Source organism: Paenibacillus sp. LS1 (assembly GCF_026013365.1).
Classification (GTDB): Bacteria; Bacillota; Bacilli; order Paenibacillales; family Paenibacillaceae; genus Paenibacillus.
The window spans coordinates 115,343-173,013 of record NZ_JAPDOE010000005.1; the positions used below are offsets into that span (position 1 = coordinate 115,343).

The 57,671-nt window shown below is 37.5% G+C and carries 68 protein-coding genes and 1 pseudogene; 7 read left to right on the forward strand and 62 right to left on the reverse strand.

Annotated features, from left to right (window positions below; all coding sequences use genetic code 11):
* Positions 1-955: 955 nt before the first annotated feature.
* Together OM416_RS19605 and OM416_RS19610 are read right to left on the reverse strand one after the other, a co-directional pair.
* Entirely contained in the window at positions 956-2,065 is a 1,110-nt protein-coding gene (locus OM416_RS19605) for a hypothetical protein (RefSeq protein ID WP_264932317.1), read from the reverse strand.
* 211 nt (positions 2,066-2,276) lie between these two features.
* Positions 2,277-2,450, reverse strand: coding sequence for a hypothetical protein (locus tag OM416_RS19610; RefSeq protein ID WP_264932319.1), 174 nt, complete (start codon positions 2,448-2,450; stop codon positions 2,277-2,279).
* Positions 2,451-2,743: 293 nt separating this feature from the next.
* Between OM416_RS19610 and OM416_RS19615 the strand changes: the two genes are divergently transcribed.
* On the forward strand, positions 2,744-3,586 hold the full coding sequence (locus OM416_RS19615; protein ID WP_264932322.1) for a hypothetical protein: 843 nt from the start codon (positions 2,744-2,746) through the stop codon (positions 3,584-3,586).
* Between the two features lie 122 nt (positions 3,587-3,708).
* On the opposite strand, the gene OM416_RS19620 is transcribed toward OM416_RS19615, so the two are convergent.
* The 22 genes from OM416_RS19620 to OM416_RS19725 form a co-directional block, all read right to left on the reverse strand.
* On the reverse strand, positions 3,709-4,326 hold the full coding sequence (locus tag OM416_RS19620) for a hypothetical protein (RefSeq protein WP_264932324.1): 618 nt from the start codon (positions 4,324-4,326) through the stop codon (positions 3,709-3,711).
* Between the two features lie 29 nt (positions 4,327-4,355).
* On the reverse strand, positions 4,356-5,000 hold the full coding sequence (locus OM416_RS19625) for a hypothetical protein (protein ID WP_264932326.1): 645 nt from the start codon (positions 4,998-5,000) through the stop codon (positions 4,356-4,358).
* Positions 5,001-5,050: 50 nt separating this feature from the next.
* Positions 5,051-5,524 carry a hypothetical protein gene (locus OM416_RS19630; RefSeq protein WP_264932329.1) on the reverse strand — a complete coding sequence of 158 codons (474 nt, stop codon included), beginning with the start codon at positions 5,522-5,524 and terminating at the stop codon, positions 5,051-5,053.
* Positions 5,525-5,774: 250 nt separating this feature from the next.
* Positions 5,775-6,320 (reverse strand): hypothetical protein, encoded by a 546-nt coding sequence (locus OM416_RS19635; protein WP_264932331.1) that lies wholly within the window; start codon positions 6,318-6,320, stop codon positions 5,775-5,777.
* 699 nt (positions 6,321-7,019) lie between these two features.
* Complete coding sequence (locus tag OM416_RS19640) at positions 7,020-8,369, reverse strand: hypothetical protein (protein WP_264932333.1); 1,350 nt, start codon at positions 8,367-8,369, stop codon at positions 7,020-7,022.
* A gap of 96 nt (positions 8,370-8,465) precedes the next feature.
* Positions 8,466-9,131, reverse strand: a complete 666-nt coding sequence (locus tag OM416_RS19645) for a hypothetical protein (protein ID WP_264932335.1) — start codon at positions 9,129-9,131, stop codon at positions 8,466-8,468.
* Between the two features lie 35 nt (positions 9,132-9,166).
* A complete protein-coding gene (locus OM416_RS19650) occupies positions 9,167-9,802 on the reverse strand; it encodes a hypothetical protein (protein ID WP_264932337.1) in 636 nt (211 codons plus the stop codon).
* A 334-nt stretch (positions 9,803-10,136) separates the two neighbouring features.
* On the reverse strand, positions 10,137-11,210 hold the full coding sequence (locus OM416_RS19655; protein WP_264932339.1) for a hypothetical protein: 1,074 nt from the start codon (positions 11,208-11,210) through the stop codon (positions 10,137-10,139).
* Between the two features lie 138 nt (positions 11,211-11,348).
* Positions 11,349-11,597: a hypothetical protein gene (locus OM416_RS19660; RefSeq protein ID WP_264932341.1), complete on the reverse strand. Its 249-nt coding sequence runs from the start codon at positions 11,595-11,597 to the stop codon at positions 11,349-11,351.
* Positions 11,594-12,001: a hypothetical protein gene (locus OM416_RS19665; protein WP_264932343.1), complete on the reverse strand. Its 408-nt coding sequence runs from the start codon at positions 11,999-12,001 to the stop codon at positions 11,594-11,596. Before OM416_RS19665 ends, OM416_RS19660 begins: the two co-directional genes overlap by 4 nt.
* Before the next feature lie 196 nt (positions 12,002-12,197).
* Positions 12,198-12,467: a DivIVA domain-containing protein gene (locus OM416_RS19670; protein WP_319951919.1), complete on the reverse strand. Its 270-nt coding sequence runs from the start codon at positions 12,465-12,467 to the stop codon at positions 12,198-12,200.
* A 2,094-nt stretch (positions 12,468-14,561) separates the two neighbouring features.
* The gene (locus OM416_RS19675; RefSeq protein ID WP_264932345.1) at positions 14,562-14,996 is read right to left on the reverse strand and encodes a hypothetical protein; all 435 of its coding nucleotides are present in this window, start codon (positions 14,994-14,996) and stop codon (positions 14,562-14,564) included.
* A 261-nt stretch (positions 14,997-15,257) separates the two neighbouring features.
* Entirely contained in the window at positions 15,258-18,410 is a 3,153-nt protein-coding gene (locus OM416_RS19680; RefSeq protein ID WP_264932347.1) for an RCC1 domain-containing protein, read from the reverse strand.
* A 15-nt stretch (positions 18,411-18,425) separates the two neighbouring features.
* Positions 18,426-19,013 (reverse strand): hypothetical protein, encoded by a 588-nt coding sequence (locus OM416_RS19685; RefSeq protein ID WP_264932349.1) that lies wholly within the window; start codon positions 19,011-19,013, stop codon positions 18,426-18,428.
* Between the two features lie 84 nt (positions 19,014-19,097).
* A complete protein-coding gene (locus OM416_RS19690) occupies positions 19,098-20,201 on the reverse strand; it encodes a hypothetical protein (RefSeq protein ID WP_264932351.1) in 1,104 nt (367 codons plus the stop codon).
* Between the two features lie 206 nt (positions 20,202-20,407).
* Complete coding sequence (locus tag OM416_RS19695; RefSeq protein WP_264932353.1) at positions 20,408-20,638, reverse strand: hypothetical protein; 231 nt, start codon at positions 20,636-20,638, stop codon at positions 20,408-20,410.
* 1 nt (position 20,639) lies between these two features.
* Positions 20,640-21,632, reverse strand: coding sequence for a nucleotide-binding protein (locus OM416_RS19700; RefSeq protein WP_264932355.1), 993 nt, complete (start codon positions 21,630-21,632; stop codon positions 20,640-20,642).
* A 52-nt stretch (positions 21,633-21,684) separates the two neighbouring features.
* Positions 21,685-22,383 (reverse strand): hypothetical protein, encoded by a 699-nt coding sequence (locus tag OM416_RS19705; protein WP_264932357.1) that lies wholly within the window; start codon positions 22,381-22,383, stop codon positions 21,685-21,687.
* A 501-nt stretch (positions 22,384-22,884) separates the two neighbouring features.
* A complete protein-coding gene (locus OM416_RS19710) occupies positions 22,885-23,034 on the reverse strand; it encodes a hypothetical protein (protein WP_264932359.1) in 150 nt (49 codons plus the stop codon).
* Between the two features lie 723 nt (positions 23,035-23,757).
* Entirely contained in the window at positions 23,758-24,480 is a 723-nt protein-coding gene (locus OM416_RS19715) for a hypothetical protein (RefSeq protein WP_264932361.1), read from the reverse strand.
* Positions 24,481-24,610: 130 nt separating this feature from the next.
* Positions 24,611-24,964: a hypothetical protein gene (locus tag OM416_RS19720; protein ID WP_264932363.1), complete on the reverse strand. Its 354-nt coding sequence runs from the start codon at positions 24,962-24,964 to the stop codon at positions 24,611-24,613.
* A 13-nt stretch (positions 24,965-24,977) separates the two neighbouring features.
* Entirely contained in the window at positions 24,978-25,571 is a 594-nt protein-coding gene (locus OM416_RS19725; protein ID WP_264932365.1) for a hypothetical protein, read from the reverse strand.
* Between the two features lie 173 nt (positions 25,572-25,744).
* Between OM416_RS19725 and OM416_RS19730 the strand changes: the two genes are divergently transcribed.
* Positions 25,745-26,083 (forward strand): hypothetical protein, encoded by a 339-nt coding sequence (locus OM416_RS19730; protein ID WP_264932367.1) that lies wholly within the window; start codon positions 25,745-25,747, stop codon positions 26,081-26,083.
* A 230-nt stretch (positions 26,084-26,313) separates the two neighbouring features.
* On the opposite strand, the gene OM416_RS19735 is transcribed toward OM416_RS19730, so the two are convergent.
* The 3 genes from OM416_RS19735 to OM416_RS19745 are packed head-to-tail and all read right to left on the reverse strand — an operon-like array spanning position 26,314 to position 29,399.
* Complete coding sequence (locus tag OM416_RS19735) at positions 26,314-27,291, reverse strand: site-specific integrase (RefSeq protein ID WP_264932369.1); 978 nt, start codon at positions 27,289-27,291, stop codon at positions 26,314-26,316.
* Between the two features lie 49 nt (positions 27,292-27,340).
* The gene (locus OM416_RS19740; protein WP_264932372.1) at positions 27,341-27,757 is read right to left on the reverse strand and encodes a hypothetical protein; all 417 of its coding nucleotides are present in this window, start codon (positions 27,755-27,757) and stop codon (positions 27,341-27,343) included.
* A gap of 34 nt (positions 27,758-27,791) precedes the next feature.
* Entirely contained in the window at positions 27,792-29,399 is a 1,608-nt protein-coding gene (locus tag OM416_RS19745; protein ID WP_264932374.1) for a hypothetical protein, read from the reverse strand.
* Positions 29,400-29,926: 527 nt separating this feature from the next.
* On the opposite strand from OM416_RS19745, the gene OM416_RS19750 reads away from it, so the two are divergent.
* Positions 29,927-30,811, forward strand: coding sequence for a hypothetical protein (locus OM416_RS19750; protein WP_264932376.1), 885 nt, complete (start codon positions 29,927-29,929; stop codon positions 30,809-30,811).
* A 283-nt stretch (positions 30,812-31,094) separates the two neighbouring features.
* Here the strand turns inward: OM416_RS19750 and OM416_RS19755 are convergent, their stop codons facing one another.
* The 23 genes and pseudogenes from OM416_RS19755 to OM416_RS19860 all read right to left on the reverse strand — a co-directional run bounded on the left by OM416_RS19755 (position 31,095) and on the right by OM416_RS19860 (position 47,278).
* Positions 31,095-31,388, reverse strand: coding sequence for a hypothetical protein (locus tag OM416_RS19755; RefSeq protein WP_264932378.1), 294 nt, complete (start codon positions 31,386-31,388; stop codon positions 31,095-31,097).
* A 184-nt stretch (positions 31,389-31,572) separates the two neighbouring features.
* The gene (locus OM416_RS19760) at positions 31,573-31,863 is read right to left on the reverse strand and encodes a hypothetical protein (RefSeq protein WP_264932380.1); all 291 of its coding nucleotides are present in this window, start codon (positions 31,861-31,863) and stop codon (positions 31,573-31,575) included.
* Between the two features lie 463 nt (positions 31,864-32,326).
* The gene (locus OM416_RS19765; RefSeq protein ID WP_264932382.1) at positions 32,327-32,704 is read right to left on the reverse strand and encodes a helix-turn-helix domain-containing protein; all 378 of its coding nucleotides are present in this window, start codon (positions 32,702-32,704) and stop codon (positions 32,327-32,329) included.
* Between the two features lie 206 nt (positions 32,705-32,910).
* Complete coding sequence (locus OM416_RS19770) at positions 32,911-33,144, reverse strand: hypothetical protein (protein ID WP_264932383.1); 234 nt, start codon at positions 33,142-33,144, stop codon at positions 32,911-32,913.
* A 36-nt stretch (positions 33,145-33,180) separates the two neighbouring features.
* Positions 33,181-33,552, reverse strand: a complete 372-nt coding sequence (locus OM416_RS19775; RefSeq protein WP_264932386.1) for a hypothetical protein — start codon at positions 33,550-33,552, stop codon at positions 33,181-33,183.
* Between the two features lie 25 nt (positions 33,553-33,577).
* Entirely contained in the window at positions 33,578-34,312 is a 735-nt protein-coding gene (locus OM416_RS19780; RefSeq protein WP_264932389.1) for a SprT-like domain-containing protein, read from the reverse strand.
* Between the two features lie 261 nt (positions 34,313-34,573).
* Positions 34,574-35,785, reverse strand: coding sequence for a hypothetical protein (locus tag OM416_RS19785; protein WP_264932392.1), 1,212 nt, complete (start codon positions 35,783-35,785; stop codon positions 34,574-34,576).
* 197 nt (positions 35,786-35,982) lie between these two features.
* Entirely contained in the window at positions 35,983-36,351 is a 369-nt protein-coding gene (locus OM416_RS19790; RefSeq protein ID WP_264932394.1) for a hypothetical protein, read from the reverse strand.
* 15 nt (positions 36,352-36,366) lie between these two features.
* Positions 36,367-36,750 (reverse strand): hypothetical protein, encoded by a 384-nt coding sequence (locus OM416_RS19795; protein WP_264932396.1) that lies wholly within the window; start codon positions 36,748-36,750, stop codon positions 36,367-36,369.
* Between the two features lie 80 nt (positions 36,751-36,830).
* A complete protein-coding gene (locus tag OM416_RS19800; RefSeq protein WP_264932398.1) occupies positions 36,831-37,205 on the reverse strand; it encodes a hypothetical protein in 375 nt (124 codons plus the stop codon).
* Positions 37,206-37,311: 106 nt separating this feature from the next.
* A complete protein-coding gene (locus OM416_RS19805) occupies positions 37,312-38,292 on the reverse strand; it encodes a hypothetical protein (protein WP_264932400.1) in 981 nt (326 codons plus the stop codon).
* Positions 38,293-39,128: 836 nt separating this feature from the next.
* Positions 39,129-39,470 (reverse strand): hypothetical protein, encoded by a 342-nt coding sequence (locus OM416_RS19810; RefSeq protein ID WP_264932404.1) that lies wholly within the window; start codon positions 39,468-39,470, stop codon positions 39,129-39,131.
* Positions 39,471-39,975: 505 nt separating this feature from the next.
* Positions 39,976-40,227 (reverse strand): hypothetical protein, encoded by a 252-nt coding sequence (locus OM416_RS19815; protein ID WP_264932406.1) that lies wholly within the window; start codon positions 40,225-40,227, stop codon positions 39,976-39,978.
* Between the two features lie 40 nt (positions 40,228-40,267).
* A complete protein-coding gene (locus tag OM416_RS19820; RefSeq protein WP_264932408.1) occupies positions 40,268-40,636 on the reverse strand; it encodes a hypothetical protein in 369 nt (122 codons plus the stop codon).
* A 49-nt stretch (positions 40,637-40,685) separates the two neighbouring features.
* Positions 40,686-41,018, reverse strand: a complete 333-nt coding sequence (locus tag OM416_RS19825) for a hypothetical protein (protein ID WP_264932410.1) — start codon at positions 41,016-41,018, stop codon at positions 40,686-40,688.
* Between the two features lie 67 nt (positions 41,019-41,085).
* Positions 41,086-41,538, reverse strand: coding sequence for a hypothetical protein (locus tag OM416_RS19830; protein ID WP_264932412.1), 453 nt, complete (start codon positions 41,536-41,538; stop codon positions 41,086-41,088).
* Between the two features lie 289 nt (positions 41,539-41,827).
* Complete coding sequence (locus tag OM416_RS19835) at positions 41,828-42,574, reverse strand: hypothetical protein (protein ID WP_264932414.1); 747 nt, start codon at positions 42,572-42,574, stop codon at positions 41,828-41,830.
* A gap of 349 nt (positions 42,575-42,923) precedes the next feature.
* Complete coding sequence (locus OM416_RS19840; RefSeq protein WP_264932416.1) at positions 42,924-43,115, reverse strand: hypothetical protein; 192 nt, start codon at positions 43,113-43,115, stop codon at positions 42,924-42,926.
* A complete protein-coding gene (locus tag OM416_RS19845) occupies positions 43,108-43,497 on the reverse strand; it encodes a hypothetical protein (RefSeq protein ID WP_264932418.1) in 390 nt (129 codons plus the stop codon). The genes OM416_RS19840 and OM416_RS19845 overlap by 8 nt, the downstream gene beginning before the upstream one ends.
* A gap of 720 nt (positions 43,498-44,217) precedes the next feature.
* The gene (locus tag OM416_RS19850) at positions 44,218-44,697 is read right to left on the reverse strand and encodes a hypothetical protein (RefSeq protein WP_264932420.1); all 480 of its coding nucleotides are present in this window, start codon (positions 44,695-44,697) and stop codon (positions 44,218-44,220) included.
* Between the two features lie 491 nt (positions 44,698-45,188).
* Positions 45,189-45,725, reverse strand: coding sequence for a DNA cytosine methyltransferase (locus OM416_RS31940; protein WP_413775811.1), 537 nt, complete (start codon positions 45,723-45,725; stop codon positions 45,189-45,191).
* Positions 45,726-45,791: 66 nt separating this feature from the next.
* Positions 45,792-46,817: pseudogene (locus tag OM416_RS31945) on the reverse strand (DNA cytosine methyltransferase); the annotation flags it as partial.
* Between the two features lie 182 nt (positions 46,818-46,999).
* Positions 47,000-47,278, reverse strand: a complete 279-nt coding sequence (locus OM416_RS19860; protein WP_264932422.1) for a hypothetical protein — start codon at positions 47,276-47,278, stop codon at positions 47,000-47,002.
* 77 nt (positions 47,279-47,355) lie between these two features.
* On the opposite strand from OM416_RS19860, the gene OM416_RS19865 reads away from it, so the two are divergent.
* Positions 47,356-47,556: a helix-turn-helix domain-containing protein gene (locus tag OM416_RS19865; protein ID WP_264932424.1), complete on the forward strand. Its 201-nt coding sequence runs from the start codon at positions 47,356-47,358 to the stop codon at positions 47,554-47,556.
* Between the two features lie 600 nt (positions 47,557-48,156).
* On the opposite strand, the gene OM416_RS19870 is transcribed toward OM416_RS19865, so the two are convergent.
* The 5 genes from OM416_RS19870 to OM416_RS19890 form a co-directional block, all read right to left on the reverse strand.
* A complete protein-coding gene (locus tag OM416_RS19870; protein WP_264932426.1) occupies positions 48,157-48,618 on the reverse strand; it encodes a hypothetical protein in 462 nt (153 codons plus the stop codon).
* A 113-nt stretch (positions 48,619-48,731) separates the two neighbouring features.
* Positions 48,732-49,136: a hypothetical protein gene (locus tag OM416_RS19875; protein WP_264932428.1), complete on the reverse strand. Its 405-nt coding sequence runs from the start codon at positions 49,134-49,136 to the stop codon at positions 48,732-48,734.
* Between the two features lie 8 nt (positions 49,137-49,144).
* On the reverse strand, positions 49,145-49,294 hold the full coding sequence (locus tag OM416_RS19880; protein WP_264932430.1) for a hypothetical protein: 150 nt from the start codon (positions 49,292-49,294) through the stop codon (positions 49,145-49,147).
* On the reverse strand, positions 49,287-49,823 hold the full coding sequence (locus tag OM416_RS31950) for an accessory gene regulator B family protein (RefSeq protein ID WP_413775809.1): 537 nt from the start codon (positions 49,821-49,823) through the stop codon (positions 49,287-49,289). The genes OM416_RS19880 and OM416_RS31950 overlap by 8 nt, the downstream gene beginning before the upstream one ends.
* On the reverse strand, positions 49,801-50,448 hold the full coding sequence (locus OM416_RS19890) for a hypothetical protein (protein ID WP_264932434.1): 648 nt from the start codon (positions 50,446-50,448) through the stop codon (positions 49,801-49,803). The genes OM416_RS31950 and OM416_RS19890 overlap by 23 nt, the downstream gene beginning before the upstream one ends.
* A gap of 407 nt (positions 50,449-50,855) precedes the next feature.
* On the opposite strand from OM416_RS19890, the gene OM416_RS19895 reads away from it, so the two are divergent.
* Positions 50,856-51,515, forward strand: a complete 660-nt coding sequence (locus OM416_RS19895; RefSeq protein ID WP_264932436.1) for a hypothetical protein — start codon at positions 50,856-50,858, stop codon at positions 51,513-51,515.
* A gap of 106 nt (positions 51,516-51,621) precedes the next feature.
* Here OM416_RS19895 and OM416_RS19900 read toward each other — a convergent pair whose 3' ends face one another.
* The 7 genes from OM416_RS19900 to OM416_RS19930 all read right to left on the reverse strand — a co-directional run bounded on the left by OM416_RS19900 (position 51,622) and on the right by OM416_RS19930 (position 56,817).
* Complete coding sequence (locus tag OM416_RS19900) at positions 51,622-52,452, reverse strand: hypothetical protein (protein WP_264932438.1); 831 nt, start codon at positions 52,450-52,452, stop codon at positions 51,622-51,624.
* Between the two features lie 166 nt (positions 52,453-52,618).
* Positions 52,619-53,017: a GNAT family N-acetyltransferase gene (locus OM416_RS19905; RefSeq protein ID WP_264932440.1), complete on the reverse strand. Its 399-nt coding sequence runs from the start codon at positions 53,015-53,017 to the stop codon at positions 52,619-52,621.
* A gap of 44 nt (positions 53,018-53,061) precedes the next feature.
* Positions 53,062-53,982, reverse strand: a complete 921-nt coding sequence (locus tag OM416_RS19910) for a DNA methyltransferase (RefSeq protein ID WP_264932442.1) — start codon at positions 53,980-53,982, stop codon at positions 53,062-53,064.
* Between the two features lie 150 nt (positions 53,983-54,132).
* Positions 54,133-54,657: a hypothetical protein gene (locus tag OM416_RS19915; RefSeq protein ID WP_264932444.1), complete on the reverse strand. Its 525-nt coding sequence runs from the start codon at positions 54,655-54,657 to the stop codon at positions 54,133-54,135.
* A gap of 15 nt (positions 54,658-54,672) precedes the next feature.
* Positions 54,673-54,837 carry a hypothetical protein gene (locus OM416_RS19920; RefSeq protein ID WP_264932446.1) on the reverse strand — a complete coding sequence of 55 codons (165 nt, stop codon included), beginning with the start codon at positions 54,835-54,837 and terminating at the stop codon, positions 54,673-54,675.
* Positions 54,838-54,868: 31 nt separating this feature from the next.
* Positions 54,869-55,288: a hypothetical protein gene (locus OM416_RS19925; protein ID WP_264932448.1), complete on the reverse strand. Its 420-nt coding sequence runs from the start codon at positions 55,286-55,288 to the stop codon at positions 54,869-54,871.
* A gap of 659 nt (positions 55,289-55,947) precedes the next feature.
* Positions 55,948-56,817: a hypothetical protein gene (locus OM416_RS19930; RefSeq protein WP_264932450.1), complete on the reverse strand. Its 870-nt coding sequence runs from the start codon at positions 56,815-56,817 to the stop codon at positions 55,948-55,950.
* A 216-nt stretch (positions 56,818-57,033) separates the two neighbouring features.
* On the opposite strand from OM416_RS19930, the gene OM416_RS19935 reads away from it, so the two are divergent.
* Positions 57,034-57,339, forward strand: a complete 306-nt coding sequence (locus OM416_RS19935; RefSeq protein ID WP_264932452.1) for a hypothetical protein — start codon at positions 57,034-57,036, stop codon at positions 57,337-57,339.
* Entirely contained in the window at positions 57,336-57,668 is a 333-nt protein-coding gene (locus tag OM416_RS19940; RefSeq protein WP_264932454.1) for a YolD-like family protein, read from the forward strand. The genes OM416_RS19935 and OM416_RS19940 overlap by 4 nt, the downstream gene beginning before the upstream one ends.
* Positions 57,669-57,671: the final 3 nt, after the last annotated feature.

Genomic DNA, 57,671 nt, shown 5'->3' on the forward strand with positions numbered 1-57,671 from the left:
TGTGCGTGTCCAGGTTCTTGTCTACAAGCGTCTACACTGAATTGTTAGGTTTGTATACATCTTTACACTATATTTGATTACGCATGTAATTAGAGGCTTACAACATTCCTTGTCATATGAAGGATCATAACCGAATCCTAACGAAGTATTTCACAGTGAGATGTGAATTATGGTTTTAAATTACCTTGCTTAACGGGTTGATTTGGTTTTTTGTTTTTACTTGTTTGCGTATTTTTCCTATATCGTTTAAAAATGAAATACCCAACGATGACTAATAGAATAGGCAGCCCATACTTTAAAAAAATATATGAAATAAACAAAAAGAATAAGGCAATCAGGCTGGACATATCGTTCATGAGTTAACTCCTCTTTTTAGTTCTTATTGGTGCTTATCAATTTCTTCAGATCGCTCCCCCACTTCAATAGATATAGAAGCGTTCCAAATAATAGGTTTATTAACACGCCTAGCAGCAGTCCTACAAAATACAGAGATGAGCTTAGATTTCTCTCAAGTTCAATCTGAGAAGCACTCGGTTTTCTGCTGAACAGAAATTTCATTATTCGATTTAGTGCAATGAAAATATTGAAGATCATGTAAGTAACCATTACGCTTTGTAGAATGTTCAATGCAAATCTCCTCCTCCTAGTTGTCACAGAATAATAAAAGAAAAAAGCACGTAGATATCCAGTGGATAAATGCGTGCTTCGCATGATTATGATTATAATATTTAGACTTCATATGGTCCTATAAGTTCGGAATGCCCCAATCCCACAGTTCCCCATTCGTCTTTTTAACCGTCAAATCTTTCCCTTGAGTATACATTATTTATATATTTTTCTGAATGATCAGTCAAATTTATAGCCATTGTATTCAATGGAGAATCCCGACTATATAAGTACTCTATGTCTTGAGGTGAAGGGAAAAATTGAAAGGTAAGATATTTGAATAGCACAGTCACTTAAGCTTTATGGAATCCAGATACTCAGCATAGTCATCCCAATGCATAACTCTAGTGCTGATTCCCAACTGCTCATAGATAAACTGCGATCGATCCCTGAATTTGTTATCCATTGTTACAAAGAGATGAGTACCTGCAGCATATTTCATGTGCTCATTGTCGTGTGCGCTGCTTCGTCTCGTACGTACTTCATTGTCAGTTTTGTACCCTATGTCATCTAAAGCTTTTACCAAAGCGTGTATGGCCTGGGAAACATAAGAATAGTTTTTTATACGTCCTAACTTATCTAGCATCTCTTTTCTTTCAAAACGCTCACATACACTAATGACCCATGGATGAGCTGCGACCCTTGTGTCGTTTAATTTTCTTGTGTGGTCCTTGTCTTTGTGTTCAGGATAAAATACTTCTCTTGTTTCGGTTTGCAACATACGGAGGTTTTCAACATCTCGAGCGATTTCAGGATTTTTGAGTACCCTGGCCAAACCGAGTTCCGGATCTTCATATGCGAGACTTAATTCATTTCCATTGAAATTAGAAATAAATAATGAAGAGGTAACCGTTCGAATTGTATTCAAAACATGCTGTTCTTGATTGTGGTCACTCATTCGGTTTATTTCTTCTAAATGAGATGGACTATACACATATTGAATTTCTGCGTATCCTGGAGATATTAGTTTATTGATCTCGGTGTGTTCTTTCTTATGGTATTTATCCAATACATTTTGATCTAAGTAGACAAGCAGCTTATGTTTTTGTGTATAGGGGGAACGGACGAAGTCGCTTGAATGAAGCTCAAACGAATAATTATGGCGAGAAACCTCATCAGAAGCTCTAAAAATATTCACCAGGTGCATTTGTTGTCTTACCCAAGTGGAATCTCCCTTTTCTTCAAGAAAGCCACGCACTAGTCGCCTGTTCTCGAGATAAGTCAAACAGGCATCACAATCCAGGCAAAGTTGATCATCCTCGATCAGATTCAATTTTTCATAAGTTTCGATAGACACAATAAGTGCATATAGCTCGAGCTGTCGTCCATCTGTAACAATGATGTCAATCGCTTCAGCAAAAAGTTCCCCCAAAATTTTATAATGATTACAACTTTGCATGGGTATACCTCCAATTATGTACAAGCATGTGAGCAATGATTAATTCTATGATGAATTTTCTATATTCCCAGAAGATTTGATCCGTACACACTTAATGGTACTCCAGGTTGAACCAAAGGTAAAACGAAAAGCCGCCAATTTAGCGACTTTGAAGTTGAACGAGTTATGTGATTCATGTATTTTTTGAATCAAACGTTCCAACTAGTTTACATCATTTGTAGTTGGCCTTATAGTAATCTGTCCATTCTAACTTCTCAAGAATATAGTCTCCTACCTCTTTGCTGAGAGTTGCATTAACCATCGAATCATGGATGCCCTTCAGGGCTTTCCGATCAACCCCAGCACCTTTTCCTTTACCTGGTTTATTACTTGTTTGTTTTGTCATCAGCTCATCTCCTTAAATGTTATATCTCTGTTATAAACTACTCAAATTGTTCCTGTAAATCCCCCCTTGACAACCGATGAAAAACTATAGTATATATGTCTGTTCCCTTCTGGGAGACATGAATAGCTCTGAAATTCAGTCATTTTTTTGGTTCAGCATCAGTTATACTAAACAGTTTTTCTCAATTTATCGAGGCTACGCTCTGCTACTTTATTTACTAAATATTAGGATGAAACCTGCTGCTTATTGCTGCGTAATTGTTCTCTATGGATCACGGAGAGGATGATAGTTCGGTGCAATCTTTATTTGGTCAGCAAATGATTGATTTTATTAAACGCTCGGATATAGAAATCTGTTATCCGGAAGTTATTTCGGTTGAACCACATTCAGATGGGACATACACTATTACAAATTCTTTGTCCCAAGTGTACATCTCAACTGCGGCCATCAAAGATAACTTTTCAATAAAAACATTCATTTTATTTAGCATTATAGATACCTATGTAGAGAGAATATATCCGGAGTTGGAAGGAAAGAGCTATCTTAGGAAGCTTTTAAAATTAGAGGAAAATAGATCTCTTGACGGTCAGGTGCTCCATGATTCTTTCCGGTTATATAAATTGCTGCGTAATGCGACAATTCACAACACATCGAGTATTAATTTAAACGATGCTGGTGACCTAAAGATTCGATATACGTTCAATGGAACGGAGTATGAGATGGAGATCACGTCAGTTGGGTTAGGGTATCAAAATACATTAATCTACGATCTGATTGACCCATTTGAGAGGAGATCCAGTACTTATTCCAATGCTTTCCGCTTGTCATTACTTACAATGGTTAGAATCGGCATCCATAAGTTTAATGACGAAAAGGGCAATCTAGAAGATATGGCCACGAGGGATACCTTGCCATTAGCGACAGGAAGAAGATATCGACTAGATCAGACGCATATTGAACGTAGGGGAAATCTTGTGGTGGTGAAGAATCCTTACTCCCCTAATCCATCAATTGCAAGTTTTAGTGGGGTTGATTATACGTTTACTCTTGACGGACATGCGTATTTTGTTCCCAGTGAAGCTTTGGATAAACACACGATATCACTAGAAAAATTGAAAGATTGGCAGATGAACTGATATAAAATAGAGCCAGAATAAGCAGTTGAGACTAACGGCTTATTCTGGCTCTAAACTATGCTATGAGATTTTAGTTCGTTTCTGCGTCTTCCCTAACAGGAATACAGTTCCAAAGATAAGATTCACCAGAAAATGATACATAACAATAAGAAATGTTTTTGTAGCCTGACCCAAACGGTTGATGAATACAGGTGGATCAACCGGTGCTTTTTTCTTTCCAGAGTAAAACATAAATAGTTCGTAAAATGCAATGAATCCATTAAGTATGAAATAGGCTGTAGTGACGTTTTGCATGAGCACTTTATTCCCTCCCAAAAGCAATGATCTTCTTTCTTATCTTGCCTTAGAAATACTACAGTATGGTTATCTTCCATAATTATAACTTCGAAAGTATCGTCTGTAGTAATCTCCCCCAACTGTTTGCCAACAGGACTGTCAATGTAAGGAGAAATCCAGTCCCAGAATAGTTGGACTTCGTGACTATAATTTTTAAAGTTAGATTGCGTATGGATATGATATCTGGTGTCGGTATTGTATACTTCAGCACAGCTTCCAATATTGATGCTGGAAGAAGTGCTGTCAAATAATTCTTTCCATCGGGGACACTTGAAAAGTCCGTGTTCTGGTAGAGTTGGAATGTCAGCTTCTTTATTAGCAATATACTGTAATATATCGATTACTTCAGTAGGTGTCGTGCATTTTAAATGAAAATTGGTTTTCAATTCAGTATAATCACCCATTTAGAAAAACCTCCATATTTACGCGGCCTTCAGGTGGTCTTATGCGCTTCAAGAATTTTTTGATCTTGTTGCTCTTCTCCTTCCTGAGCCAAAGCCAATTCGATAATCGTTTCTACGCGTTTTAGCGCATTTTCTGAATCTACCCTGCGTAAAGTGTTGTGTATATCACTTGTTGCCTTGCGGTAGATTTTAGCTGCATTACGGTGGAATTCAGTTTCTTTCTGTGTCTCTTCAAGCACCTTGGCCTGCTTTTTTTCCAACTGTAGCAAACGGGAAATTTGTTCCCCCTGCCGAATACCCATTGATGCTATTTCCTCGTTATGTTCTTTTAGTCGATTTATTGTGTGCTGTCTACCCTTGAGAAATCCTTCTTTCTCTTCAATCTCTTTGCGGAGCCGCATGATTTCTGTGTTGTATTTAGCATCCTTGACCGCTTCGCTTGTGAGAGAGCGGCGTAGAGATTGGTTTTCATCGTGTAGCCGATCCCGTTCAATACTCGCATACTCCAGTGCTACCAACATATCCTCAAACTCGTTATCCGGGTCGATTGTAAGTGGTGTTCCGTTTTCACTTAACCGGACAAACATAACCCGATCCTCTTCAGCCCAAAGCAACTGTTCTCCGTTCGGTAATTCGAACACCTTATATCCGTTCACATCTCGCTTAATACTCATGACTGTTCTTCCTCCCAAATGATCATATCGAGGACTTCCTCGATATGGTCCTAATCTTTATGCTTACCCTGCTGTGGTTCTCTCTTCTTCAGTTTTTCCACCTCGTCCATATCTGTTCCTTCTGGATACAAGGCTGTTAAAGGTACGTATGACATATCGCCACCGTAGCCCTTCCCCCAGTACCCTAGTCCATCATCACTTTTAGTTACGTGTTGATATTTCTTATATTTTGTTCTTTTGGGTACTTTCGTTTTAGAAATTGGAGGTGTTCTAGAGGTTTTTGGATGCAGATCTCTAAACATAATTAAGTAAAATCGTAAAGCTTGAACGAATAGAAATATAAAAAATAGTCCAAGCATTATCTTAAATAGGTGGATTTCTTCGAACTGCTGCAACATACTATAAACTGTATTATGTAGTCTAGGATCGATAGATGTTATAGTTTGTGATTCAGAATATCCTGCTTCACCTTGGAGATGCGTAAAAAAAGGATCTGATGATAATAAATGAGTATATATTTTCACTGAGTACTCCTTTTCAATTAAATCAAAATGATGCGGCTATTTGGACATATTTCAAGAATCAGTTTTGTTTGCAACAACAATATATAATTATCGAGGCCAAGCAGCAACTTTCGGGAGGAATAGTTTATATTGCTCAAAACAAAAAGCAGCATTCCCACATTTTATGTGAATGCTGCTTTCTTTAACTTGAGCTGAAGCCTTGTCTATTCAATGTTTAGAATGTTTCTGAATAAAGTTCTTAGATCTCTCCTTATTCCCACATTGTTTTAATTATATCTAGACATCGATTCGTCATTGGATCATTCTCATGATTTGCATGAAAAAGCTCCAGTATTCTTATAAACTCTCCAACAAAAGTATCAAAGTTCAGTATTTGCATTATATCCTGGATCTCAATGTACATCATGACATCATATCTCGGATTCCATACAGCAAGTCTTGAAATTTGGGTTGTATAACCTGGGGTAAGTTGGCCCAAAATATAATATGTAAGTAGTTGATGCCAAGGGTAACTTTGGAATGAGAGACTTGAGTTAACCTTAATGTCTATTAAGGTCTGATCTATGATGAGGTCAGCATCGGCCCCTCCAACGAGGTAGGATATTTCCGGCCCAAATGTAGGTCGGGATATAAATGTTGTTTCTGCAACGAAAGCTTGAGTGGTATCGTAGGTTATTCTGATCAAAGACTCCATATCTTGAAAGTCATCCTCTTGAATAGAAAGTAAATCATCATTGTTAATGCCTGATCGATAGGCTTGATCTATCTTACCGTTAATGATGCTTTGCTCAGTCATATCGTGGTCCCATGCTTTTAGGCCTCGAACATATAGGCCCTGGTTTAGTATAGTGTCCAGCTGTATGCTAATAGGTAAATCAATGGTCTCATCATAATCAAACGGTTCTACAACTTGTTGTAATGAATAGTTGAGTCGCTGACAATAGAGTTGACAAAAGTCGTCATAGGCGTGTCCGATTAGTGTGGGGTTGTTGCTTAACAAGGGTCCCTTGATTGGAAACTTAGCCAGGTCCGTACAACTGCTATTCTTGAAGCGGATGAGTGGTTTTAGTTTTGGAATGGTACGATAAAGTTCTTTCAATGCCTTATTATTTTTGAGTAAAGATGTAATAGATATGCTTATCTCCCCCTATGTATACTACTGATCCTAAATAGAAATGAAAATGAAATACACAGCCTAATACAGGAATGTATCCGTTTCACTTATTGAATTGATCTGATTCGTTTCATAGCTTGATTTTTACTTGTATAACATCATTGATCCGTGGTATTAATATACTATCCTTGATGTGCGTGCCAAAGGTGAAGAATCTTGAGACTCGAAAGACTGTGGCAAGCCACGGCAATCATGAATTAAATATTGCTATTCAAGCGCAACCCACCGTCTGGCTTCCGACCTTATGAGGTGGGTTTTTACGTATCTGCTTTGTCAAACATCATTATGATACAGATAACCATAATTCGCGTTGAGAGCTAACTATCTCTTTATTGGAGCCCCACAGACAGGACATTTCTTCTTTATTGGTTTAATACGATCCCAGAGGTCCGGATTAATGGGTCTGCTCCTAAGTAACTTTCTTTGCAAGTAAGCATGCCATTCTATAATATCTACTGAACTCGTCTCAGAAAGTGTTACTACGAAGTTTTCATAGTACGGATATGTGATCAATAATTTGGCTACCATACGCTTATACCGTGTATACTTCGTCGTTAGTTCCCCAGGCCCGAACCCATCATCAAAATCATGATAGATTTCTGTCCCTCCATGAACATACTCTGATCTTAAAGTATACATGTCACTCGTTAGTAAAGCCCCGTCTGATTCAGTTAAATCAGGTAATTTAGTTAACCCAGGCATTAAGAAAGACAGCTGAAAACGTTTTGGTGCATTTGCGGGTAAGAGTACTGTCTCTGATGCAATAACCAGGTTCATAACGGGTAAACCTAGTCTTTCAAAGAAATCTGCTCTTTCTTCAGATTCAATAGCCTTTTTGAAAAATTTAAAACCGCTACGAAATTTTGCTCGGAGTTTGTTTGATCTTCTGTTAGTCAAAAAACTCTGATAGAGAGAATCAAATAATTTAAATTTCTTCTTTTCAAGCAGCCAATCCAGATTCAAATCACAGTTAGCATCAATTCTGAATGGGATAATCATATTCTGAAATTCTCTTTTACCAAATAGCATCATGTGATCTGTTTTCTTTCCCCAGAACCGGCGCGTAAATGGATACGGGTATTCTGGATAGATTTGACCCCAATATATGGCATGGAGAAAAGCGATAGAATAAAAAGCCTGATTCTGCACATCCTGATGTACACTTTCAAAGTGATCCTTTACCCGAATTGCAAGAATTGGGTGTTCAAAAAAACCAGGTGACTTACGCATCATGTAATTCATGATTTCTTGAGTCTTCATTTTTGAGATTTTACCGAGTTTTCTTAAGGTATTCGCCTTTTCCTCAAGATTACCAGACAAGAAGAAGAAGCTTTTATACCGGACTGAGGAAGACAGATGGGCATTTCTCAGAGGGATTAGAATCCAGTTATCGATACGATTATTTTCGAGGCATTGAGATAATGAATCCAGCAATACGATTACGTCATCATTATCATATCGCTCCTTCTCTCTAATAGCAGATTCTTGAGCATATCCACATAGGAAGTTCTCTGTCAGCTCTAAAGCGATACGTCCAGCGAAATTGGGATGAGTAGATAAACTATCTATCAGGTTTTTTAGCGGCACGTCGACTAAATAACTCATCTCATTTGAATCTTTTCTTTTACAGGAATATAAAAAAGCTTTTGCAATGTTGTTTAAAGTCGCCATGAATTACCCTCTAGTCGTTAGATTTTATTTTGAAATATTAGCTACACTCATAGCCTGGTTAAGATGGCTGTTAGTGAGATGTGACTGTCCCAGTGTTTAGCTTGGTTTGTCGAGCAAGCATGAAATTTTAAACTCCGTGTTTGGACCTAACAGTTTAAAGTACTTTCTACCGTGAGTTGGGGAGAACCGAACCTCTTCTATCTGTTCCGTCCATTTGGTGCCTGTACGTATTGCTGAGAGCGTTTCAGCTATGAATTCTTCGTTAATTTCCGGATGATCTTTTTCATTCCATTCGTTTGTGCAGCTAACTTCGCTCTCAATTTTGATTCTAGCAGTGACCCCATATAGATTATATAAGACTGCATGGATTTGGTTAATGGCCATTGCAACGGGTCCAAATCGTTTTGTTGAGGTACGAGATGGAGTATGTGAGTGCTTTCTTCGGTCCGTATGTTTGTAAATCGTAATACAAAGCCCTTTATTTACTCCCAGACCCGTAGCCTCAAAACAATGCAAAGTGCCTTTGCCGAGTTTATCGGGTATCTCAAGATGTCCGGACAGCCAATCCTTCTTATGGCTTCCTGTCATATCCTGTAGCACGACACCGGCCAAATGAAGGGTGGAATTCCAATTATGAATTGTAATATTAATGGTCACTTCCAGCCCATGTTGAACAAGAATTTTTTGACGAACTTCGTGTAATGCATTAAGAAGATTGTTCGGTGTTGATTTCATTGTGTGTTTATTAAGTTCGCTAGCCATATTCGGGTAAGTCCTCTCCTTGTAACGACCTAAAATCATCTAAATAAAAGCCTGCTGAAAAATGATTTATTCGTGTCTTCTTTGGTTGGTGGGTATTTTTTGTGGAATGAATAGCTATAGTCTTTATGTATGACATCAGTAAGTGCGCTTTTGCTATCAGTAGTCAGCAACATTTCACTTAATTTTTCAGGTACGACCTCGTTGTGCTTCAGATACTCCTTATTACGTTGAACAGCATCACTCAATTTCATTTTAACCCAGGTGAATCTGTCGGTAGTAGATTGCTCATCAAACCTGTACATTACATGATCAAACGGATTCTCTGCCATTCGGTAATATTTTATAAAGGGTTGATTCTTCTCATTCACTGCACGGACATAAACAGGCTGATCTACTGGCATGTAGCCGATATTAAGGTCATGTCCCTCCCTCATACCCATAATCCCTTTCGGACCAAATGCTTTAGTGTCAAATAGATAGAAATGGCAATAACAAGCTTCTATAGTGGAGGATTTTGATGTCAAAAGCGGGTCGGAATCAATTTGAATTTCTACTGGTTCACTGTAGTTGACAACACCGTGATATATGTATTCTGAAAGTATAAACTCTCTTAGCTGAAATTGCTCGTTTGCGTATCTCACGATTCGTATATATTTATCTGTTTGCGTCAAATGATTTACTCCTTAATATGATTATTTGTTTCGATCCACACGATGAATTTTACCATAAATATGAATAGGCAAGTGCTTCAAGATGCTAATTATTAAGAAAGACTGAACACTAAATAAGAAGTAAATGGCCACATACTCTCAAAGAGATTCTGTGGCCATCTTTAGCTTCTACTGAATAGAAATCTGATTCAATTGAATAATCTTCTAACCCATTTACCCACACTGCTTCCAGATATGAGTCTTCATCTTCTGTAAAGGTGAAATTCGAGAGGTCCTTGATAATAACTGCTGATTAAGTACAACCGGCTATAGTTTGTTCGCAATGATATCGTAATTATTGTTTTATGATTTCGAATTGATGTGGATTGTACAGATCTTCAGTATCAAAGTCTGTCTCAATCATAACCTTTAAATCACTAAAGTCCCTAAAGTCCTTCTGAATAATATGTTTAAAAATAAACTGTTCTACAAACAAGATAGTGTAGTTCATTCTGCTTACGATAAAAGATACATCGTTAGCAACAGTTTCGAATAACACAATTTTCGTTTTGATTTCCTCACCCTGAATAAACTTAACACCGAATTCCCGATATTGATAAGGAAGATTCTTTTCAATTGAAAATATAACTATCACCTGATCGTTGAAGATGTTGTATCTCAATTTCTTATCTACTATATATTCGAAATAACTCGGAGGAATAATTTTGAAGTCCCCATGATGAACCTCTGGGACTGAGGCTGGTGGTTGCTGAACCTTCCAACCACTTGGAACAGTAAAACCAAAAATTTCAATGTCTGTACGAATCGAAATATCAAGGCTGCTAAAGCTTTTTCCATGAGGGTCGATGGCGTGAAGAATATCCGAAACTACAGCAATGGCTACATTAAGTGTTCTTTTTCTACGTTCATTTGACATATCACTCATTAGACAGCCATCACCAGATGATTTTAAGATATGAATACGCTCCTCACCGGTTTCTAAAAGCAATTTAACTCCATAACTTACTCCAGGTATTTCAGCTTCATCACCAGGCTCCATTTTCTCAAAACCAGCAAATATTTCGATCTTAGTAGATTCTTTGATATACCTTTGTAGTTCCGGATAAAATGAAGACAACATGGTCGCACCATGCGACAACGCCTGTTCATCTATTCCATACTCAATATCATTGATGATTGATTCGATCTCATTTTGAAGATTGAATAGAGGAACTTCCTTGTTGGCATGTTTTACAGCATTTACATCGGATCTGCAGCGAATAAGCTCATTTTTTATAAATGTTACTATCTGTTTAGATAATAGATTTCTACTCTCCGCCAACTGCTTTATTTCAACAAGTCGAACATGTAAATTCTCTAGAAGGGTTTTGTGTACTGCACTTTGATTCTTACGGTTGTTTTTGAACATTTGATGTTTTCCTCCTCAAAATATGAAAAAGCACACAGCTTCCCTTCGGGGGATGCTGGTGCTTCCAGAGTTTACTTTATTTATTATTTTAATAAGATTAAGTTTGAATCATCTGGAAAGGAAGCGCGTTATACCTCCCTAATCCGAGTGTGGCCCCATATGACCTACCCCCACCCGTCTCACTTCCGTAATCACATAAGTGACATCGTCCGGCTTAACCTGTTCTATCTTCTCGATATACTTCATTCTATCGGGAACATGTCCTTTGACGGAGATATATAAGACGTTTTTATAGGGGTAGTCGGTGTTGATCAGCACTTCCAACTCATCCAATGAAAAGTTACTGGAGGCTATGAGGAATAGCCTTTTAGTAATTGATTCACTCACTCCGGTTCCTCCCTCTTCTTGTTTCCGTAGATCTTACGTATTACATCTAATTGTTCTTCTTTTTTATCTAGCACTCTATCCTTAATCAGATCATAAAACTGAGTTATTTCTTCCGTAGATTTGGAATGAATCTCTATTAAGCCCTCAATTTCACTACTGTGTAGATAGTGGCTTGATTGTTCATACAAATCCTGTGGAGGACGTTCTAATTGAATCTGACCGGTATGAAGTGCCCATAAATAGAAATCAAGTTTACTATAAAACTCAAGAGCTTGATCACACTGTTGCAGCTTGCTTCTAAGGGCACTTTTATAAGCATTGTTTATTTTGATTCCTCCGATGATCCCCACGAGAATGACAATCGCACAGAAGAACAAATGATTAATAGTATCCTCATCCATCAAATTTTACTGCACCTTTCAGGAAGCAAGAATGTCGGAGACTTTTCATGAATATGAAGCTGTCTCAGATCCACAGCATACTTTCGTGGTTTGGTAACGGATTGAATTAATGCTTCTTGTATACGCACTGATATAGGTCGTTCACTGTACATTATTTGACTCCTTTCAACGATTTGTTAGAATATTCCCAACTCATATGCTATCCCTTACTTCTGCCCCACTGAGCAATCTCCAACTCTCTGACTCGGTCGATAAGATTATTCTCCTGCAGTTGTTGCGCTATTCTCAACTCTTCATTTTCTCTTTTCAGTTGTTTAATAGTCTTATCGAAGAATTCGTAATCTTTAATGACCGTATCAATAAACTCATTAACTTGGTCTCGGTCACAACCCAAGACTCTAGTAGAGAATTCTTTGTTGTGGACATCTAAAGCATTCAAATTCGGTTTAGTTTGTATGATCTGATACAAGGCTATCTTCCTCCATTTCTCAAGATTGAATGTGATCAATCTGCCCACTAGATATCTTAGTCAATACTGTAACAGATACTTAAATAATCGAGTAATGAAACAAATTAATTTTTTTATGAATGCAAATAAAGAGTATTTGGCGCTTCTGACATCCGATTCATCTTAATGAGTTGGGTTCGAAGGATTTTTATCATTATCAATCGTTAGGCCTTTCGATGGCTTAAACTTTGTACCAAGGTAAATAGTCGAGAGTATTACTATTATTCCAATGAAAGCGATCAAAAGGTTATGTTCATATTGAAATGCAATAAGGATAACAGTAATATTTCCTAATGAGAGGGCTGATTGTTCCAGCTCGGGCAGCAAAAGCTTCAACCGGCCTTTTCAAAAGGATACCTAGAGCGATTATCAAACTAATACCGATCCATCCAGTGATTGATTCATTCTGGGGGAGTCGAAGTAAGTCTATTAAGACCACAGCAAAAATCATGTATATAAGATAATATTTATTAGAAGAAGATTTACTCAGAGCCATCCCTCCATTAAATTGATCGTGCATTGCAGCAACTAGTTTCTCGAAAGAGAGTCACGTCCCTTCTATTTGAGAGCATGAGTTGAAAACCCCCTTACGCTGAATTTTTGTGCAAGTTTGTCTATCTAATCGGGTTTTGTATATAGAATTTGAGGTGCTATTCTGAAAAAATCTGCTGTTTTACTTTGCGATTCTATACTCGGTATAAAATTAGGAGTATGTAAGTATTTTCGGACAGTACCTGGATGCAAATTAATCCAGTGTGCATAATCAGTTGTCGAAATATTGTATAGTATAAGTAGGCCATGAAGTATTTCATTTGTAACCTTACTCCTTGCTGTGACTCCTTTGTGGTATTTTGATGCTTGAGGTATACAAATGATAGGGTGGCTATATTTAATTTCTTTGTTAAACAGAACATGATCAGGATAACCCAGAACAGAGCAGACTTGACGTCTTCGCTTCAAACTAGGAATTACTCCATCAATTACCCAATAATTTATACTTCTGCTGCTGACACCGATTAAATCGGCCAATTCACTAAATTTGATGTTCTTAGATAGTAATAACGCGTATAAGATTCTGTTTCGTACTTGCTTGTTTGTTTTTCTGAATCTCGTCACTGTAACTCCTTTGCGGAGATAATGCTCAATGTTGTAGGCCATGTGTTTACTCAAATACTCATTCATAGTTAATCCGATTTGCTCCCATCCGTTTAATTAGGTCTCATATAATTCTACTAGTTACTCTACTCAAATTCATTTATACAGAGATTTATTTTAGTTTACCTCCGCATAGAATATACTATTTCAAGGAAATCGAGTAATGGCACTAAAAAAGCCGCAGAGCGGCTTAAGGTGAAGTTACTATTTATGTATCTAAACAGGGACCTTAAAAGTGAGAAGTTACTCCTCATTACCACTAAATACATAGATCAAGAAAATGAGAAATGTTGCTGGCGTCAGATATAAATAAAACCAGAAAATGATCCCGAAAATCATGGTTCCTAAGGGTATGATAATTCTCATGATCGCAAATAATCGATGCGAAGTGTTCTTGTTTGTTCCTAGTTTCAAATCGAAAATGTAATGACGTTTTGCTAGGATTAGACTAGCGAATACAATTAAAACTTGTAAAGCCATGACTCCAGTACTAGGGCCAAACTCGCTCCATGTATGTGGGAACTGGGTGTATACATGTTTAGCTGTTATAGTAAGTAAAATAGATGCTATTGATAATATAATCATGTTCGTGCTCAATTTCTTCTGTTTAATAATGTGCGTTTTATTCAAAAGTTTCTGTGAGTTTTTCACCTATTGTTCACCCCCTCTCTGCCTACTCGGTAATACGTTTGTACTTGGTTATCGTTTCTCTTGATAAAAACAAAATCACAACACTATGGTACTGTGATTTTGATCAAGTAATTTAGTTTACTTCCAGAAAACAACCGCACCCTCCTATGTCAAATAGATCCATCTGCATGTTGTTTTCAACATCATAATGAAGATCTCTTATTGGATAAGGTGCTCCATTCTTCTTCATAAAACTGTACTGTTGTATCTTCATGTATTCACAAACTGCGCTCGCCGCAGGATGAACGTATGTTTTTGGTTTAGGTGCACGATCATAAAAATAATCGCGGTATGCATCATCAAGTTCTTGAAGCATGATAACTTGAACATTAGAATTTTGCTACAATCCCCGATCATGTTATTAAATACTAATTTCTTCTCAAATTGCAGCATCATTGGGTTCAGTCCGGATGAATGTGTCAGCAAGGGTAACTCCAACTTATCTGAGACTTCATTATTAAAACGGTATAGGTCTTCTGATTCCCAAAGTGTGTCGGTAAAATAGAGAAGAATGTTGTCATTCGGATGCTTTTTTTTGACCCAGGCAGCAACAGCAAAACTTGCTGTACCTCCACTGAAAAAAATGATGTGGTTTTTAATCTGGTTATTATGTAGTTTCATAGATTTTACTTCTTTAGTATTCATTCTGATGTGTTCCTCCTAATGTATTTGTTTTTAGACTCAAAAAAGCACATTACAGGTTAATCACAATGGTAAAGTTTCACCAAAAGTGGATTAAATATTGTAACGTGCTTGATATGACTCGTTTGCGCATGCATGAGCCTGAATTCTATTCGTTTAATATAGTCATGCTATCATTTTATGAATGAGCCGGCAAATTAGGTATGCTTATAAAAAAGAACAGACCTCTGAAGGCTCTGAAGGTCTGTTCTTTTTTTGATCAACTTAAATACCAGATGTCAATGTGAACGTAAATGTCGATTTGTACACCCCTGCCATCAATCCAGTATCTTGACCAGGTGCATACTTACTGCCGTCTGAAGACTTAACGACTTTAACACGGTCAGGTACACTCATTGTAAAATTCAATGGAATTTGATAATACCCCATTCCCTCGAATGGATTGGCCAGAGCAAGTACTTGTGCTTCCGTGGAGAATACCTTTTTACCTACATTAGATAATTGGTTTTCTGGTCCAGCAAGGGTTTTAGAAGATCCAACATTCACACTAAACGAATTAGTTGGGATGCTTACGACGAGCCCTTTTTCTTGTGTACTGCTATCGTACATCGGTTCGGAAACGAAATCGGTAATCTGTAACGAATATTGCCAACCCCCTGCACGACCGGTACTGTCATCAATAAATGCGTTAGAGACAGAGTTAATCTGTTGGTAAGGATTTGTAGAGTCAATCACGATGGTAGAAAGATCGATCCCTTCAAAGCGGGAACTTAAACCTCCTGATTGAACTGTAAAATCAACCTCTTCATCGCTGATTGGTGTAGCGGGACTCGGATCAACAGGTGGTGTTGTTCCCCCGTCACCAGGATTAGGATTTGTATTAGAAATATCCACCGTATAAGGACCACCATTGAAAATTGGTGTGTTACTATTGCGGTCGCGTACTTCTAAGTACAGATCCTGTTTACCATCTGGCAAGGTAACTGCCCCAGTGTACTCAATCCATTGGCTAGAAGCATCCTTATAGTATAATGTAAGTTCAGATAAACCTACTCCCAAATCGATAGTTACCTGGTCCCCAAGAACATTAACTTTTGGTTCTACTTGGGTCGTAGTATAATCTGTGATCTCACTCTCGGCACCATCGGTTTTGATGACTTTTGCTTTTATTTGGTGAACTTCATTGGAAAGTTTCAATGGGGCAGTATAAACTTCCCACGCTCCGTTATCGATTGAATACTGCGCTGTTGCACCCGTAGTGTCGTATTCAAGTTCAACAGCAATTTTGTAATTTTTCGTAAGCCCCAGTTCTTTTACTACTGGTTTTTTTACTTCAATAGGTACGGATGGTTCAGATATTGTGATCTGCACTGAACGATTAACAAGTTCCACGTTCAGATCATTTAATAGGCGTGCCTGTATCGTGTAAGTACCAGGCTGCAGTAAGAGATTGTTAGCAGGATTGTGTTCTTGCCAATTAGCGTCTCCAACTTTAACTTGTAGTTTTGTATTTTTATTTGTGGTGCCTGATTCAATTTTTATCTCACCGTTACCCAAATCGGTTATCGTAGGTGAACCAGGTGAGATTACAATTGGGTCGCTTGTTATAGTCAAGGTTCCGATCTCGGAGATATTTCCCTTACTATCAGAAGAACGCGCTTCAATGGAGACGTTCCCAGATTGTGTGACTAGAAATTCTCCTGTGTAGTTGGTCCAACCTTGTCCGTTAATTTGAACCTGTTTTGTGGTGATATCTTCGTAAGTTCCATAATTCACTGAAATGATGGACTGATTAAATTTGTCTTTCGAAGATACGGACAAGACAGGTTTTTCTGGTGCAGTCACAGGTGCCACGTAATCAGCAGGGGCTAGATTTGAAACCCCAGGTACTTTTGTAGTAGTAGACAAATCTACGAGCTCACCCTTCTCCGATATACCAAGAACAAGTCTTCGTCCATCACCGTATTGAGGTACTGAAACCAGGCCAAGATACTTGTCGGTTGAGGTTTTAAATGTACTGTCTGAATACCATGAAATCACTGTATTGTCTTTTTTCAAAGCGTAATGGGTCCATCCATTAGTATCAAACTGTTTAATGTCTTTTACTTCGTTAGCAGGTCCCGTCACTCGGATAAAGGAGTCTAAACTGCCTCCATTGACACCTGTTCCATTGGATCTACCTCTTGCATACATGTTTCCATTTGCTTTTAAGGCGAGGACATCACCATAAATGGAGACTGCGGATGATGTTACTCCGGTATTATAAAGCACTCTGTCAGAGACGTGTCCTAGTGCTCCATTGATATAACCAAACATTTTCTGGGGGCTTCCCCAGTAATATAAATTAGTTTTGTCTAAGATGGTGTAACCTGAACTAATTGTGTTAGCATGACCACCACCATACTGTTGCGTGGTCACTTTTTTTATTGTGCGATAATCATAATCAGAAGGCAGCTCTAACAATGTTGTCTTATCTGTTTCGTCAGGAATCGCAATGTGGTCATTGAAGTCAATCAAGTTACTAAGAGAATACTGTTTACCACTTATAGTGAAAACTCTTCTGGCAGAATTGTAATAGTATGAACTAGGATAGTCATTAGTACCATTGTAAACCCATGAGTACTTGATACCATCTACATACGTCATATCAAAATCAGAAGCAGTATTAAACTCTGGGAAGATAGTTAATTTAATCGGTACAGCTTTAGTGAGTGAATTCAAACCAAAAGCCTGACCCACCAAGTAGGCTGAGTCATCCGTGACTAGCAGCACCGCTTTTCTAGAAAGATAATAAATCTTTTTCACACCTTCAAGGGGATCGCCGGTTTCAGGATCTACGACCTCAGTAGGCACGGTTTTTGATTGCTTATAACCTATTCCAAGTTGTCCCCCTGTACCATACCCCATTGCCCAAACATTCTCGTTTTGGTCAAGAATAAAGGTGCCAGCGTACGCATTATAGGGATGATCATACACATTGGTGACGAAATCTTTAGCTTGAGACAGCAGTTTATTAAAGGTTGGATTAGCTTGACCTTGCTTATAATAAAAATCACCCAAGTTATCAATATAAGCATAGATGTGTTTGTCCACAGACGAACCTGTAACATACCTTTCAAACTTTTTATAGTTTCCAGTAAATACTTCTGGTGTCTTCGGATCATTAAAAACGATAGCATTTCCGTTATCTAGGATAATGTTGGTTCCCAAATAGGTATTCATCTGACCACGGTTGTAGAATCCATCATCATATGATTCTATGGATCTGATTTTTACAAACTCAGCTGCTTGTGCCTTTTGCGAATTGTCTGCGAAGGAGACTGAACCCAGAATCAGGGCTACAACAAGCGTTAATATTACACTCCGCTTCCATCCAATACTGAACTTCTTTTTCTTCTTTTTCTCATTCTTTTCCAAGAGATTTACCCCTCCTTAAATTCCTGAAGTTGCTGTGTAAGTGAATTTAGCTTTATAAGTACCTGCCATTACCCCAATTTCTTTTCCATCAGCAGATTGAATCTTTTGTGGCAGATTCAGAACGTAATCAACTTGAAAGTCATAAGCACCTTGACCAAATCCAGGATCTACCTTAAACATGGTTCTTGGTGTGTCCGATAGCACTTCATTGTTAGCCAAAACACCATTAGTAGTAAAATTAACTGGAACACCCGTGATGGTATCTTTTAACGAAGTGGTGAATCGGATAGATGAAGCCGGTATTCTGAACTTCTGTGATTGTCCATTAATAATAACTTCCGTTTCAAAATCGGTTGCTGAAACGCTATATCCGTATCCAGCTCCATTTCCTCGATTATCAATGACGTGAGTGAGACTCGAAGCAAAGGATTTTTGTTGATCTCTTACTTTCAAGGTTACGTCCGAAAACTGGAGCCTGGTCTGAGTGACCTGAAGCGAACCACCAGATACTTGAACTTCTTTTTCTACCTCTTCAGCTGAAGCAGACACAGCTGGCAGTGCCATAAGTAGAGCTAAAGCGGCCGAAACTAACATTTTTTTCATTGTTTCTATTACCTCCCAATTTTTGTTTTTAGATTCTTAGACATGTTCTACACGCTCATCACCCCCTTTACCTTGTAGAAACTACTAGACATGCTGTGGAGGAGTGGGACTAGGTTTCTGTTTATCTTTTTCTTGTCTTCGTTTCCATAACAGAATGATGAGGAATAACAATAATCCAAGAATTAGAAGGACAACAAAGATAAACAGATACATCACCCACATATGTGCTTTCAGCCAATCTCCAAATGAATTGTTGATCTGCAGAGAACCGGCTAGTTGTCGATTTTCTAAAGACTGCTGATTCTCCTCTTCTGTTACTGTGAAATCAAAGGTTCTACTGATTGTTTGTCCTGCAAATGTTGCTTCGTAGTACGCGGTGTACTGTCCTGGCCAAAGAATACTATCATTTAATGAATAGACCATTTTTGCAGTAGTTTTGCTGTATATTGAATCCGCGTTATATCCTTCGCTGAAAACAACACTATCTTTAGAGTTTTTGACAATAATTCGACCAACAGGCCTCTCCAAAATGGTTCCCTTATTAGAAAGCTGAATGGTAATTTGCGAAGAACCATCCGATATGTACTCATGTTTAAAGGTGTCAATAGACATTTCGTGATAAGAATTTTCTTTCTGGTATTCCATGATCATTTGTACTCCACGGCGATTATCAATATCGGCAGCAAGTTTAGCTTCCTTGGCATCAGCAGTAACGCTTTGACTTTCTGCTAAGGTAGACTCTTCCACGGCTGCTACAGCGATGTACTGTCCTGGTTCTAAATCCTTTGGGACGTTCACTACGAAACTAAACTGTTTCTTTTCTTTGGGCTTAAGCTTGAATTCCTGTACGCCTTGTGGAGACATCCAAGTTCCCATTGCTGCTGGCTTTTTATTACTGAGCGAGAATCCTTTGCCTCCATTTTCATCTGGAAGGACATCTGCTGGATAACTCTTTAAAGTTATGGTTTTCTTAGATATGTTGGTAGCATAGAAGGTATATTCTCTTTGTGCACCTGGTGTAATCTGGTCTACATAGTGTCCAATGGTTTGTTCTGCACTCTTGATTGGGGACAAAATGAAATTGGTTTCTGGTGTCAAAGATAGTGCATAGGAATAACTAGAAAATAGTGAAGTAATGAAAAGTACTAAAGACATCATTGCAATGGATCGAATGAATAATTTTTTCACGGTAGCATATATCCCTTCTAATTTTGAATGTAGTGTTGAAACAAAAAAAGCACCTCAAATCACACGATTATCGCGTAATTTGAGGTGCTTCCTCTTTGTGGACAGTCTTCAATTAAACTTATTATACGAGCATTCGAAGAATGTGTCTATTTATATGCACGACAAAAAGAACCAGGTTACATCAGAGTAACCTGGTTCTTTACAGTTTATTTTACAAAGAACGGTTTTTGCTCATTTACCGGGGCACTAAACACTTTTATAAAGGTTTGATCTGTATCACCCGTGGATGGTCCAGAGTATAGCGTACGTCCCTTAGAAAGAGTAGCCATTTCTTTATAAGAAACTCTCTGTATTTTTTTACGACTAGATTGACTAAGTTTTCCGACGTTCCGACCCTTGCTGAATACGGCTACCGTTTGTTTGGTCTTTTTCTTCATATTACTCTCCTCCAATCATGTGTCGGATTGTATTTAGTAACAAGTTATTGTTCTCTACAATTTCAATGAAGTTATGGTCAATTAAGTTCTCTCTCCCTGAGATATGGACAGAGAGAACATGTTCTTTGCCTAAAGGATAACATAGAACTGATACAGCAGCAATTCCTGGAGTATTAAAAAATGTGTATGTCTTTGTTTTTAAACACTCCAGAACCATGATGGATTTTTCTCCATCGCTCTTGTTATCATTATCATTTAAATGATACTCCCGATTTCGGCCAACATTTCCTCCAACTTGTCTCATGTACTCATCCGACTTCTTCCATACGGCTGCTCCCGTTACTTTGAACCCTTCAGGAGGGAGAAATGAGTTGCGTATCGCATCTGCATAAGCATTATATGTATCATGCTCACTGAGTAAATTTACCCCTTTGAAATAATCCCAAAAAAACTGCAGTACACTATGGTTCCTTTGCTCTTCTTGCTCAGGGTCTTTAAAAAGACTTTCTTTTTTGATGGCATAGATGATATCGGAACATGCGGTTTGAACAGCTGCATCAAAGTTTTCATCAGACCGACCTGCGTCATAAGAAGGCAAAGTCAATCCGGATAAATCAGACATGATGTGAAACTCTGCATTTGGAAGTAGTTCTGATTTTGTCTTGAGGTTTTTAGGCACTATTCCAAATACTCTATTGCGCCCTAATCGTCCCCAGAATAGTCCCATTTCAAATAAAGTATTATCGCGAGTGATAAATACAGGCTTATCTCGCATTAAGGCTACATCATCTGCAGCGAAAACAAATACACCAAAATCATTTGATTTTAAGTTACGATCAAGAGCTTCCATGGTGTAATCGTTCACTTTAAAAACACCTGAATACCAAGCGCTTACTTCAGTGTCGGCATGTTCAAGTGCCTTTGCAACGGCATTAGCGTATGGAATTGCTTCTCTAGAACTCCCAATAAAAACACGGGGTTTTCTGTTGTTCATATATTTACATGTCTCCTTTATGATTACATTGGATTATTGTGATGAGGAAAGTCTACTTTTGATTTTTAGCACTCCATTTGGTAAGTTCATTTTTCATAACGTCTGTCTTGAAATCGGTGGAAGGTAGTGTTTCTTTGACTTCGTCATCTGGGTGAGTTTGTTTTCTAACCCAGTACTTATTTGTCATAAGCCAAGCTTCTCCTTGATCCGTTTCGATCAGACCTGGACTATAATCAACGACAACAATCTGGTTGCAGTGAACGCACCCACTCCGAGTACTCCTTCTGAAATTGTATAATGTATATTCTTCGCCACATTTACATTCCACTTTAAAAAGAGTCTCTTTTTTATGAAATATCTTCCCATTAGAAGTGTCTGTAGTTTCTTCGGTGATTGTAGGTCCGGTTTTTAAAGGGGGAGTCTCGTTCAGAACTGAAGATTCAGGAATGTTTTCTTTCGAGGTGGAGGGTAACACTCTCTCCTGTTTCACAATAGGTTTCCCGCTTTCCCAGGTGATATCTGCAACACTGGTACGTCTCATTGATTTCAAATCAGGAGAAACCCCTGCAATAGTCCAATCAATTATCTTAGAGGGATTAACTCCTCTGATTTGGTCACTAAGATGAACTATGAATGGTTTATGGTTCTCGAAACACTCAAACCACTCTTGGATTTGTGAAACGGTTAGAGGAATCGTTAAAGTTCTTCCCAGATCATCGGTATACCTCAAAACTGCTAATTCAGATGCCAATTCAATCGCCTCGCTTTATAATTTCAAATTCAACTTCCTTAAAAAGTTGCTTATTAGATCTTCGCTCTTTTTCCAATAACTAAAAACGATCAATAGAAATAGTGCTGATAACGTAGTTCCTATGAATATCAATATGTAGATATTGTTGAATATACTTAGTACGATTGTCCACATGCCGGCAAACGACAAGAGTACAACTCCAGCTAAAAGCAATTTTCGAAAAAAATGCGTTATCAAGGGTTGTTTAAGCTTATCTTTTGAGAATGAATGAAAACTAAATCCGATGATAATAATTAATGCAATCAGTGTTAAAGCAGGAACTGGCCAATACAAAAGTAACACTCCTTCTGGTTGAATTTATACAAATATCTTCTCTCTTGTTTTTCATAATATTACTGCTCATATCACTACACTGAAGTATATCACAAAGATAAATAATGGTTATTCTACTGGAAATGAAAAAGAGTGTGAGCCCTAATAATTCTGTGGCTCACACTCTTTTTATCTTGAATAATTTTCAATCATCTGAGACATAAGTTGAGTGTTAAATTCAGTTGCCCATTGGCAATATAAGATACCGAGGTAACCAACAGTTGCTAGAATTGATACCTTTAAAATATAACCCAACACAATTTCACTTTTTTCACGCATAATAAATTCCTCCATTTTGAATAGTAATTTTCTAATGTTAGCGATAAAAAAAATACACTTTTAGTTTGTAGTAATCCCTGAATTAAAAACATCTACAGGAAACACAACGAACAAAAGTGTATTTTAGAAAATGAACAGGCATGTGAGTCACATGACGATGCCTAAAGAGAGAATAAAGTTTGTATGATGGTATTATAATTGAAAACTCTCTGTAAAATCAACTAATGATTTACGTCATGTTTTCTTTGCTCTCTCGTATCCAGAAATTCATTGAATCCAGTTTTGAGGTGTGGGTAAAATGAAAGCTTGAGATCTTCGATGATACTATTTACGTATTGCCAATTGATTCTTTGAAAAAGAAGGCTCACAAACAATACAAAAAACAAGGTGAAACCAATTTTCGTCTCTAAGGTCATTACTACCATGGGGAGACTTAAAAAAGGGCCTATTAGAGTGTATAGAGATGCTTTTAATAATTTCAAACGATGGTTTCCGAACATGTGGTACAAGAACAGCGCGATTCCATGGAATAATACTCCTCCAGCATATGATACTAAGAATGCAATAATAAAATCCTTAAGATCACTCTTCAGGTATATCGGTGTAAGTATGTTGTACGTTATTTGGATACTACCTAAGCATAAAATCCAACCATAGATTAAATTTATTCGTTTCCAGCTGATCATTGTGCACCTCGTTTCTATCTAAGATAAGAGATTCATTTTAGTAGCAATTCAAACTTCCGGAGAAAGCAAGAGCATTTTCTGATGAGAAAACGAAATTGATTTTGAGATTTCTAAGATCATTCTTATATTCATTTAGAAGACTACACAAGGACTCAAAGATATATTGATCATTGTTGCCTTCGTCGTAAATTATATAAATTTCAGGCAACGTTTCAAGCAAGTGATCGTCTTCATTAAAAAGTGACATCCGATTTTTAAGCTCCCTCGTTAAATCTTCGATAACTAATTGAGGTTTTTTATTATTATAAACAATTAGATTTTGATTATTATTTATAGTTGAAAGCTTTTCACCTTCTTTAGTAAGGTTTACATAGTGAACCTGGTGTCCTTCCCTGGCCAAATCAAAAGCGTGGAATATTAGTTTGACTCTTGTTGCTCTACCTGTACCAGTACTGCCCACTATGAAAGAATGTAAATCTCTAGAAGCAAACGGTATGTTAGATTTTTTTTTATTAGCTTCTTTTACAAATTCGAAAATTAGGTATATGCAATATAAAATGCTAAGGAATATAAATGGCCAAAAAGATATTGTTGCATTAACCACCCCATAATATTTGGATATGCTGTATACGAGAAAACTTCCAGTAAACAGTCCAAAAAAGAAAGCTTCAAGATACATTTTACGGAATAACTTCAACGTAATAGCGACCACAACAAAAATTGTAGTGATAGTAAATGGTAAATCTAAAATGATAAACACTCCTCTATTTTTAGTCGTAATTATACCAATCTAGTTTTAAATCGAGTAATGAACGAAAGAATCCTCAATACACTCTATAAAAAGAGCTCAAGAACACAAGCACGAGGGGGCTGTGTCCTTGAACTTTTTCTTAACGCTCAAGAGCGATATGAATAGCTGAATATATCTCCTTTATGACTGATACTGTCTTCTCTGCAGCTTGATATTGTTCAACGGAAACACCGGTGTTCTCGTAAACAGTCCTGTAAGACTTTAGTGTGAGGTTAGGCCCAAGTACATCAAGTAAAGTTAACTGATATTCGTAACTATCAATTTCAAGAGGGTTATAAAAAGAAGTCTCCATTTCGCCTGGAACAATTGGATGAGATATCAATTCCCGATGGATTAAAGATTCTTTCAATAACTCTTTCCATTCTGTCGTATTCATCTCGATTAATAATATACATTCATTTTCATTTGTTGGGTTGATACTTTCATCGCACATTTGCAACATCCTCTCAGGAGTTATTTGTATTACTATTCTGCGGTTCAGTCCTTTTGATTGTTTTTTTTGGCAGATATAATTCCAAGATTTCAATCCTATTATGAGAACGTAGTAAGTAAAAAGCTTCTTCAGGGAAATCATTTAAATCGCCAAGGTCTCTTATCACTGCATAACCCAGATCTTCTGGGTCAGATGGCTCATAGAATGAAAAATCGGTGTAACCTGAGTAGATTTTTCTCTTAGCAGTGACATCTAAAATAACGGATAATCTGGCTTCTTCAGTCCACATTTTATCAATAATCGAAACTTTCTTCTCTTCCAGGTTTTCAATATAAGGCGTAAATATTTCAGCATACCATTGGTCGCGTTTCTCACCATTCATAGAGCTAAGATGCGGGGCTAAAGCAGAAGCAAAAGCAATAATGATGATAAGTGCAATAGTCGATGATGCAATGCAAGTACCTAAACTTAGCCTGTTTTTCTTTTCAATACGAAAAATTACCGATCCTATGATTATAATAACTGCAAGAGGCATTAAGTACGCATAAATACCAATGTCTAAATCTTTAGTTACCGGAAAGCTACTAATTACTTCTTCTCTAGTCATCTGAGACCCCCATATGTATCTTTGATTAGTGGCTAAGCATTTTAGAATTATATCAACTGTTATAAGAATCGAGTAATGAGCACTCTTTGATTGATAACTCCGAAATGAATGGGTAGACCGTAGATATTGAATGGAAAATTAGTATAGAATGGATAAATAAAGGAGTTGATTTTATGAGTAGAATAAGAATGATGTTTACTAATAGTTTTGAAAATGAGACATATAGGTGTAGGGAGTGTGACAAGGACTTGGAAGACACAGAGGTCACAGACAGATGGACATGTGTTCATTGTGAGCAACGAGTTATTATTGATGCTCCAATACTGGATCAAGAGATCGTTCGGAAGTTCCCAGACGAGGTTACAACTCAAGATATCTTTTTGAAGCAAGACCACCAGTCTCACTTAATCCATGATATTAAACAAAATAAAAGTGGTGGTTACGATTATGTTCTTAAAGGATTTGGTACTCATAAACAAGACAAAAACAAATTTGCCCACATACTATATTGATAAAGTAGAATCTGAGAGTGATAAGAAGGTGGAGTAACATTAATGATCTGAATGAGGTTAATCTGCTTTAATTTACCTTTCAGTCTGGTCAAGGCAGATCCTGAGGGATACTTTTCTTGAAACTACAAACTACTTTAGAACTGTAATCTATAAAATGAAAAAGGCTAGAGACAACATGCTTTATCACATGATGTTCCTAGCCTTAAATACAAATTGTCTTCCAGAATTGGTTAGAGTCCTAAATCATTAGCAGCATTCTCCATAAATAACGTGGCATTGACTATATATCTCCGAAGCATCGCGTCTGATTTATGTCGCGTTTGCTCTTTAATGGACCGTTCACTACTCCCTCTCATTGCAGCAGTGGTAGCGAATCCCTTCCTAAGGCTGTGCCCAGCGTACATGGCTGGATCGAGGCCTACAGCTTCTACATAACGTTTGACGATCAAAGCGACTGATTTATCAGAGAGCCTCTTCTCTGATAAATGGCCAATTTTGTTTATGGCTCTAAAGACCGGCCCAGACTCAATACTAGATACATTAAGCCAATTCTGTATTGCTAACACGGGACACGTATCTTGACTTTGACCGTAAGGGATAGCAACAAACTCACCTTTACCTTCCTGGTCCGTTTTTGAGTACTTTATTCGTACAGTGTATCCTTGCTTACTTAATCTAAAATCAGAAACATCTAAGTTAACAAGTTCACTTCTACGGAAAGCCCCAACAAAACCGATTAGGAGCAAGGCCTTATCTCGGCTTCCCTTCATATTGGCAGGGGCTAATTTCAGCATTTCGAGCAACGTTTCGATAAGAATTGGTTGTTTCCCTTCTTGATAGGTCCCAATTTCTTTTTTTATACCTGACCAAACTTCCTTTATTAATTTTGTTGATGGCGTATCGAAATTCTTCGCATAATGAGCCTGAGCAATTGAACTCATTCTGCGCTGAATCGTACTTGCTTTTAAACCATCCAGAACCATACTCGAAAGATACAAAGCATAGGTTTCATTAGTTGTCGGCATATATGGAAGTTCATACCTTGTACACCAATCTACAAAATGAGACCAGTCCGATTGATAGGATTTACGGGTTGATGTAGATTTTGACTTTTCTATGAATGCAGTAGACATCTTCAATAGGATCTCTAGCGTACTCTCGGCATTCTCTAAATTAGTCTCAGAACGTGGTATTATATCTCTTTTCATAAAACCTCCTACTTCTTTCCAACTCGGTTTACATAATAATTAATAAGTTTCAAATTTTAATGCCATGATTTCTGAGGAACTCTCGCTTAATATCTATAGTGACATCGTTCCTACAGCTGTTGGATTGTCCAAGCCTAGATCCGAACGTACCGAACGTTGTTCCAGGAGAAGTATAGGAAGTATTACTATTATTCTGGGCTAAGCTATAATCGAATTTCCATTCATTTTGTTCCAATCTATAGATCATTTTTAAGAAAGCAGTTGCTGAAAGATATTCCAGTTCATCAACAAGCTGAAGATAATTATCAGCAGCCTCTTTGCTTATGTTCTCAGCTATGCCTCGATAAATTTTATCTAAGATCTTGCTGTTCAGATCAGATAATGTTGCTGGACGGCCAGAATAATATGAGGGTTCCGGATCGACTCCGGATAATGTGAGTATTTCTTTTATTGCCAATTTGTTCATAATTTTCACCTTTTCGTAGTTATAGTCGAAGAATTTATTGTGTTTTATCTCTATATAAATGGTCCCTACAGCGGTTGACCTCATTTCTGAGTTTTTCCGTAAGATACTCCATACGTCTAGGACGAAGACTGCTATCAATCAGAAAGTTTTTAAATGGCACATTAGGTGCAAGTTTTGTCTTGTTGTCTAGATAGTGAGAAAGAGGTTTGGAGCTTTTTCTTGATATCAATTGCATTAACATTTCGTATTCTTCTATATCCAAGTGAAAACGACCCTTAATAGGTAAATTGAATTTCGGCATACTTTCACTTATTTTCTTTTCAAACGGATTTAGTGTAGGAAAGTGCCCCCAGGTAACTGACAGTAGGTATATTTGGTTTACACCTTCAATAGAAGGATGCTCGATGGATGAAAGCTGCTCCAAACGTTTATTCAACTGTATTATAGGTTCAATCGTCATACGTTGAATATCCTTATCGATCGTGTTCTTAGCACCAAACATTGAATCCATTCTTAAACGATGGGCTTTTGCCTCCACAGCAAACAAAGTGTCCCCTAATCTGATTAATACATCAGGAGACCTTTTCTCTCCCTTATGTTTAGCTTTAAACTTGAACTCCTTTATTATTTGATAATTTAGCCCGTTCTTTTTCTTAACAGCTTCCATTGTTATGGTTTCGATATATTTTTCAAACACTTTTCCATAAAAACTAAGTACTTGAGTACTATCACTCGGGAATGCGTCCCTAATTTTAAAGTACAACTGGTCAAAAATTGCATCATCGAGTAGTTTAGTGCTGACAGGACAATAGGTACCTGTATCCAATAGCAATAAAGGTTTTCGTCTGAAGAGTTTATAATTCCATGGTTCATTCAATGAGGAAGTAGCCCATTTTTCTCCTTCACTCAGATTAAATGAGAGTTCGTGTACTATTGTCTTGGCAACATCAGATAAATTAGTGCTGTCAAAAGCGTTTAGACTCCTCATCCAGTTAACACTAATTTCATTTTTAGTCCTGAATTCCATAATGAGTCCAACTATAACACTGAAGTAATCTTGTAACGTGTATCCATACCGCTCCACAAATTTTTCTGACAAGTCCATATAATCCTTTTTTTCGAAAAGCAAAGGGTTGCTAGCTATTTCAGTGAACATTAATGAAGCTCGTGCGATGTCAGACCCTAAGTCACTAAAAGTATTAAAGGTTGAATTAGAAAACAACGAATAAATGACAGTTTCCTTAGTAACATCACTATCTAGATAGTCTGACAGCAAGATGCATAAAAGAATTATCTGGTTCACACCGACAGAAACGTCCTCAGGTTGTGACATACTCTTCTGATTCCCATAAGCTAGTAACCACTTCCATAGAAAGAACAATCCTTGTTCAGAATATAGTTCTTTATCTCCAAAAGAGTTCAGTATATCCATGCTCCCAATATGTTGATTAAATCTTCGAAACATATCTGTACATTCCTTCTTGAGTTCTCCATTTGAAGAGGTGATTTGCGATAAGATACTTAGTACCCCACCAAGGTTTAATGATTTAATTTTGGCTATTATGTCTTCAACCTGCGCTTTTTCTCCATTAATTTCTGAGAAAACTGCGTACGTGTGAATATGTTTTCCTGGATTAATCACTTGTAAAAGCTCCCCTCAATTTAAGGCTTATGTATTGTTAGACCCTCCCGCGATAATCTTCTCTAATGTGTTGAATAGTTACGGAGCTACCAAAAATACTTGCGTTGTCATAATTAGTGAGAACAATAGCAATCGATTTGAGATAGCTAATTTCCACAATTACTGACAAAAAAACGTTTTGTAAGTTTATGCTTATTTTGTACAGTTACAGTCTAGCCAAAGCCTTAACTACTTTTATCGCTAATTATGAAAAAGTTTTCTCATAAATTATGAAAACATTATCACTAATTATGACAACACCGCCCTCCCTCCCTCTTTTTTCTACATATGTCCTAAGATATTGGTTCCGATAATTATATCTTATCGGAACCTATTTTGATAACCCTATTCTACCACGTGAATATCACTCATACCTAGTATTTTCCTTCTCATATTTATGATATAGTTAACTCATTATATTATGTTAACAAGTTAACAAGCTTTAAAATAGGGTTATTTATGTTAACATTATAACGGAGGAGATCATTTTGGATAAAGAGGAAAAAATAAAGGGATTCAGAATTGAAGAAGAGCTTTATAAGGAAGTTAATAAGGTTATCAAGGTTTCAGGCCTCAAAGACGGTGAGTGGTTGAAGTCTGTAATGAATTTAAGTGTACTTCATGACATAAAAGCCAATGATCCGTCCATAGAAAATGACCTAGATGAGTTAGTAAAGGTATTTAATCGGGCCTATCACATTGTTATTCGACAGCATCAAAGAGCAGCTGATCGGATTGATGAGGTAAAAGATAAGAACCAGGATGATACAAAAAAGCTTGAGGATGAATTAAAAACTTTAAGAGAAGAATTAGCCGAGCAAAAGAAGGTGACCAAGAAACAGTCCGATGAACTTGATGAAATACGGCTGAAAAACCAAGAATTAACTGAACGTATTAGCCACTTTGATCAAGTAACCATTTCGAACGCTGAAAACATTCAGCTTAAAAATGAGAAGATTGAAAATTTAGAGACGAGGGTTCAATTGCTTATCGCTTCAGAGAACGAATTATCATTACTAAAAGAAGAAGTAACTGTCTTAGTCGCTAAGCATGCTAATGATATGGCATCCTCTAAAGAGGTAGAGAGCGCTCTACGAGGTGATGTGGAGAAGATGTCTCAGGAGATAAGCAAACTGAGTTCAGAGAGTATAAGAGAGCTGCAGAGGAAGGATGAGGATCATCAAAAAGAACTGATGATGCTAGAGAAAGAGATAATGATTAAGATGAGGGATGAACTACTCACTGAGAAGAATCTGTGGCATGAAAAGACCAATAAAGCTATTGAAGAGTTGAATCAAAAGCATAACAATGCTATAAAAGAGCTAGTGCAGAGTTTTTCCAAAGGAAGAAAAAATGAAGATGAATTGAATTAAAATGTACTCCTATACAGGAATAAGAAAAAACCCACCAAAAAGGCGGGTTTTTTCTTATTGACGAATTAGAGATATGCGGTGTAGAAAATAACTTTCTCCTGTGCATTCTCCCACTCATACTCCTCTGCTTCTAAGTAGAATTCTATTTAGAACGATCAAAAATTAGTCTGAAGAAAAATGCCAAAAACATAACTAAACCTATTCCAGCAATAACCCATAGTATGATTTCAAGGTCATCTTTCCCCACAACTATAGCTCCCTTTTTTATCAATTTAGATCAATATTAGTGATAATAATTCTTGGTAATAGGAGTGTTGTCCACCATTTGTATTTCTTCGGATTTTCGTGTTTTTCTTTTAATCGAAACCCTTTCTTCTAACTCTTCGAGATACTCATCAATAGTGCCTCCGTCATGTTCAACACCAGCGATAAGTAACGCAGCTAATAGTTCTTCTTTCTCTACGTGAGTAAGCGATTGAATAAATTGAAATGCCTTATTTTGATCTTCATGAAATTTTTCTTCTCGAATCTCTTTGTTTATCTGGACAATTTGACGGAATAAATTCTTAATCCCCATGATCTAACCCCTTCTTCTTTATCGATAGCCAGCAAGTTTTAAATTTCTAAGCAAAATACGTTACATTACTAAACAGAGTGTTATTCCTCTAGTGTTTACCGGATGCTAGGGTATGTATAGGGACCGGCATTAATTACAGACGGTTAACCCCATAAGAGCAGTTTCTTGAAGAATAGATAAACGTTCAATTATCATCAAAAAGATCTTTTGATTTATAGGTTGTAACCTCTATTAATTGATTATATTTTTTGTAACGCGTCACAAGATGCTTATCATCGTTTTTTCTGTATATTTGGTGCATCTCATTTAATTCAAGCTCAACATCATCCCCGCGTCTGATTATAATTTTCATCGTTCGAATCGGGTTTTTGTGATAAGAGGCGATGGCTAAAAATGCAACTAATGCTGAGAAGAATAATCCTATAGTCAATCCTGCAACCAACATCACAAACTCGGAGTTTATTTGCTCATTCATATAAACACTTTCCTTTCTACCTACTTGATGGATGGCGCAACAAAGGCCGTATGTCAGGCTCCCGTACTGGGATGCTTTCCTTTTTTAAAGCATCAATGAAGAACGGCTCAAGCGACTTCTTTTTCCCGCTTCGCAAATAGAACAGTTCTTGTTCTTTCTAGATTCATGTATAGGCAATTTTGAAATTCCATTATCGATTCACTCCTATCCAATAAGTAGATTGATAACGATCATTCACTTAGTAACTATGAAATATAAATTCTACTAAAGACAATAGTCCAGCATTAGTGAATATAACAAAATCTGAACGAGTGGTAAAATTTCATTTTGTTTTGTATCCAAGATACTCGTAAGTGATTTGCTTGTGTGAGTCCATACTGGTGACAATGCTGAAATCTCACTCCAGGTATGACACCAATTTTTTCTTTCTAAAAGGAGAGTATTATTGTGCGTTATTTCCTTTTTATGAATGATGAACCTTGGCCTTAAGCTTTGCCAGATTAAATATAAACTGATGAATAATTTCATTCACTAGAGAGTCATTTAAAAGATCAACATCATAATCAGCCTCAGCATTCCTAATATGCTTAATTATGTTGCTAGCCATAATGGAGGATTCTTTAGAAGTTCGGCTCTCATCAAAGGATTTACCCGTGATGAGCCAATCAATGGAAACTTCAAAGTATGCAGCTAATAATGCGATTGTATTAAGGTCGGGTTCTCTTTTGTTTGTTTCATACATTCCAAGAGTAGACTTACCTATCTTTAAACTCTTTGCCAGTTCATCTTGGGTCATATTTTTAGTATTTCTCAAAGTGGCCAATCTTTCTCCTAATGTCATTTGATTCTCCTCTGATGAAATATTGTGGTCCCATTCTGTTTTTAAGAGATTGAGGTGCAGGATCTGTTCTGGTAGAGAAAGTTCTACGAGAGGTTATAAAAACAGCTCAAACGGAGCAGCAGCAAAGACGCTACTGCCCCAATTTATTTGTTCTGATGTATTTCGAAAAAAAATCAGGTTTCAGGTGAACCCAAACAGACCTTATTCTAAAATTGAACAGGAATGATTTCCTTATTTCGTCTTTTACCTTCACAGGCAACTTTACGAATTATTTCCCATAGTTCATAGTTAGTAAGTTCTTGATAGGCATCTATCACTTCCTCCGGAACAGTTTCAAAACCTTCATTAATTTCATGTAATCGGTCAATAAACGACTGTTTCACTGTGAATGGTGTCTCGGTCATAAGATAGTCTAATACGATTTTTGTATGATTGGCCATATTCTCGCCCTCCCTCCAAGGTTGAATTGATCATATTCAAATGTTATAAAAGTCCAAACCTTCAATTGTTTGAGATTGCTCAAGATAGTATGCATTCTCTATTAAATTAAATCTGGTGTATACATATGCACCTGCAGTTCCTTGTTGGAAACCATTAAAATCAGCAGATACATATATCTTACATGTGATAAAGCCACCAATCATTTTACCAGTTTCGTTCTTCAAAGGACTTTCAGTAATGACCGTGTAATCATCTCCGAATACCAAATCCAAAATATACTTAAGTTCTTTTAAGTTTCTTCTTCCTTTGTAATATACACGTTCACCGATCTCATTCTCTCTGAACTTATCTGAATTAAAGTAATTTCTAAGGTTTTGTTTCTTTTCTTCATATTCCCTTGAATTCATAACTACCTCCAAAGATTGATTTTGTTTAATGTTCTTCGGCAGCGGCTTCAACTGATTCATCATTGTTCAATTTCAAATCTATCTCGTTGTAATCCATGTTTAATTGATGACTAAGAACTTCTGCAATGTCATCTCGATCACCAATTTCACCACTCCAGTGAGTACCTCGCTTGCTTACTCTTATTGCGATTTGTGCGATTGGCTCCATTTTATATCCGTACCACTCACACATCTTATCTGCAATATCACCAGGATAAATTGTAATATCATCTTCTCTGTTATTGTGAACACGAATTAAGGTGTTTGCTAAATCTTGTTTAAAATCATCAACGTTTTTCCGATGATGCTTCAGCCGTGCAGTAATTACACCATCCTCATTTTCTTCAACAATCTCAAAACGCTCATCCTTCTTTCGCTTCCACGCTTTTTTTGCAGCCAACACAGATTGTTCATCAGGATTATGTTTTCTACCTAATCCAACTCGAATCAGTTCCCTGGCGAACCGCTCATCTGAATCACTAAACTTTTCTCCAATTATATGTAGATACCAATGCACTAACTCATGTAACAATGTACTCTTAATAGCCTTTTCACTTCTTCTAGCATTCACATGACTATTGAATGCGATTGTTTCAATGTCACTGCAGTAGTATCCAACATAATTATCCCAATCTAGACTGTCACGGTCTAAATCGATTACGATCGCAGGAATGTGATCCAATGCCTTCTCACAAGGATTTTTGCATGATTGTTTAGCCAATCGATTGTTACATTTGGCATGTTATTGCTCCTCCTCATCTTCAATTTAAGAAATCAGTGATCTCGTTATGATAAGCATGGCATAACGAAAGTAAAATCACTAATTTTGAAAGGTTTTTCTGTCGTGAGGGGAGAAGAACGGTTGCTGAAATTGTATTACGACAAACTACAAAGAAAAAGACCGTTATAGAGGGACAAGGCCGGTCTTCTTCATTTTTTTGAAAGTGCGCTGGAAGTTACTCAGTAGAGATCGAAGTTCCAATTATGAGGGCGTATTTTCAATTCGAAACAGATTACTCGCCGGCCCTAACTTCTCTTCTAGCCAAGCAGTATTAAACAGATCGACCTGGTTCCATTCTGTTATTTCTACAGAAGTCAGTAAAGGTGTCTCAGGTACAGGTGATGTATCAAAAATATTAGTCGAAAGTGTCTGGCGCTTTATCACTTCTCGTACTGGAAACTCATTATTGCCGTAAGGTAAGTACGTCGTCATGGTTATAGAACGAATTATTGATGAGTGTGTTCTTACCTGCTTTATAGTGAAAGGAAAGTATCGATATTCATCGCCAGCTGTGAGATTTTCAGGATCAAAGGTAACGTTTTGGTTATTTGAAGGCGAAAAATCACTATTTGTCGGGTACACAGGGATTCTTGTACCAGTATCATGGTCTATCAGAATAGCTTCACCTTCTCTTCTCCTCTCAATAGAGTAGTTTGCTAATTTATATTCGCCCTGATTGTTAAAGTAGCCCGTTTCATATTCACTGGCTTCAATCCTTAAATGAGCATTTTCAATGATAACAGGCATCAACACAGGACTGATTCCTAGAAGGCGATACACTGAAGGACCTAACGAACGAAGTCTTGTCTTAACATTAAAAATTATAGCGTTAGTTATTGTTGAAATATCATAGGTATTGTTCTCGTTAATAGCTTTTTTAGTGTTTGAGTATCTTAAGCTTAAGCCCCTGGAAAATTGATTGTATAACCCTATTGGGCCAAATGAAGGGAAGAACTCTGACAACGATAAAATCTCTCCCGACCCTATGATCTCAGATTCAAAATCAGCATCACGAACATAACTAAAAGACCAGGTACTGTTACTGTGTTCAAAACGTGTATCAATTCGAAACATCTTAAATGAATTTGAACCATGATCTAAGTAAACTCCAATCATTGGAGAATCGTATGAAGCTGGTTTTCCTCTGAAGACAATATCTAGCACATTCTTAAGTGGGCCCTCTTCATCATCGACATTCTCAAAAGTTAAAGTTCTCATTATAGATGGCAGTTGTTCCTGAATCTGAGGTAGCAAAGTCACTGTCTTTCCTGCCATTGTCAAGAATAGCCTGTCGTCAAAAGAAATGTATTTCATCGCTATATCTGATTGGTCACCGGTCCGGACATTCGTTATTCTAAAGTCACTTATTAGACAACCTCTATTACCGTCTTTAATACCAATGATTAATGTCATTTACTGGGTCCCTCCATTTTCGCATTGTTTGAAATACTTTATCATATTACCTATGCATAGAGTAGTTCTAGGGTATTTGGATAGACCAAAAAACCCGTGAACATATTCATGGGTTTTGTCGTTCTCCATTTGAATTGTTATTACATGAGTTTAGCACATGCTAACATGGGGTCTGCCGACATTTGCTTTTGACTTCATCAATCTGAATATCTAATCATTAGTATAGCTTTACATATAACAAGAGAAAATGTATTGGCAGATACCTTACCATTGAATATATTTGAATTAGGTTTACCTGTATAAAATGTATAAACCTTTTCCGTTGAGTCCCAAGTGAGCTGAAACTGAACTTCGATATCTTCGATTATATCCAGGAGCATTGTTGCATCTGAGTCACTTCGTGAATAGTGATTATATCCATTGAGTGATTCATTCATAAAAATAAACTCTTCAATAAATTTATCTAGTATCGGGCTTGAATAGACCTGCTCAATTTCTTCGGGGAGTATTTTTAGCTCCCCCCTATGTCTTCGCTCCAAGAGTAAATTCATCATCGCACTATCCAAGTAACTGCTCCTTCCCTAAAATTTGAAGTGTTCTTTAATTTTAATTTGTGCGCTTTCGTTGTGACGCTTCCACTCTTTGGCATCTAATTTATCTTGTTCACTGATCTTGTCTGATTCCATGAAGCCTTCAATGTTAGCAACATTCTTCCCTAAAGCTCTCCGAATTTCAGCAAGTTCTTCATTCGAGAAACTCACTTCAACCGCTTGATTCTTAATCATTGCCGCTAATTCATGAACAGGAATGCTTTTTAACAAATGCGCTAGATCAAGCCAAGCAATTTCTGCAATTTCAGGCTCACGGAATTGATCTTTAAACTCAATATCTTTTAGTTTTTCTTTCAAAGACGGGCTTGCCGCAGGAGAAATGCTGTTAATGTAATTGGATAATTTTTCACTCATGGTTACTACTCCCTCTAGAAATTGGTTTATTCAATTATACTACGTAGAGGGTGGATATCCTTCAATCTGTGGAGAACCTTCTAAAACAGATCAAACTTGGTCAACAAAGCAGCCTTACAACGCATTTCAGGACTTGCTTGCATCAAGTCGTATACTTCACACACACCTTGTGTTTCAAGGTAGAACCATGTGATTGTTTCTATATAGCGCGAGCGATAATCCTCTGAGCCCATTATTTTTTCGACATCCATTGCATCAGAGATAGATTCGGAAAAATTTCGATAAATTTCTCGCCGTACCATTTCAACTTCACCATCAGGCCATTTTTTTGTGTCATACTCCCATACGATTTGAGGCATATCGTTGGCTATATAATTCCCCACAAGTGCATCTAATTCGTATCCTGGTTTTAATCCCAGGATACGATCTTTTGTAACGTTTAGCGCTTGTGTCATCTATCAAAGTCCTTCTCTCGTATGAACTGTTGGTATTCTCATAATTAAACACGACTATGGGAATTCGAAGTAATCCTATTAGCAGTCTTGTTCCCTTTTTGTTGGTTCAACTTCGAACCCTCGCCTCCCTTAGTGTCATATATGCAGCTTCAGCCCGTTGTCTAGGTGGAACGTCTAAAAGCCATGCGATGCCTTCGGGGGGCATACTTACCTCCAAAAAGTTCCAAAAAATATTTGCCTCTACCACATGAGCGAGATTTCTCACATAGCCATTTGGATCAGACTTGAGCGCCTTTTCCTGGATCTCTAGTGATGCGTTAGGTTCATACGTAAAACATGGTTCATCATACTGATCCATACCCTCATAATTAGTCAAATCAGCCAGCTCCTGATTGAGCTGTTTATCCGTCATATCCTTAACATTCGCCAAGGGATCACTCCCGGTTTTTTTACAGTTGGCATATTTGCGTATTAGCTGACTGCCATCCGTCCGTTGGTTAGATTCTCCTTCCCTGAGACACCGATAACTTTCAATAGGACTCCAGTCCATTGTACTCACATGCACTTTCATGTTCTTGGCAATCGCTTGGAAGGTAAACATATCTTTTGGTGCTCCAGTATAGTCAATTTCCTTGCTCAGATGTTTAGCTGCCGTTAAAACAATTCCGTAATTTTGAATTGTTTTCCAAGCTTCTTCAAGCTCCTTACGAAGCCGAGCTTCCTCATTTACTGACTTCATTCGCAACTCTTCCGTGAGCGAAAGAGAGCTGCTTAAGAACTCAATGGTGCTGTCCTTGTCTCCCAATTGCCCCAGTAGAATTTTCTTATCACCAACCAATGATTCAAGCAACAGATTGGAATCCGAAAGTGCCTTGTTTAACCTTTCGTTCTTATCGTTTAAACCATCCGAGTATTCCAGTAGTTGAGCCACCGTAGCATTCCCCGGAGCTGTGATAAATCCCGTGTTAACCATAGCTCTAATCTCTTGGAGCCGTTCTTCTGTCAAGACTATTCTTCCTTCCTCGGACTCAGTCCAACTGTTAAGATCCAGAGTTTTGCACGCTTCTATATCTTCGGCTTTTTTCATGTTTACTCTTCCTCCTTAGGCTGGGTGACTTCTAGAGATACAATGCGAAGTATCAATTCGTTACGTTTATTAATTTCAAATATCAAGAGTGTGCTTTATAGTCACTGACCCAAACTATTTATGATACTCTTTTAATCGTTCCTCTAGTTCTGGATCATTAGGATCTACGATACATCCATTATCTCCGCAAGCGCAGGACCAAGTAATTCTCACTTCACTTTCACATACCAAGCATTCAGGTAACTCAGAAGAAGTATCGCTCGAATAGGGAGGATCATCTTTATATAGTGGGTATACCCTATCGAACCACTCTTTAACTTCCCTATCAGTGAACATATACATTTCTTTTATATAATCCAAGCCCTTTTTACTCTCTAACCATTGGAGCCTTGACTTCCTGTTTAACGGCTTCAAATTTATACTCACCTCCAAATAATTTTATCTATTTAATAAAGTTATTGGCTGGATCATCCCATCTCGTTCAGGCCAATCTTTTTTTGCAATACTCCAATACGATCTGAGGCGTTTCGCTTGCTATATATTTTCCCACGGTAGCAAGCCCTAATTTTTTCCGCAATAAGATCAATTGTAACTTTGGTATATCCCTAAAATATCAATTCTAGAATTGGTTCTGAAGCGATATAAATGAATACCAACACACCGAATATGATTATCGTCCATTGCCACCAACGAAAAGGATTGAAGCTCATGTGTGTTACATCCCCTAACTAAGGAGAGGACATCCTCAACCTTTGAATTTATCTCGTATCCATTGAGCTGCCATTACGGTTAACGCCAGCGGAATCAACCATAACTTGTGATACCATGGGAAGTCATCAGGATCGATCAGGTTCATGGTTCCCCTCTTCTTCCTGGGCCAAAACGGTTTCCAGTACAAGCAACAGCCGTTCGATATCCTCGGTATCCACCGAATATTCTGATTCTCTTAGGACTGCAGCACCTAACTTTTTCAAAAAATTGTAATCTATCACCCATCCACCTTCGCCCCCAGGTTGCCGTGGGAATTTGACTTTCCGTGTCTCTTCAAGCTCCTCGCGGAGTCGAACAGCTTCGTCATTCCAAATGCCCGCCTGTTTCTTGGCATATTCCAGGTCTCGAGCAGCCGCATTGCCCACATCAACCAATGCCAAAACATTATCAATTACGCTGTTACCCATTGGGGCTCTGACGGAGCTCCAAGACTTCCTTACATACCACCAGTTCGCTCCCATCCAATAGCTTGTACACACGTTTACTCATAGCCTTTCTTCCCCTCCCTCAAATTAAGTACAAATGAAAATTTCCCAATCAGCCGTTCACAATATCCGAAATTTATATCAAAGTAACGAAGTTCATCCGGTGAATTCTGAATTTCTTTTGGTGGAGTAATCGCCATCTTTGCTCCACACACACAATTCACATTGAGTGACACGTGCAACTGTTATCACTCCTTGGTAAGAGGCCGTCAGCCTCAATTTTCTTATTCTTTTCCGGCCGGTACCCAGACGGGGAAGCCTGCGATCAGATGAAATTAATGAGTAAAAACCATCATCTGTATCAATTCCTCAGGTACTACCGGCAACCTCTCATGTTGCTTCGAAATCGAACTAAAAGAAGAAAGAAGAATTTTGAATCGGAGTGTGAGCCTGAATCATATGGTTATTATGTTCTCGTGGGATACCCCTAAACCACATGTTTATCAGTTTCCAGGGACCGTTTCATATCCCCCCAGTGTGTTTTTAAGGCCTGGACAGTGCCTTTAGGGTGTTTCTTTTTCAGGAAATTTCCGTTATATTCTGCTTTATGAAACGTTGTTACGTGCAGAGTTTCGTTCTCATCTTCCCATCTGCACTCAAAATATACTTTTAATGCAGCAGCATATACCCACCAGTGGATGAATCCGATCACACGGTGAATTTTCTGTTTTTTCCACATATGCGTCCTGCCTCATTAAGGGGTTAAGCCGAAACTTGTTTTAATCCAATGAATCAATGATTACTTCTGGGCCACTAAACTTCCAATATTGATTTTTACCAAACATTCTATCAAGCACAGATTGGAGCTGAGCAATGTCTTCTTTGGTGATTTTACCTTCAACCTCAACATCCCAATCCTCATACATCTCTTCGCGTTCTTGCTCAATATAGCACTTGATCATATGATCAGCATTAGGGCTCCAAGTAGTAGGCGTACATATTTGCCAATCAAGGAGTGCGAGATCTCCATCATTACGTATCATCTCACTTACTTTTTCAGCAGGATATGTGCAATTAGCACCCTCATAACTCAAATGCTGATCACTGGATACATCAGATAATTTCACTTTCCGGATTGTCTGTGTCATAGTACATTCCTCCCTAAAAATCTTTGTTTAAAGCGAGTTAAATAACTTATCAACTCCTGGATCTACCAATCATAAAGCTAATGAAAAATATAGAGAGTGCAACAATGGAATATGTTAAAACTTTATCAGTTAATACCATGCGAATATGAATATCATCTAACCTTTTGATCACTTGTATTAACTGATAATCAAGAACGGTTTGATTCCATAAATACAAGCTAAAACAAACTCCGATTAATGGAATACCAAGAATTATCCTGATAATTGAATATCTATATAAAGAAAGTTTCGCAGGATTTTTCTCATTAAAAGATAATACGAAAATAGCAACTAAAACAGGAACCGATGTTAATAGTAAAATCACAAATAAATTTGTTAGCATTAGGTCCCTCCCGTCCGATATATGAGCTTTATTCATAACTAGGAACTCCGCAGCTCTCCAGCAGATCCTATGGTATTATTTCCTCTGCTGAGGAAGGCACTATAACCTCTTCAATATCCTTTTTAGCTGAAGTAAACCATTCAATTAGACCTCCGTAATCTCTTACTTCACCCATAATACCGCTGCGCATTGCAAGTAAATGATCAAAGGTGTACCAGTTGGATAAAGGGACGTGTTCTTCCATCACATCCGATACATAATCACAATCACCCAGTTGGATAGTACCGTCTTCTTCATCTTCATAAGGTATTGTGTCATTGGAACAATAGACATAAGCTTCCGTGCCTTCCTCATAGCATCCCATTTCAGATTCCAAAGTCGGCTTCCCACACTTAGGGCATATAGAGGCAAGTTCTACATCAGCTTGTAGTTTAAGTTGATGATTGCACCAGATACGTGCCAGCCTTTCTGTGATCCTTACTTTTCGTGCATATAGAGCGGGGTTCTCATATATACTCATTTGTTCCTTTCTCCTTTCCGGACGAAGGTTGAACGATTGGTTTTAATGTATTGACTAAGTCTCTCTAGTGCATTTAGACTCGATTCGAGGTGAGTATATGATAGATTATGGTATTGAAAATAAGGATGGATTTTTTTACAACTTTGTTTTACATGACTGGTCCATATGGTCAGAACATTGCCAATTACCAAGCAAGGATCTTGCCGACAACTTATTAATGCTATATGAGGACAATCCAACATTTTGTCTAACCAAGGTAAGTCCCGTTAGGTCTTAAGAATATCTGATATTATGAATCCGGATGATTAACGAGTTCTGGGCGAACACGATAATACCTACGCCGATTTATGATCGTCGATTCACACCAATCTTTCTCAAATTTGAGTAAGGCTGTGCCTAAACTAGACTTGGGTGAAGAATAATGAGTTGTACATTGGTCCAGGATCACATTCATCGGGGTCCACCCATCTTGGATCTCCTTTGAATACTTGAGCCTGACTGAATCATAACGATCATGCATTCTCAGTAGAAATTCACGAAGCCTTAACATCGTTGTTCGGTACGTAGTGATATAACCTCCTCCACTCGTACCCCCTTCAGGTGAAAGACTCTCATGATACTCATTAATGCTTTCTGGGAGCAATGAAGTGATCCGCCGGTTTAAACGTGGACGTAATACAATTTCAACTTGTCCCATTTCCCCAACATATAATAAGCCTATTCCATACTGGCGCATGATGCGTTCGGCAAACTTGTGGATGTGTTTACCATGAGAAAGCTTCATACGCTTGTGTTGGATCGGTTCTGGTACTGCTGCGTAAATTAAATGTGCGTGGGGTTCCCATTCTACACACTGACCCATTACATCTAAGTTAAGAGACTTTTTGAGTTCAACAACAGTGACAATATCACCATGAAGACCGAGTACGTCAGCCCGTCTTAATGTGCCCTTGTGGGGTTGTATTTCTGAAAACACAATACTTCCTCCATATTCTAACCATGCCTTCACAGGAGCGAATAACTCAGTTTCTTTCAATGCAGTTCCCCCTTTGAAAACAATAAAAAATGTACAAAAGTGAATGTGACAACCTTACTTTTCACTCGATTCAGTAGTAACTTCATGTACGGCCCAATTTGCGAAGTTACCTGAGTAGCATGACTTCTCTTTCTTTTCCTTTCCGTTACGATCGATAGAAATATAAAACACATCCCCGAATACTCCTGACCCATCTACTCCACAGATACGAAAGCGAGTCACCCTTCTTTTAAGCCCACTCTTACCCATATATGTTCTATGTGTTTTAATAGCTGAAGGTTCCACCGTGTTTATACACTCCTCACTAGTTGGTCGCAGCCGTAGAATAATATAACGGCTCCCGCCACTCTCAAATTAAAAACCAGGTATCTAATACTTTTTTGACTTCAAGATATTGGCGGCGGTTTATTTCAATACTATTAAACCCTTTTGCACGAATATAGAATTTCGTTCCATCGGCATAGATAGGCCGTTTTAAGACTTTTTTCCAGGGATTTGAACCAGGTTGCTTAATTTCTGCTTTTTTAAGGTGCTCAATCATGTAAAATACCTCCTTTGGTCGTTGTTTCTCCGGAGTACAGTGCATCCAATTGTTTAACATCAAGGTTAAAGGAATTCAGATCTCTTAGAACACTAAGTTGTTGTTGCTTAGTCATTCTTTCAAAGTTGCTTTTAATGAAATTCAATTGCGCATCTGTAGGCTCTTCCCAAATGAAACAGTGACAACCTCCATCACCTTCTTTACCAACCCATGGATGACACCCGAATTTAATAAAAGCAGGTATCTCATTGCTGCTTCCGTTAAACTGAATCTTATATTCCACTACTAGTTTGGAAGCCAGCCGTTGATGTTCTTGGTACTCACACTCGAAAAACTGTCCATCTGGAGCTAAAAATCCAGATAAACCAAATTTTATTTTCACTGCTTCTATACCTCACCTTCTACAGTTCAAAGACTGAATATGTTTACTGCTTATAGTCTGTCACGTTAGGAGGTTGAAATCGAATTTACAGCGTTTTATTTTATAATTTCAAAGAAAGATCCCTCTCTTATCCAGTGAGGGATCTCGATTACGAATACCATATAATAATCGATGCCAAAAGAGAAATTTATCTACTTACCGAATAGTATTTCTATTTCGGTTGTCTCGGACGTATTCGACCAATTAATCTTCGGTATACCAAACATCATTATCTTTGAGCTCCCTAACCGATTCGTGTTGAGACTCACCTTCACACTCCGGACAGTTTACCCAGCAGACTAAAAGATTGTCTACCCACTTGTTACCACAAGTAACGCATATCCAAGGCAGTATCCTCGGCACGTCTATCCCTCCTATTTTCAATTAATAGATCTCTTAGGCTAGCTGAGAAATGTTTCAAAGCCGGTAACCGGTATGTTTTCGCTTGTTTGTCATCTAAGGATATTCTCTTCAGCGCACGAGATTTTGGCCTACAATGTATTCTTATGTGGTCATTATTGTCATATTTATTTGTGGGATGAGAGTGTACAAAACCGTACCAAAATGGTTTATTAAATCTGGGTATTGAGAAGTTGCTAACGATACCATAAATACTAAAGTGAATTAACCAGGTCATACTATGCCTCCCTAGTAGAGATTGAAATTCAGCAGAAAGGTACTTTATTCACTTTCTGCTTTCTGATGAGATTTTAACTTCAGAAAAGTTAATAAAGCTGCTTTACACCGCTGTGCAGGAGTTGCGTGGACAATTTGATAGATGCTATCCAAAGTAGGTGTTGTTTCAATCAAGTTCAATTCTAATACATTCTGTAACTCAATCGCGTATTGCTCTCGAATCTTGGGGTCTTGATCTAGGACCGATTGCATTTTCCATGTGGCTGAAATGTCCTCTCCATACCTTGGGCAATCCAACCAAGCATTTTCATCACTGTTCCTCCATGAAGCATTTTCCCAACGCTCACCGGATAGGGGGTGCCATGCTTTATAACCGAAGTGCCCAATTAATAATCTTGAATCTGGGCAATCTTCCTTTCTAATCACGTTCGCTCTGAATATATGTTGAGCCACCTCTATTCCAAGTTCTAGCGGCTCCATCTCCAGCACTTGCTCTCTAGTGAACAATATTGCTTCTTGCGTCATCTTATATGTCCTCCTACAGGTGCTGCATTTTGAGTCTATCTGTGCATTATGCAATATTCCATCACATAAAGAGTACTACCTGATTATCAGACCTAGGGATTGCAGCTGCATAATCCGTCACCACGATAGAATGTGTATAGTTCATGTCTTGGTTAGTTCAACCTAAACCATAACGATTAACACTTATAGGTAGAATCCATAGTTTGCGGTAACAAGGGAAATCGTCCAACTCAATCAGCTTAAGGGCTCCCTCTCCCCTCTCTGTTCCTCTTACAAGCTATCAGCTGCTTCCAGTCAAGCAAACTCATTAGCGTAGGGATTTACGATTAACATACAATAATCGATGTAAGAAGGGAATTTTTGAAGAATTCAACTTAAAATAAGTCGGTTCTCCACTCTCTAAACCGTTCGACTGCTCTATCTATATTGCTGTTAAAAGAGAACTACAATTCTTAAATACGGCTACGAAGGAATTAATATATCTTGTACTCCTACATGCTGAACGCCATCTGTCCAGGTTCCCTTTGTGCATATTTTTCAATTGTTAACCTGTTGCCTGATCCCAGACAAAGTTCTGGCACATTAGCCTGTACTAATACTTTAGCGAATGGTGGAGGTACTGCATTACCACAACGAGCAACTTGATCACTTTCACTGATTTTTTTTCCGTTAAGATCTCTATCAATAATATATTCTTCAGGGAAACCTTGGCCTCTAAACAATTCTCTAGATTTAAGCATCCTCATACGGATATCAATAATTCGGTATTCGACACCGTGGATGTTAACCAGACCGAGTTTTTTCTTATCAAAGTTGGGATTCTGTCCTTTTGCAACACAGCTTTCATAGTATCTCTGTAAAAAAGTCTGTACTTTTCCAAAGTGGGTACCCCCAGCTGTAATCGTTTGAATCGGTTTCATAAGTGGTTGACCGATATTATCCCCGAGCATCTTTATAATATGAGTGGCCACTAATGTTTCGTGAACGGGTTGAGTATCGGATTTTGCTAGGGTTGGGTATATTAGCATATGCTGAGTGCCTGTCGTAATTGTGCGTAAAGGCTCCAAAGCTGAACTACCAGGATGACCAGATGTGTTCACACCAAGAATAGGAGTAATAAGCAGGTGCTCTGCTTTTGAGGTAATGGTGGTTAAGGGATCTGTGATTCTATATTGCAATCGATCTTTTGCATATCCTGTTTGACCTATCCTTGCGATAAAAGGAGTCAGTAGACCCGAATTACTTTTATTCATGTATGCATCTATAAATGCTTGAATATCCCCTGATTTTTTGAAATTTGAATTTGTAATAGTAAAAGGCATAACAAAAGGGTTTGGATCTTCAATAATGAACTTCTGTATTCCTCTAGCAATTCGGCTTAATGTATTATCCGCTAAAGGACGTATGGCTCTAACTCCGTATTTTTCTTTTATTTCTTCTGAGGTATCAAAGATCGATGTTGCAGGAATTGTCCAATCTATTATTTCTGCTGCAGGGTGCCATGGTTTCAAATTTCCAGATTTAAACTCCTCGCTTTCTGGATTACCGTGAGTTGGTTTTGGCCAAACGATTGCTCTTCCATCATTACGCGCAATCAGAAAGAAGCGATTGCGGCTTGATGGTGCTCCATAGTCACATGCAAGCAGTTCCTTCCACTCCACATCATAACCGAGGCGTTTAAAGGCATTCACAAAAGATTTGAACGTCTTACCTTTCTTCTGCTTATCCGGATATCCATCTTTCGTCAGCGGACCCCAGGTCGTAAATTCTTCAACGTTTTCTAGAATGATCACTCTTGGCTTTACAGTGGCGGCCCAACGCACTGCTACCCAAGCAAGTCCACGAATTTCTTTCTCAACCGGCTTACCACCTTAAAATGTTTGCAGTCTGGTGAAAACCACACTAACCCTACAGGACGGCCTCTAACTAACTCTCTGGGATTGGCATCCCAAACCGAACCGCAGTAGGTGTTCTGTGTCAGGGTGATTTACTTTATGCATTGCAATAGCGGCCTTATCATGATTGATAGCAATGTGAGGGCTGTATCCTAATGCTAATTCCATACCAGTGGAAGCTCCCCCTCCACCGGCGAAGTTATCGACAATTATTTCTTGTAGCATAGTCTGAGCTCTCCTATTGATAAGATATGCTAGATTAGACTAGCTACAGTATAGTGTGTCATATAAAGTAGTTTGGGGTCGAATTTCCAAAGATATATTTGTACATTACAAAAAAACGAAAAAATCCCTCTCTTTTCTCAAGTGAGGGATTTATGATTTCAATATTCATACGAAGTCGAAAATTAACCAGATACTATTTTAAGATCTACAGCAGATGAGGGGCTAGAAAATTGCATACTATTCAAGAATGTCACTTCAACACTTTTGGCAAGCATCGCGATAACCTCGTATTCAAGTGAACTCAGCGCATCAAGGTGACTCTCCGGAATAACATGTATCAGCTGTTGGAGCTTTTCTGCATAGTTACTATGTATCTTTTGAAAACTAGGATTCCTTTCAAGTCTTTCTTGCAAACGTGTAATTTCGTTATTTGATTTATCATCCATCTTATTTTGGTTCATTTTAGCTTCTCCTTTAATTGCTCCAGGTTGTCATATTAATGTATAATCGCTACATCTCTGTATTAATGAGGTGAACTATGGCTCTCCAACGAGGGAGATGCCGTTTAGACGAGTTGCTTGGTGGTTTAGCACCTGCAGAATTTGCTCGGCGTATGGGCGTAAACGAATCCACCGTGTCCAGATGGAGAAGTGGAGAACGTTTGATGTCCTACGAAAGTGCAGTAGAAGCAGCAGCTATTCTAGGTTGTCATGCTGAAGACCTTTACTACTGGATTTAAACGGTATTAAATGAGTAGGTACTTTCTACTCTTCCCTCGGCAGAAACTTGCCTATACTGGCAAGTTTTTAAGGAAGAAAATGATCTATATCACGTGCAAATGCACTCGATCTGGTTCCTTTGTCTTAGTTCCATGTTATATATTTATGAAAAGAAAGTAAAGCTGTATTCAAATTCTGAATAGGCGACACTAGTAACCATAATTCGACATAAAATGACACTAAATTCATGAAAAACCCATCGATTTTTCATTGATGGGTTTTTTACGTAATTATTCTATCACTTTAAAGCTGATGGGCTGTCGTCCGGTCGTGTATGTATGAGGCGTCGTGTAGCTCACCAACAATTTTTTTATTCAAATCCTTTTTTTGATTTATCCATAAAATATAGCAGGACTGAAAATAATATAAGAAGAAACATAGTTCTCCATTGAAGTAGGGAGAATAAGGCTTCATATATGGTGGGCCTACCTGTCACGAGTAGAAAGATTAATAGAAATAAAAGTAAGCATCCAATTATTCCGTATAAACTAATTATGAAGACGTAACCAGCTAATAAAGGATGCTTCTTGAAGAAGTTAGCAAATCTCTCATGAAGAGTATTAAACATGTTCATACTCATTACGCCTCCTCAGTTGTATATTTTTTGATATCTTCTCCGCTATAGCTACTAACTCCCTGTATTCATCATATTGATTCAACATAAAGGTACTCAAGAGCTCGTATGCTTTCGTTGAGTATACGTTTTGTTTCTCTCTGGAACTAAAGGAGAACGGTTGTAGTTCTCTTTCTTCTTGTCGATTTTCTTTGAAACAATCTAGTAACCATACTTTCCCTCCCCTACGCATATATACATGCAGTGCAAACTTATCTTTCAAAAAGATTCTAGTGCCCCAATGCTCGTATGTTTCATACCACAATCCATATGATCCTTCTTTAATTACGTTAATCAACCGGTCAAGAAAAAGTGAATCGGTAACTGTGATTTCGATTATCACAACGTATGGTTTAGTACGTTTAACATCCACTGTCTTTGTTATTTTAATGGCATACGGTTTGTTCATAAGAATCCTCCATTTATAGATGTCTTACGTCCTATGTTTACACTTTTCTTTTGAACTGTCTAATTTGAACTGGACATTAATAACGATGAATATAGAAAAAAATCCGACACAGTTCAGGATCGACTGGTCGGATTATCACGTATATAACTGTTATATTTCATCGTAAGTTCAACAAATTCATCATATCGAGCTTTAGCGATATAAATATATTTAGAATTTTTATTTGGTACTTCATCAAAGTATGCTCTGAACCATTTTTTATCAAATTTTCGTATTTTCCCGATATCGGGGATGTCTCCTCTATCAGATCGAACAAAATGACAATTACTCGCCCAAAGTGTATTTAAAAACCTTTGAATCTTTTCACCACTGATGAGATGAAGAAAATCATCACTTGTGTGAGCTTGCAGTTCTCCTTTTACAATCCGGAAGAATAGAATCTTATCTACATGAAGCGATTCGTATCCCGTCAGTCCTTCAGGATTTCTGCTTACTGGTAATGTTCCATTCCATTCCATGATGTGTCCTACTTTTCCTTCTGAGATTGATTTTGTTTAAGCAACTCAGCCGGTGGCTTTGGTGAATGAATCCAACCTATGCAACTAAGCACTTTTACTTTTTGATCCGCAAGTCCTCCAAGTGCATTTGTAACTTTACTTAGGTCCATTTTATCCAAGAGTAATCACCTCCTTATGTGGCAACCGAATGAGCGAGATGGATTGCAGCGCAAATGTTACTGCAAGAACAGGCGATAAGAAAATAAAATTAAAGAATATGATTTGTACTGATAGAATACGCAGATATTTATATTCGCTTTTTGGTATAACGGTATCTAATTCTATTCGGGATGGTGCAAAGATAGCAGCAAGTATTGCACTGACTCCGGTAAGTATTAACACGGTATTTGTAGACAGATGAATGTAAGGTATTACGTTTGACAAAATAACTGTAGTAACAATGCATTTCCAAGATTTAGACATATGGTAGCCGCCTGAGTATTGTCTTAATATATACGAGGCAAAGAGAATAACGGCAGTCTCTATGAAGTGTCCTAATATTAAGGCAATTGGAAGTGAAATAAAAATAGTTAGTAGAACATTAAGTATGATGATAAGAATGAATTCGATTGTTGCCACTGAATATCGGGCATTAGGGCTCCGGTCTATGAGCCATACAGCCATTTTATTTGCCACTTTTGAAATCATAAGCTCTCTCTTTCTTAACAGCGAAATAGATGAGAATGCCTACTAACAAGCTAAGTGCTAAAAACGCCATTACGAGGTCATTCTGAATGAACACATAACCAAAGCCGGCGAAGAGCAATATGCATAAGGGAAGGCCGATGACAGTATCTAGGCTAAATCTGAGTTTTGTGAAATCTGCAGAGTAACCAATTCCTTTATTAAAGAGATAGAGTGATGGCAAAGTGATTACTATGGCCGTAACTGTTTGTCCAATGAATTGATCTATTGAAGCACTCTGTGCTTTTTCCAAAGAGATCACGGTGTTGGTCAAGATGAGTAAAAGTCCGGTTTGAATAATGAAAAAGAGTACATACGTTGAGAATGCTATGATTAACCCCCACCAAAATGGTGCTTTAACAACGAGAAGTTGGAACGCTGTAAAAATGATAAGTACGATGATTGGGAAGATCTGTTTGAGGTCTACTGCTTCTCTCATGAAAAATGATAAAAACGCAACAATAAAGCTCACTATAGAGATTTCTTTTAAATAATGCTGAGGTACTAATCTAACAGCTGCTAAAGCGAGAATGAAATAAGAAAATGTTTCTATGAACGAGAAAAATATATATCCTATGTGCAGGATCATTCGTAAACTGCTCCGTTCTAATTTTGATTTTCTCTTGTAAGGATAAGAAATAAACGACAACCTTACAACTTTACAAAAACTAATTTTGAAATGAACGACAGGTAGCTAGTAATTGATGTAAAAATTTCTTATAGTGATCTTCCTTTCAAAGCAAGAAGACCATTTGAAATATAGGCATGAATACCTGTTTCAAATGGACCCCCTTTCGTTCTTGTTAATTTATTGGAAAAATCTATTTATAATATATATGCTTAGTTTATTTTTGTAAATCAAAAGAACTACATCCTGTCATGATCCTGCATATAACTCCTACAATAGTATCTGATTATTTTGTACCAGGTGATTCATTACTCGATTTTTTCCATCTGACTTATAATACGTTTATTAACCGAGAGGAGATCAATATTATGGATCAAACTATTTATTATGGTACTAATTTTGAAGGTAAAGAAGTAGCAGTTAATCACAAGGAGCGTTTCATTCACACATTAATTACGGTTGAATCCAAAGAACAGCGAGATGAAGCAATGATTAAGCAAGTTAGCCAGGACTTAGATCGACTTGCTTCAGGTCAAGCGTCTGTAACGATTTTAATCACCGAATCAGATTCTCAGCTGGCTCTAATACATTCACTCGCTTCGAAGTATAAGGTTTCCATGTACACCGTTGATGCCGCTAATGTTACAGATCCAAATGATCCTTCTTTAATTGAGATTTATAAGTCGGGCGGAATTATACTGGTGAAATTCAATGTACCGGAATTTGCTAAAGAGGCGTATTATGAAGAATTCTTTAGGAATAATATCTCATTCATCGTTAGCAGAAATAGGGATGAGTTGATTCCTACCTTCATAATAATTGATCAGTCTATTGGTTACTTGTATAAGGAGAATAGCACTCATTCCAAAAACGGACTTACCACCTTATTGATGATTGGGAGAAGTAAATTCATTGGTGTGACTCTATTGCTGGGTTCAGACATCAACCTATCATCAAATATAAGAGCAAACATTTATAACGTCATTGAATTTAACTCGGAGCATCAATGTACGTGTCAAAAGTTTTAATACAAAAACACCAGGATCATTGACCCTGGTGTTATCTTTTGTTGTTGATGTCTAAAGCCGTTAAATTGTGATTTTTAATAGTACATGTACTTGTCCTGCGATAAGTTTATTTAGCGAAGGAGTATTTACTATATTTTTCTCCAGCTAACTCATTTATGATTTCAATATGGATGTTTTGGTCTTCGAAACTTGGACTGTATCCAAGGAACCCACCGCCAGCATTAAAACCAAACACTTTGCCATTCAGTTGAACAGCAAGATCTAAGTCTTGATCGATTATAACGGCCATAACATGTAAAGCTTCTATTTCACGATTATAGGGAACCGTGAATAGCCATGCACGTTCTTCAGGCGGGAGAGAGTAACAATGTACACCATTGATCATCATATCAAATCCTTGGTCCGGATTACATGGATAGTAAGTCGCATCATTGATACAGACCTCTACCCTCTTATTTCTTTTCATTGATTTGCATAATCTGATTTTGATGTGTACTTCTGGATAATCACTCATATTATCAACCGCTTCTATTTTTTTAATGGTATCTACAACATTGCTATTGTCTACCACATTAAAACATCTATCATTCCAGAATCGACCTTTGTGAGCTATATATTCTTCAGTAAGCCAACCTGCTTCTTTTAATTTGAGATCCGTGAAGTTATTAATTGCTTCAATGTATGTTTCAGGGTTCCCGATCTCAGGATATCCTTTTGGATAATCAAAATCGATTCCACCATCAAATTTATCCTCAAACTCCTTAGCCCAAACGATAACTGCTTGTCTGATATCTACTGAATCTAGATCAAACTCTGACTGAGGGATTGAAGCTCCTTCTATCAAAGCGCCAATCATCATCCCCATCTCAGCTATATTTTCATGCACCATATTCATTCTTTTTTCTGGGGTAAGTGTTACATCATTGTTAGTCATCATTTTTCCCTCCATATGTGAAATTGCTATTATTCTAACTTTTAATATGTTTATTTCTTTTTGCGAGAAGATTTCCGTTTCATTCAGCGAGGCTTATTCTTATGGAATAGAAGTCATAAAAAAACGTCTCTTATTTTGAAATTAGTTCAAAACAAGAAACGCTTTAATATTAGGAATCAATTCTTTGTTCAAGAGTATAAATCCAATCATAGCAAAATGACTTTTCTGGATATTTCAATTGAAAGCCATGTTTAATACAGAAAGCGATCATTGAATCGCTCATCACAGATTCAACCTTGATGATTGGAATTCCATTATTGATGCAGTAATTTCTACACCATTCAAAAATTGAAGTTCCAATACCCTGACGTTGTTTCTCCAAACCAACGTCAATCGTGGCGATGGTTAACCACATGTTAGGCATTAATCTTAAGTAAAGTTCAAGCTCTGGGGACTTTAGCGTTACGTTGTTACTGAAGCCTTTATAGACCTCAATGGGATGCGCATAGATTGTTTCCATCAAATTCACCAATTCAACGTACCAATTTGGAACTGTTTTTAAATTCAAAATAATCTCTCCTTAGTGCTATCAAGACAATTAATCCTGATGACTTAAAAAACGAGTGGCAATTCAGGTATTTTGAAACGATCTTTTATTTTCTCAACATTCTCTTTTAAAATTTCAAATAAGACAGCTATTCGCCCTGTTCTCATAGCAGCGATACCCAGATTCCCACTGCCAGCGCCCTGGTCAATTACAACTTCTCCAGGTAAGGTGATTGCATGCAAAATAGCCTCATAAAGTTCTATTGGTTTCTCAGCTTGGTGAACTTTATGCTGGGGAGATGCCGGCTGAAATATAAATTCAGTTGGAAGAAGATACGCTGTTCCTGACATCAACCGAGTTCCATTTCCACGTTGCTTATCTAATCGCAATGATCGTGCTTTTCCTTTGACAAAAAACATGATGTCTTCTGTATTCTTTGACTTACGGCCAGTGTTCCAGATCCGGACCCCTTTTTTCCAGGGTACTTTAGCATAATATAGTAACCCACACTCATTAGCCAAGCATTTAATTTGATACAGGTAATCATAATTATTCTCATTTTCAGCAGGTAGAAATTCTACCAAGAACCCCCCAGGTTTGAGTACCCGAGCTTTTTCCTTAAAATCTTCGAGTTCATACCGGAATGTGGTTTGTTCGTATGGTTTTACAAAATTGCGATTCGTACCTACATTTGAAGCTTTATCCTCGTATGCATGATCTGTGACAATTGCATCAATGCTGTTGTCAGCAAAGGTGCTAAGATCACGACCGTTTCCTTCGACTACAAGAGCAGCTCCATCTTCAGTAGTAAAACAGTACACCCCACGAGATACACGTTCACAGCGGGTTTTGAGTTCTCGATATAACCTGCCGCGAACTGTACTCTCCGGTTTATCTGGGAAGTGTGCGGCAATCTCCTTAATATGCATAGGACGTGCATTTCGCTTTAAGACTTCAGCAATTCGGTTCGCAAGTATTTCTTTCATGATGATCTCCTTTAAATAGTTTGGGTTGTGACTAGAGGCACAAAAACGCCCCTCTCAATAAAATGTATAAGACATTTTCATTCAGAGGGACGTTCTTATAGGTTCACAATAAAGAACCGAGCATTCATCGGCTCTTTATTGTGAATTATATTAAATTGATATTACTTGCTCAACTTCATTATTGTAATCACTTGGAATTCCTAAAGCAGTGGTATACTCCTCTGCAACTAATCTGTCTTCTGGCGTAGTGAGATTCATTTTAATAGTTAAATTCCCGTCAGAACAGTTAGTGTATATCCCAGGTTGCATGTTACCATCAAGTGACTTATTTAATGGATGGACTTGAGCGGGATATTTATTTGAATAGTAATTGTTTACTTTATTCGCCAAGTATTTTTGATCAGAATAACGTTCTTGTAATCCATCTTTAGCTTCAAAGTAGGATTTTTCCACATAATCGTATTCATCTTGCTCTATATGGATGTCATCCATACTCGTCTTGTACTCTTCAATCATATTACGAAAATTTGGAATAGAAGAACGAAGAGAGCTAAGTTCACAAGTTGGACATATGCCCATAACATCAATACAGCCAATCTCTGTCTGTGGACCAACACCAGAACACCCCAAAACAGACTCTTTGTAACAAAAATCGCAAGTCTCAATAGTTGCCATAATTAAAAGCTCCTTCTATTTGTTAGATTTATGTTTTAGGACGATATCTCCCTCATCTTCAGCACTAAAAAAGTCTAAACCCTCTTGAGCAATTCCTAATTTATATTTTAATGCGAATATATATCCCATATCTTTTCCAAAGGAAAGCCAATCTGCTAAAAAATAAATGATCTTCTTCATTAGTAATTGCCCTCTCTCATTCCTAATTTTTTTAATGAGCTGCATAAAGTACTTCATTTCCTGAGGTATGTCTTGTTGAATTAACCCATTCTTTCATAACATAAGAAAAGTGCCGCTCCATTTTTTGAAGGTTAGATACAATCAAATCTTTGTGTCCAGTAACTGATGTTACGGGTACAACAAAGGAGAGCTGCTCAGTCATTGAACTGAATTGAATCAACACGCAAGTTTCTTCATTTGTCTGTCCTTGAATACTTTTCACTTCAGCCCATTGATCTCTTAAAGCTGGAGGACGTTCAGAAAATTGCAAGAGCAATTCAGAAAAACATTGCACCCTAAAGAAGAGAGATTCTTGCACCAAGGGAGGTATTGCTAAGAAGACCTCAGCGTGTGCCTCTTCTAGCCCTAGAATATTTGCAATTCTTGAGAAGTTGATTTGAGATGTTGTCATGTTAGTTTCTCCCCTATATAAATATAATGTTGAACTTCTTTTGTATTCTCTCCATTTGTCTCTGACTTTTGTTTACATCAACAATTGGCGTTGGTTTAAATCGATCGGGATGTTCATGCAACTGAAACCTAACCATTTTTTCTCTAACCATACCCAGTGAATTAAGTTCTGCTAAACAGTCTCTCAAAGAAGATCGAATTAAATCGGACCAGGGTTCAAAGACACCAGTGTGACTGTTAAAGAAAAATGTGTTCACTTGATAACTGCCGGTACATTTAGCTGAAAGGCTTAATATCGCTCTCGATTTAAAGTCTCCAGGTATGTAGTAGTGATAAACAAACATAATCGCTCCCTCTAAATTTGCTTTAAAGCACAAAAAAATGCCCCTTATAGGTTGGAAATGTGATTTCTCATCATTTGTCCTATAAGAGGCATTTAGTAAGTTAATATTCCATATGTCGCGTGACTGGAATAAGTGTGTTCAAAGATATAATAAACGAATTATAACACTTATCTTTTAAGAATTCATCTACAGTTTTGAGATTCTCCTCCCCCTTGTTCGTTAGTATTGAGAAGTTTTGGTAATATGACTGATGTATCAACATAACTTTATATTCCAGGTGATTATAACAATTGAAATTGTCCATAATATTGAAGTTTTAATTAAATACCGATATATCGATCTTTGTTATTAATTTTTTCAATAGCTTAGCTGCTTCCCTATCTTCTAAACTGGTTTTAAAATATCGAAAAATATCAACTAAGATTGTTGATTCACTTGAAATGCGAAGAGATTTTTTACTTATAATATATTCAATATCTTTATCACAATCCAGTACCTGCTCTAGTACATCAGAGTAAACATGATGATCATCAATGATATTCTTTTTCAAAAGAAGTTCAAACTTCTCGAATAAGGCATCCTCTTTTGAATCATTTATTAATTCTTTTATTTCTGCGAAGTCAATATTTCCAGTCTCAAATGTTTTAACAATTAGATAAACAATCTCTCTTGTTTTATTCTTGAGATTTTGAAGGATTTCAAGGTTATTTTTCAAATGGTCTAAATTATAGTCACTGTTTTTATCAAGCCATTCTTTTAATTTCAATTGATCATCAAGATTGATTTCCTCTTCCGGTTCATCCAAATAGGAATTTCCTTCTTTTTGCTGAATAGTTTTGATGTGATCATCGGAAATCGATTTTGAATTTATTTTTTGATTTTTTTCATGATTATACTTAAATTCTTTTAAACGCTCTACTGGAAATTTTTCGATATTATTATCAATCTTGGTATGATGCGGATGACACATAAACATTAAGTTGTCTAGCCCTCTTCTTTCTTCATCCGTCTGTTCTGGATTGAATCGAGGTCCCTTTGGTTCTGCTGCCTCAATATGAGCTAATTCCCCAACATAATCATTCTCTGAATCTACTATTTCTGCGGGACAATCAGGATAAGCGCACTCATTTCCCGATCTTAAAGCTAAGGTTCGTAGCACATTTTTTTTCGGTTCTTTCCTAGCCATTTTATACCACCTATCCACTAATGTTATGATCTGATTATATCAGATAACAGATACCTCCAAAACAAAACCCCTCCTGATCTTCCATTTATGATTTTAAAAAATATAAGAATAGCACATATAACTTTGCAGATAATACCTCTTGCATATCGTGTTTGTGGGTATATAATAAACGTACATACACAACGAACTTATGTTCGTGTTCGGAGGTTGATTGTATTGAAAAAGCGAGTTATTGCACTCATTGACATGCAAAGTTTTTATGAAGCAGCCAAATTGTTATTCTACAAACATTGGGATCGATTACCCGTCCGAAGAGTCTCAGTTTCTCTTTCAGACCTGGTTGATGCTGATACCTATCAGATGTCATTGTTTGATAATAAAGAGCAGCAACGGGCTATAGATAAGGTTGTGGACGATATTAAAGACCGATTTGGTGAGATATCTATTTTACGCGCTAGTTCATTAACAACTGCTGGACTGGCTAGAGATCGAGCTTTAAAAATAGGGGGACACTATAAATGAGGGTAAAAAAACTTACTGCTAATGGATTATGGGAATCTAGCCGCATGATGTTACCTCAACACACTGAAAGAATTGTTGCTCATCATGAAGAGCCTAAAATGATAAAGATGCCAGTAATGCATGAGGATGAGAAACAAGAATTTATGTATAAGATTAATGAGTCTCTTTATTGTAAGGATGCACTCAAAATGGAAACCATCAAAAATGGAAAACTTTTGACATTCCGTGGGGTTGTAATAGACATTCAGAATGAAAAAATTAAAGTGGAGATTGAGGCTGACTTTGACTGGGTAGATATCAACAAAATTATTCGTGTTGATTTTTTATGATGT

Excerpts from the sequence above, each read along its gene's own strand:
- OM416_RS19605 (WP_264932317.1), bottom strand. The coding sequence starts at position 2,065 with ATGCAAAGTTGTAATCATTATAAAATTTTGGGGGAACTTTTTGCTGAA.
- OM416_RS19610 (WP_264932319.1), bottom strand. The coding sequence starts at position 2,450 with ATGACAAAACAAACAAGTAATAAACCAGGTAAAGGAAAAGGTGCTGGG.
- OM416_RS19620 (WP_264932324.1), bottom strand. The coding sequence starts at position 4,326 with ATGGGTGATTATACTGAATTGAAAACCAATTTTCATTTAAAATGCACG.
- OM416_RS19625 (WP_264932326.1), bottom strand. The coding sequence starts at position 5,000 with ATGAGTATTAAGCGAGATGTGAACGGATATAAGGTGTTCGAATTACCG.
- OM416_RS19635 (WP_264932331.1), bottom strand. The coding sequence starts at position 6,320 with ATGACTGAGCAAAGCATCATTAACGGTAAGATAGATCAAGCCTATCGA.
- OM416_RS19640 (WP_264932333.1), bottom strand. The coding sequence starts at position 8,369 with ATGGCGACTTTAAACAACATTGCAAAAGCTTTTTTATATTCCTGTAAA.
- OM416_RS19645 (WP_264932335.1), bottom strand. The coding sequence starts at position 9,131 with ATGGCTAGCGAACTTAATAAACACACAATGAAATCAACACCGAACAAT.
- OM416_RS19655 (WP_264932339.1), bottom strand. The coding sequence starts at position 11,210 with ATGTTCAAAAACAACCGTAAGAATCAAAGTGCAGTACACAAAACCCTT.
- OM416_RS19675 (WP_264932345.1), bottom strand. The coding sequence starts at position 14,996 with ATGAATACTAAAGAAGTAAAATCTATGAAACTACATAATAACCAGATT.
- OM416_RS19685 (WP_264932349.1), bottom strand. The coding sequence starts at position 19,013 with ATGAAAAAAATGTTAGTTTCGGCCGCTTTAGCTCTACTTATGGCACTG.
- OM416_RS19695 (WP_264932353.1), bottom strand. The coding sequence starts at position 20,638 with ATGAAGAAAAAGACCAAACAAACGGTAGCCGTATTCAGCAAGGGTCGG.
- OM416_RS19700 (WP_264932355.1), bottom strand. The coding sequence starts at position 21,632 with ATGAACAACAGAAAACCCCGTGTTTTTATTGGGAGTTCTAGAGAAGCA.
- OM416_RS19710 (WP_264932359.1), bottom strand. The coding sequence starts at position 23,034 with ATGCGTGAAAAAAGTGAAATTGTGTTGGGTTATATTTTAAAGGTATCA.
- OM416_RS19720 (WP_264932363.1), bottom strand. The coding sequence starts at position 24,964 with ATGTGCGATGAAAGTATCAACCCAACAAATGAAAATGAATGTATATTA.
- OM416_RS19725 (WP_264932365.1), bottom strand. The coding sequence starts at position 25,571 with ATGACTAGAGAAGAAGTAATTAGTAGCTTTCCGGTAACTAAAGATTTA.
- OM416_RS19730 (WP_264932367.1), top strand. The coding sequence starts at position 25,745 with ATGAGTAGAATAAGAATGATGTTTACTAATAGTTTTGAAAATGAGACA.
- OM416_RS19735 (WP_264932369.1), bottom strand. The coding sequence starts at position 27,291 with ATGAAAAGAGATATAATACCACGTTCTGAGACTAATTTAGAGAATGCC.
- OM416_RS19740 (WP_264932372.1), bottom strand. The coding sequence starts at position 27,757 with ATGAACAAATTGGCAATAAAAGAAATACTCACATTATCCGGAGTCGAT.
- OM416_RS19755 (WP_264932378.1), bottom strand. The coding sequence starts at position 31,388 with ATGGGGATTAAGAATTTATTCCGTCAAATTGTCCAGATAAACAAAGAG.
- OM416_RS19760 (WP_264932380.1), bottom strand. The coding sequence starts at position 31,863 with ATGAATGAGCAAATAAACTCCGAGTTTGTGATGTTGGTTGCAGGATTG.
- OM416_RS19765 (WP_264932382.1), bottom strand. The coding sequence starts at position 32,704 with ATGACATTAGGAGAAAGATTGGCCACTTTGAGAAATACTAAAAATATG.
- OM416_RS19770 (WP_264932383.1), bottom strand. The coding sequence starts at position 33,144 with ATGGCCAATCATACAAAAATCGTATTAGACTATCTTATGACCGAGACA.
- OM416_RS19775 (WP_264932386.1), bottom strand. The coding sequence starts at position 33,552 with ATGAATTCAAGGGAATATGAAGAAAAGAAACAAAACCTTAGAAATTAC.
- OM416_RS19785 (WP_264932392.1), bottom strand. The coding sequence starts at position 35,785 with ATGACATTAATCATTGGTATTAAAGACGGTAATAGAGGTTGTCTAATA.
- OM416_RS19795 (WP_264932396.1), bottom strand. The coding sequence starts at position 36,750 with ATGAGTGAAAAATTATCCAATTACATTAACAGCATTTCTCCTGCGGCA.
- OM416_RS19800 (WP_264932398.1), bottom strand. The coding sequence starts at position 37,205 with ATGACACAAGCGCTAAACGTTACAAAAGATCGTATCCTGGGATTAAAA.
- OM416_RS19805 (WP_264932400.1), bottom strand. The coding sequence starts at position 38,292 with ATGAAAAAAGCCGAAGATATAGAAGCGTGCAAAACTCTGGATCTTAAC.
- OM416_RS19810 (WP_264932404.1), bottom strand. The coding sequence starts at position 39,470 with ATGGGTAACAGCGTAATTGATAATGTTTTGGCATTGGTTGATGTGGGC.
- OM416_RS19815 (WP_264932406.1), bottom strand. The coding sequence starts at position 40,227 with ATGTGGAAAAAACAGAAAATTCACCGTGTGATCGGATTCATCCACTGG.
- OM416_RS19820 (WP_264932408.1), bottom strand. The coding sequence starts at position 40,636 with ATGACACAGACAATCCGGAAAGTGAAATTATCTGATGTATCCAGTGAT.
- OM416_RS19825 (WP_264932410.1), bottom strand. The coding sequence starts at position 41,018 with ATGCTAACAAATTTATTTGTGATTTTACTATTAACATCGGTTCCTGTT.
- OM416_RS19830 (WP_264932412.1), bottom strand. The coding sequence starts at position 41,538 with ATGAGTATATATGAGAACCCCGCTCTATATGCACGAAAAGTAAGGATC.
- OM416_RS19840 (WP_264932416.1), bottom strand. The coding sequence starts at position 43,115 with ATGATTGAGCACCTTAAAAAAGCAGAAATTAAGCAACCTGGTTCAAAT.
- OM416_RS19850 (WP_264932420.1), bottom strand. The coding sequence starts at position 44,697 with ATGACGCAAGAAGCAATATTGTTCACTAGAGAGCAAGTGCTGGAGATG.
- OM416_RS31940 (WP_413775811.1), bottom strand. The coding sequence starts at position 45,725 with ATGCTAATATACCCAACCCTAGCAAAATCCGATACTCAACCCGTTCAC.
- OM416_RS19860 (WP_264932422.1), bottom strand. The coding sequence starts at position 47,278 with ATGAACCAAAATAAGATGGATGATAAATCAAATAACGAAATTACACGT.
- OM416_RS19865 (WP_264932424.1), top strand. The coding sequence starts at position 47,356 with ATGGCTCTCCAACGAGGGAGATGCCGTTTAGACGAGTTGCTTGGTGGT.
- OM416_RS19870 (WP_264932426.1), bottom strand. The coding sequence starts at position 48,618 with ATGAACAAACCGTATGCCATTAAAATAACAAAGACAGTGGATGTTAAA.
- OM416_RS19875 (WP_264932428.1), bottom strand. The coding sequence starts at position 49,136 with ATGGAATGGAATGGAACATTACCAGTAAGCAGAAATCCTGAAGGACTG.
- OM416_RS31950 (WP_413775809.1), bottom strand. The coding sequence starts at position 49,823 with ATGATTTCAAAAGTGGCAAATAAAATGGCTGTATGGCTCATAGACCGG.
- OM416_RS19890 (WP_264932434.1), bottom strand. The coding sequence starts at position 50,448 with ATGATCCTGCACATAGGATATATATTTTTCTCGTTCATAGAAACATTT.
- OM416_RS19895 (WP_264932436.1), top strand. The coding sequence starts at position 50,856 with ATGGATCAAACTATTTATTATGGTACTAATTTTGAAGGTAAAGAAGTA.
- OM416_RS19900 (WP_264932438.1), bottom strand. The coding sequence starts at position 52,452 with ATGATGACTAACAATGATGTAACACTTACCCCAGAAAAAAGAATGAAT.
- OM416_RS19910 (WP_264932442.1), bottom strand. The coding sequence starts at position 53,982 with ATGAAAGAAATACTTGCGAACCGAATTGCTGAAGTCTTAAAGCGAAAT.
- OM416_RS19915 (WP_264932444.1), bottom strand. The coding sequence starts at position 54,657 with ATGGCAACTATTGAGACTTGCGATTTTTGTTACAAAGAGTCTGTTTTG.
- OM416_RS19920 (WP_264932446.1), bottom strand. The coding sequence starts at position 54,837 with ATGAAGAAGATCATTTATTTTTTAGCAGATTGGCTTTCCTTTGGAAAA.
- OM416_RS19925 (WP_264932448.1), bottom strand. The coding sequence starts at position 55,288 with ATGACAACATCTCAAATCAACTTCTCAAGAATTGCAAATATTCTAGGG.
- OM416_RS19930 (WP_264932450.1), bottom strand. The coding sequence starts at position 56,817 with ATGGCTAGGAAAGAACCGAAAAAAAATGTGCTACGAACCTTAGCTTTA.
- OM416_RS19940 (WP_264932454.1), top strand. The coding sequence starts at position 57,336 with ATGAGGGTAAAAAAACTTACTGCTAATGGATTATGGGAATCTAGCCGC.